General features: G+C 65.3%; 51 protein-coding genes (1 of these 51 only partly in view). 29 read left to right on the plus strand and 22 right to left on the minus strand.

Going from position 1 to position 55297, the window contains the following annotated elements:
• The first annotated feature begins 250 nt into the window (after positions 1-250).
• The 8 genes from kdpF to PSELUDRAFT_RS10055 all read left to right on the plus strand — a co-directional run bounded on the left by kdpF (position 251) and on the right by PSELUDRAFT_RS10055 (position 11491).
• Positions 251-340 (plus strand): K(+)-transporting ATPase subunit F, encoded by a 90-nt coding sequence (gene kdpF, locus PSELUDRAFT_RS10020; protein ID WP_088966711.1) that lies wholly within the window; start codon positions 251-253, stop codon positions 338-340.
• A 1-nt stretch (position 341) separates the two neighbouring features.
• Positions 342-2030 (plus strand): potassium-transporting ATPase subunit KdpA, encoded by a 1689-nt coding sequence (kdpA, locus tag PSELUDRAFT_RS10025; protein ID WP_088966712.1) that lies wholly within the window; start codon positions 342-344, stop codon positions 2028-2030.
• A gap of 10 nt (positions 2031-2040) precedes the next feature.
• The gene (gene kdpB, locus PSELUDRAFT_RS10030; protein ID WP_088966713.1) at positions 2041-4149 is read left to right on the plus strand and encodes a potassium-transporting ATPase subunit KdpB; all 2109 of its coding nucleotides are present in this window, start codon (positions 2041-2043) and stop codon (positions 4147-4149) included.
• A 25-nt stretch (positions 4150-4174) separates the two neighbouring features.
• Positions 4175-4771, plus strand: a complete 597-nt coding sequence (gene kdpC / locus PSELUDRAFT_RS10035) for a potassium-transporting ATPase subunit KdpC (RefSeq protein ID WP_088966714.1) — start codon at positions 4175-4177, stop codon at positions 4769-4771.
• A gap of 138 nt (positions 4772-4909) precedes the next feature.
• Positions 4910-7537, plus strand: a complete 2628-nt coding sequence (locus PSELUDRAFT_RS10040) for a DUF4118 domain-containing protein (protein ID WP_088966715.1) — start codon at positions 4910-4912, stop codon at positions 7535-7537.
• Positions 7538-8230, plus strand: coding sequence for a two-component system response regulator KdpE (gene kdpE / locus PSELUDRAFT_RS10045; RefSeq protein WP_088966716.1), 693 nt, complete (start codon positions 7538-7540; stop codon positions 8228-8230).
• Between the two features lie 248 nt (positions 8231-8478).
• A complete protein-coding gene (locus PSELUDRAFT_RS10050) occupies positions 8479-8949 on the plus strand; it encodes a hypothetical protein (RefSeq protein ID WP_157725080.1) in 471 nt (156 codons plus the stop codon).
• Between the two features lie 667 nt (positions 8950-9616).
• Positions 9617-11491: a potassium transporter Kup gene (locus PSELUDRAFT_RS10055; protein WP_088966718.1), complete on the plus strand. Its 1875-nt coding sequence runs from the start codon at positions 9617-9619 to the stop codon at positions 11489-11491.
• 179 nt (positions 11492-11670) lie between these two features.
• Here PSELUDRAFT_RS10055 and PSELUDRAFT_RS10060 read toward each other — a convergent pair whose 3' ends face one another.
• The 4 genes from PSELUDRAFT_RS10060 to PSELUDRAFT_RS10075 all read right to left on the minus strand — a co-directional run bounded on the left by PSELUDRAFT_RS10060 (position 11671) and on the right by PSELUDRAFT_RS10075 (position 17408).
• Positions 11671-12654: a sensor domain-containing diguanylate cyclase gene (locus PSELUDRAFT_RS10060; RefSeq protein WP_088966719.1), complete on the minus strand. Its 984-nt coding sequence runs from the start codon at positions 12652-12654 to the stop codon at positions 11671-11673.
• A gap of 220 nt (positions 12655-12874) precedes the next feature.
• On the minus strand, positions 12875-14182 hold the full coding sequence (locus PSELUDRAFT_RS10065; RefSeq protein ID WP_088966720.1) for an FAD-binding oxidoreductase: 1308 nt from the start codon (positions 14180-14182) through the stop codon (positions 12875-12877).
• A 325-nt stretch (positions 14183-14507) separates the two neighbouring features.
• On the minus strand, positions 14508-16001 hold the full coding sequence (locus PSELUDRAFT_RS10070; RefSeq protein ID WP_088966721.1) for a CoA-acylating methylmalonate-semialdehyde dehydrogenase: 1494 nt from the start codon (positions 15999-16001) through the stop codon (positions 14508-14510).
• A gap of 66 nt (positions 16002-16067) precedes the next feature.
• Complete coding sequence (locus PSELUDRAFT_RS10075) at positions 16068-17408, minus strand: aspartate aminotransferase family protein (RefSeq protein WP_088966722.1); 1341 nt, start codon at positions 17406-17408, stop codon at positions 16068-16070.
• A 103-nt stretch (positions 17409-17511) separates the two neighbouring features.
• Here PSELUDRAFT_RS10075 and PSELUDRAFT_RS10080 point away from each other — a divergent pair, with 103 nt between their 5' ends.
• Positions 17512-18435 carry a LysR family transcriptional regulator gene (locus PSELUDRAFT_RS10080; RefSeq protein WP_088966723.1) on the plus strand — a complete coding sequence of 308 codons (924 nt, stop codon included), beginning with the start codon at positions 17512-17514 and terminating at the stop codon, positions 18433-18435.
• Positions 18436-18816: 381 nt separating this feature from the next.
• On the opposite strand, the gene pilV is transcribed toward PSELUDRAFT_RS10080, so the two are convergent.
• From pilV to PSELUDRAFT_RS10115, 7 genes are all read right to left on the minus strand, one after another.
• Positions 18817-19164 carry a type IV pilus modification protein PilV gene (pilV, locus tag PSELUDRAFT_RS10085; protein WP_088966724.1) on the minus strand — a complete coding sequence of 116 codons (348 nt, stop codon included), beginning with the start codon at positions 19162-19164 and terminating at the stop codon, positions 18817-18819.
• 9 nt (positions 19165-19173) lie between these two features.
• Positions 19174-20685, minus strand: a complete 1512-nt coding sequence (locus PSELUDRAFT_RS10090) for a hypothetical protein (RefSeq protein WP_157725081.1) — start codon at positions 20683-20685, stop codon at positions 19174-19176.
• Between the two features lie 11 nt (positions 20686-20696).
• A complete protein-coding gene (locus tag PSELUDRAFT_RS10095) occupies positions 20697-21269 on the minus strand; it encodes a PilW family protein (protein WP_088966726.1) in 573 nt (190 codons plus the stop codon).
• The gene (locus tag PSELUDRAFT_RS10100) at positions 21266-21727 is read right to left on the minus strand and encodes a Tfp pilus assembly protein FimT/FimU (protein ID WP_088966727.1); all 462 of its coding nucleotides are present in this window, start codon (positions 21725-21727) and stop codon (positions 21266-21268) included. The genes PSELUDRAFT_RS10095 and PSELUDRAFT_RS10100 overlap by 4 nt, the downstream gene beginning before the upstream one ends.
• Positions 21724-22122, minus strand: coding sequence for a type IV pilin protein (locus tag PSELUDRAFT_RS10105; protein WP_088966728.1), 399 nt, complete (start codon positions 22120-22122; stop codon positions 21724-21726). The genes PSELUDRAFT_RS10100 and PSELUDRAFT_RS10105 overlap by 4 nt, the downstream gene beginning before the upstream one ends.
• Positions 22123-22603: 481 nt before the next feature.
• Complete coding sequence (locus PSELUDRAFT_RS10110; RefSeq protein WP_088966729.1) at positions 22604-23650, minus strand: HD-GYP domain-containing protein; 1047 nt, start codon at positions 23648-23650, stop codon at positions 22604-22606.
• Positions 23651-23784: 134 nt separating this feature from the next.
• Positions 23785-24684: a LysR family transcriptional regulator gene (locus PSELUDRAFT_RS10115; protein WP_088966730.1), complete on the minus strand. Its 900-nt coding sequence runs from the start codon at positions 24682-24684 to the stop codon at positions 23785-23787.
• A gap of 258 nt (positions 24685-24942) precedes the next feature.
• Here PSELUDRAFT_RS10115 and speB point away from each other — a divergent pair, with 258 nt between their 5' ends.
• From speB to betA, 4 genes are all read left to right on the plus strand, one after another.
• Positions 24943-25920, plus strand: a complete 978-nt coding sequence (gene speB / locus PSELUDRAFT_RS10120; protein ID WP_088966731.1) for an agmatinase — start codon at positions 24943-24945, stop codon at positions 25918-25920.
• 71 nt (positions 25921-25991) lie between these two features.
• Complete coding sequence (locus tag PSELUDRAFT_RS10125) at positions 25992-27503, plus strand: aldehyde dehydrogenase (RefSeq protein ID WP_088966732.1); 1512 nt, start codon at positions 25992-25994, stop codon at positions 27501-27503.
• A gap of 268 nt (positions 27504-27771) precedes the next feature.
• Entirely contained in the window at positions 27772-29286 is a 1515-nt protein-coding gene (locus PSELUDRAFT_RS10130) for a cytosine permease (protein WP_088966733.1), read from the plus strand.
• A gap of 140 nt (positions 29287-29426) precedes the next feature.
• Positions 29427-31112: a choline dehydrogenase gene (gene betA / locus PSELUDRAFT_RS10135; protein ID WP_088966734.1), complete on the plus strand. Its 1686-nt coding sequence runs from the start codon at positions 29427-29429 to the stop codon at positions 31110-31112.
• Between the two features lie 62 nt (positions 31113-31174).
• Here betA and PSELUDRAFT_RS10140 read toward each other — a convergent pair whose 3' ends face one another.
• Positions 31175-31615 carry an Lrp/AsnC family transcriptional regulator gene (locus PSELUDRAFT_RS10140; RefSeq protein WP_088966735.1) on the minus strand — a complete coding sequence of 147 codons (441 nt, stop codon included), beginning with the start codon at positions 31613-31615 and terminating at the stop codon, positions 31175-31177.
• A gap of 127 nt (positions 31616-31742) precedes the next feature.
• Here PSELUDRAFT_RS10140 and PSELUDRAFT_RS10145 point away from each other — a divergent pair, with 127 nt between their 5' ends.
• Positions 31743-32636, plus strand: coding sequence for a DMT family transporter (locus PSELUDRAFT_RS10145; protein ID WP_088966736.1), 894 nt, complete (start codon positions 31743-31745; stop codon positions 32634-32636).
• 99 nt (positions 32637-32735) lie between these two features.
• Here the strand turns inward: PSELUDRAFT_RS10145 and PSELUDRAFT_RS10150 are convergent, their stop codons facing one another.
• Positions 32736-34346 carry a methyl-accepting chemotaxis protein gene (locus tag PSELUDRAFT_RS10150; protein ID WP_157725082.1) on the minus strand — a complete coding sequence of 537 codons (1611 nt, stop codon included), beginning with the start codon at positions 34344-34346 and terminating at the stop codon, positions 32736-32738.
• The gene (locus tag PSELUDRAFT_RS19355; protein ID WP_157725083.1) at positions 34343-34762 is read right to left on the minus strand and encodes a hypothetical protein; all 420 of its coding nucleotides are present in this window, start codon (positions 34760-34762) and stop codon (positions 34343-34345) included. The genes PSELUDRAFT_RS10150 and PSELUDRAFT_RS19355 overlap by 4 nt, the downstream gene beginning before the upstream one ends.
• Positions 34763-35083: 321 nt before the next feature.
• Here PSELUDRAFT_RS19355 and PSELUDRAFT_RS10155 point away from each other — a divergent pair, with 321 nt between their 5' ends.
• The 5 genes from PSELUDRAFT_RS10155 (at position 35084) to PSELUDRAFT_RS10175 (ending at position 41012) form a co-directional block, all read left to right on the plus strand.
• Positions 35084-35422 (plus strand): zinc ribbon domain-containing protein YjdM, encoded by a 339-nt coding sequence (locus tag PSELUDRAFT_RS10155; protein ID WP_088966738.1) that lies wholly within the window; start codon positions 35084-35086, stop codon positions 35420-35422.
• Between the two features lie 259 nt (positions 35423-35681).
• Complete coding sequence (locus PSELUDRAFT_RS10160; RefSeq protein ID WP_088966739.1) at positions 35682-37208, plus strand: fumarate hydratase; 1527 nt, start codon at positions 35682-35684, stop codon at positions 37206-37208.
• 141 nt (positions 37209-37349) lie between these two features.
• Positions 37350-38171 carry a metal-dependent hydrolase gene (locus PSELUDRAFT_RS10165; protein ID WP_088966740.1) on the plus strand — a complete coding sequence of 274 codons (822 nt, stop codon included), beginning with the start codon at positions 37350-37352 and terminating at the stop codon, positions 38169-38171.
• 235 nt (positions 38172-38406) lie between these two features.
• Positions 38407-39453: a glycosyltransferase family 2 protein gene (locus PSELUDRAFT_RS10170; protein WP_088966741.1), complete on the plus strand. Its 1047-nt coding sequence runs from the start codon at positions 38407-38409 to the stop codon at positions 39451-39453.
• Complete coding sequence (locus tag PSELUDRAFT_RS10175; RefSeq protein WP_088966742.1) at positions 39450-41012, plus strand: glycosyltransferase family 39 protein; 1563 nt, start codon at positions 39450-39452, stop codon at positions 41010-41012. The genes PSELUDRAFT_RS10170 and PSELUDRAFT_RS10175 overlap by 4 nt, the downstream gene beginning before the upstream one ends.
• Here the strand turns inward: PSELUDRAFT_RS10175 and PSELUDRAFT_RS10180 are convergent.
• The gene (locus PSELUDRAFT_RS10180; protein ID WP_088966743.1) at positions 40975-41367 is read right to left on the minus strand and encodes a GtrA family protein; all 393 of its coding nucleotides are present in this window, start codon (positions 41365-41367) and stop codon (positions 40975-40977) included. The two genes, PSELUDRAFT_RS10175 and PSELUDRAFT_RS10180, sit on opposite strands and share 38 nt — an antisense overlap.
• On the opposite strand from PSELUDRAFT_RS10180, the gene PSELUDRAFT_RS10185 reads away from it, so the two are divergent.
• Positions 41366-42232, plus strand: coding sequence for a ChbG/HpnK family deacetylase (locus PSELUDRAFT_RS10185; protein ID WP_088966744.1), 867 nt, complete (start codon positions 41366-41368; stop codon positions 42230-42232). The genes PSELUDRAFT_RS10180 and PSELUDRAFT_RS10185 overlap by 2 nt on opposite strands.
• On the opposite strand, the gene PSELUDRAFT_RS10190 is transcribed toward PSELUDRAFT_RS10185, so the two are convergent.
• Positions 42229-42681 (minus strand): Lrp/AsnC family transcriptional regulator, encoded by a 453-nt coding sequence (locus tag PSELUDRAFT_RS10190; RefSeq protein ID WP_088966745.1) that lies wholly within the window; start codon positions 42679-42681, stop codon positions 42229-42231. The two genes, PSELUDRAFT_RS10185 and PSELUDRAFT_RS10190, sit on opposite strands and share 4 nt — an antisense overlap.
• 244 nt (positions 42682-42925) lie before the next feature.
• On the opposite strand from PSELUDRAFT_RS10190, the gene ctlX reads away from it, so the two are divergent.
• Positions 42926-43873 carry a citrulline utilization hydrolase CtlX gene (gene ctlX, locus PSELUDRAFT_RS10195; protein WP_088966746.1) on the plus strand — a complete coding sequence of 316 codons (948 nt, stop codon included), beginning with the start codon at positions 42926-42928 and terminating at the stop codon, positions 43871-43873.
• Here the strand turns inward: ctlX and PSELUDRAFT_RS10200 are convergent.
• The 4 genes from PSELUDRAFT_RS10200 to PSELUDRAFT_RS10215 form a co-directional block, all read right to left on the minus strand.
• Positions 43857-44723, minus strand: a complete 867-nt coding sequence (locus PSELUDRAFT_RS10200) for an EF-hand domain-containing protein (protein WP_088966747.1) — start codon at positions 44721-44723, stop codon at positions 43857-43859. The two genes, ctlX and PSELUDRAFT_RS10200, sit on opposite strands and share 17 nt — an antisense overlap.
• 234 nt (positions 44724-44957) lie before the next feature.
• On the minus strand, positions 44958-46046 hold the full coding sequence (locus tag PSELUDRAFT_RS10205; RefSeq protein ID WP_197693849.1) for an ATP-binding protein: 1089 nt from the start codon (positions 46044-46046) through the stop codon (positions 44958-44960).
• Between the two features lies 1 nt (position 46047).
• The gene (locus PSELUDRAFT_RS10210; protein ID WP_088966748.1) at positions 46048-46755 is read right to left on the minus strand and encodes a response regulator; all 708 of its coding nucleotides are present in this window, start codon (positions 46753-46755) and stop codon (positions 46048-46050) included.
• Positions 46756-46900: 145 nt separating this feature from the next.
• Positions 46901-47422 carry a hypothetical protein gene (locus tag PSELUDRAFT_RS10215; RefSeq protein WP_088966749.1) on the minus strand — a complete coding sequence of 174 codons (522 nt, stop codon included), beginning with the start codon at positions 47420-47422 and terminating at the stop codon, positions 46901-46903.
• A 245-nt stretch (positions 47423-47667) separates the two neighbouring features.
• Between PSELUDRAFT_RS10215 and PSELUDRAFT_RS10220 the strand changes: the two genes are divergently transcribed.
• The 6 genes from PSELUDRAFT_RS10220 (at position 47668) to rlmF (ending at position 51732) form a co-directional block, all read left to right on the plus strand.
• Complete coding sequence (locus PSELUDRAFT_RS10220; protein ID WP_088966750.1) at positions 47668-47895, plus strand: DUF1272 domain-containing protein; 228 nt, start codon at positions 47668-47670, stop codon at positions 47893-47895.
• Positions 47896-48016: 121 nt separating this feature from the next.
• Complete coding sequence (locus PSELUDRAFT_RS10225; RefSeq protein WP_088966751.1) at positions 48017-48916, plus strand: EamA family transporter; 900 nt, start codon at positions 48017-48019, stop codon at positions 48914-48916.
• The gene (locus PSELUDRAFT_RS10230; protein WP_088966752.1) at positions 48916-49371 is read left to right on the plus strand and encodes a GNAT family N-acetyltransferase; all 456 of its coding nucleotides are present in this window, start codon (positions 48916-48918) and stop codon (positions 49369-49371) included. The genes PSELUDRAFT_RS10225 and PSELUDRAFT_RS10230 overlap by 1 nt, the downstream gene beginning before the upstream one ends.
• Positions 49372-49395: 24 nt before the next feature.
• Positions 49396-49593, plus strand: coding sequence for a DUF1737 domain-containing protein (locus tag PSELUDRAFT_RS10235; protein WP_088966753.1), 198 nt, complete (start codon positions 49396-49398; stop codon positions 49591-49593).
• Positions 49594-49604: 11 nt separating this feature from the next.
• Positions 49605-50537, plus strand: coding sequence for a GlxA family transcriptional regulator (locus PSELUDRAFT_RS10240; protein WP_088966754.1), 933 nt, complete (start codon positions 49605-49607; stop codon positions 50535-50537).
• 247 nt (positions 50538-50784) lie between these two features.
• On the plus strand, positions 50785-51732 hold the full coding sequence (gene rlmF, locus PSELUDRAFT_RS10245) for a 23S rRNA (adenine(1618)-N(6))-methyltransferase RlmF (RefSeq protein WP_088966755.1): 948 nt from the start codon (positions 50785-50787) through the stop codon (positions 51730-51732).
• A 144-nt stretch (positions 51733-51876) separates the two neighbouring features.
• Here the strand turns inward: rlmF and PSELUDRAFT_RS10250 are convergent, their stop codons facing one another.
• Complete coding sequence (locus tag PSELUDRAFT_RS10250) at positions 51877-53121, minus strand: DEAD/DEAH box helicase (protein ID WP_088966756.1); 1245 nt, start codon at positions 53119-53121, stop codon at positions 51877-51879.
• Positions 53122-53129: 8 nt separating this feature from the next.
• Here PSELUDRAFT_RS10250 and PSELUDRAFT_RS10255 point away from each other — a divergent pair, with 8 nt between their 5' ends.
• Positions 53130-53705 carry a DUF4349 domain-containing protein gene (locus tag PSELUDRAFT_RS10255; protein WP_088966757.1) on the plus strand — a complete coding sequence of 192 codons (576 nt, stop codon included), beginning with the start codon at positions 53130-53132 and terminating at the stop codon, positions 53703-53705.
• A gap of 178 nt (positions 53706-53883) precedes the next feature.
• A complete protein-coding gene (locus PSELUDRAFT_RS10260; protein WP_088966758.1) occupies positions 53884-54810 on the plus strand; it encodes an alpha/beta fold hydrolase in 927 nt (308 codons plus the stop codon).
• A gap of 16 nt (positions 54811-54826) precedes the next feature.
• On the opposite strand, the gene PSELUDRAFT_RS10265 is transcribed toward PSELUDRAFT_RS10260, so the two are convergent.
• On the minus strand, positions 54827-55297 hold the 3' portion of the coding sequence (locus PSELUDRAFT_RS10265; protein ID WP_088966759.1) for a LysR family transcriptional regulator. Its footprint extends 411 nt past the window's final position; the window shows 471 of its 882 coding nt (coding positions 412-882); the start codon falls outside the window, past its right edge; the stop codon is at positions 54827-54829.

The raw sequence follows: 55297 nt of genomic DNA on the forward strand, positions 1-55297 counted from the left end.
GGGTGATGGCGGATCGCCCTGCGGGCATCCGCCCTACAACCCGCTCTCCCCCGATTTTTATATCCCGTTAATACCCGCAGCCAGACATTTAGCATCATTTTTGCACCCCGGTTTTTATAGTGAGGCTGTCTTTTTCCAACCTGGGGTTTGCCATGCAAGACCTGATTTGGCTGGCCGGTCTGGTAGTGCTGTACCTGGCGCTGCACGGCCTGATTGTCGGCTACGACGCTTTGATGCACAGGGAGGCGCGATGAGCCTGATGCTATGGATTGCCGGCGCCATGGCGCTTGGCCTGGGCGTGTGGCTGGTGTACGCGCTACTGAATGCGGAGGAGATCTGACATGACTTCCTTTGGCTTGTTACTGGCGCTGTTCATGTTGCTGCTCACCCTGAGCGTGCGCCCGATGGGGGCCTGGCTGGCGCCGCTGGCCGCAGGCAGCATGCCGTCGCGCTGGCAGGCGCTGGATGCGCGCCTGCTCCGCGTGTTCGGTGTCGACGATCGCGGCATGAACTGGCGCGAGTACGCGCTGGCGGTGATGGTATTCAGCCTGCTGGGCGCGGTGAGCCTGTATGCGCTGCAACGGTTGCAGGGCGTGCTGCCGTTCAACCCGCAGCAGATGGGTGCGGTGGAAGCCGGCTCGGCATTCAATACCGCGGTGAGTTTTCTGACCAATACCAACTGGCAGGGCTACAGCGGCGAAACCACCATGAGCTACCTCACCCAGATGCTCGGCCTGGCGGTGCACAACTTCCTGTCCGCCGCCACCGGCATCGCTGTGGCATTCGCACTGATGCGCGGTTTCTCGCGCCGTGAAAGCGGCGAGCTGGGCAATTTCTGGGCCGATACCATCCGCGTCTCCGTCTACCTGCTGCTGCCGCTGTCCTTCGTGCTGGCGCTGGTATTCGTCAGCCAGGGCGTGTTGCAGAACCTGTCCGGCTACCTGAGCTTCCACGGTTTCGCCGGCCAGGCGCAGACGCTGGCCATGGGCCCGGTGGCATCGCAGGAAGCCATCAAGATGCTGGGCACCAATGGCGGCGGCTTCTTCAATGCCAACTCGGCGCACCCGTTCGAGAACCCGTCCGACCTGTCCAATATGCTGCAGATGTTGGCGATCTTCCTGATTCCGGCCGGCCTCACCCATGCCTTTGGCCGCCTGGTGGGCGACCGTCGCCAGGGCTGGGCGCTGTACCTGGCGATGAGCGTGATGTTCATTGCCGCCGCCTGGGCGCTGGCGTATTTCGAGCTGCAGGGCAACCCGCTGCTGTCGTCGCTGGGGGTGGATAACGCCGCCGGCAGCCTGGAAGGCAAGGAAGTGCGCTTCGGCGTGTCCGGCAGCGCGCTGTTCGCCGCCGTTACCACGGCAGCCAGCTGCGGCGCGGTGAACGCCATGCACGATTCCTTTACCGCACTGGGCGGCATGGTGCCGATGTGGCTGATGCAGCTGGGCGAGGTGGTGTTCGGCGGGGTGGGCTCCGGCCTGTACGGCATGCTGATCTTCGCGGTGCTGGCGGTGTTCATTGCCGGCCTGATGGTTGGCCGCACGCCGGAATACCTGGGCAAGAAGATCGAAGCCTTCGACATGAAGATGGTGGCGCTGGTGATTCTGGTTACGCCGCTGCTGGTGCTGCTGGGCACCGCGGTGGCCGTGGTGGTGGCGCCGGGCGTGGCCGGCATGGCCAACCCCGGTGCGCATGGTTTCTCCGAAGTGCTGTACGCGTTCTCGTCCGCGGCCAACAACAACGGCAGCGCCTTTGCCGGGCTGTCCGCCAACACCCCGTTCTATAACGCCATGCTGGCGGTGGCGATGTGGTTCGGCCGCTTCGCCATCATCGTGCCGGTGCTGGCACTGGCCGGCTCGCTGGCCGCCAAGAAAACCCTGCCGCAAACCGCCGGCAGCATGCCGACGCACGGTGCGCTGTTCGTCACCCTGCTGGTGGGCAGTGTGCTGCTGGTGGGCGCGCTGACCTATCTGCCTTCGCTGGCGCTGGGGCCCATCGTCGAGCATCTGACCATCTGGGCTGGCCGCTAGGAGAACCAATATGAGTCACAAGAAAATGGCCCTGCCGCTGCTGGACCCGCAACTGCTGCGGCCAGCGCTGTGGGACAGCGTGCGCAAACTGGGCGTGCGCGAGCAACTGAAAAACCCGGTGATGTTCGTGGTGTACCTGGGCAGCCTGCTGTGCAGCGTATTGTGGGTAATGGCCCTGCTGGGCAAGGGCGACGCGCCGGCCTGGCTTACCGGCAGCATCGCGGTGTGGCTGTGGTTCACCGTGCTGTTCGCCAACTTTGCCGAGGCGCTGGCCGAAGGCCGCAGCAAGGCGCAGGCGGCCAGCCTGAAAGGGCTGCGCAAGACCACCTGGGCCAAGCAGTTGGCCGCACCGCAGCGCCATGATTCCCCGGTGACGCTGGTGGAATCCAGCGCGTTGCGCAAGGGCGATGTCGTACTGGTGCAGCAGGGCGACGTGGTGCCCTGCGATGGCGAGGTGATCGAAGGCATCGCCTCGGTGGACGAGTCGGCCATTACCGGCGAATCGGCACCGGTGATCCGCGAATCCGGCGGTGACTTCAGCTCGGTCACCGGCGGCACCCGCGTGCTGTCGGACTGGATCGTGGTGCGTGCCACCGTCAACCCGGGCGAAACCTTCATCGACCGCATGATCGCCATGGTGGAAGGCGCCAAGCGCCGCAAGACGCCGAACGAGATCGCGCTGACCATCCTGCTGCTGGCGCTGACGCTGATCTTCCTGCTGGTGACCGTGACCCTGCTGCCGTTCTCCGCCTACAGCGTGCACAGCGCCGGCAGCGGCCAGATCACCTCGCTGCCGGTGCTGCTGGCGCTGCTGGTGTGCCTGATTCCCACCACCATCGGTGGCCTGCTGTCCGCCATCGGCGTGGCCGGCATGAGCCGGCTGATGGCGGCCAACGTCATTGCCACCTCCGGCCGCGCGGTGGAGGCCGCCGGCGACGTGGACGTGCTGCTCTTGGACAAGACCGGCACTATCACCTTCGGTAACCGTCAGGCATCCACCCTGCTGCCGGCAACGGGTATCAGCCAGGCGCAGCTGGCCGAAGCGGCCTGGCTGTCCTCGCTGGCCGATGACACCCCGGAAGGCAAGAGCATCGTGGTGCTGGCGCAGCAGCTGACGCATGGCAAGCATGCGGAAGGCAGCGCCATGCTGGCCGAGCTGCAGCAGGGCCGCAGCCCGGCCAATGCCAGCTTCGTGCCGTTTACCGCGCAGTCGCGCATGTCCGGCATCAACGTGGCTGGGCGGCAGATCCGCAAGGGCGCGGTGGATGCCATCCGCCGCCATGTGGAAACGCTGGGCGGCAAGGTGGAGGACGCGGTGATTGCCGCATCCGACAAGGTGGCCAGCCGCGGCAGCACACCGCTGGTGGTGGCCGAGGGCGCGCGCGTGCTGGGCGTGGTGGAGCTGAAGGACGTGGTGAAGCCGGGCATTCGCGAGCGCTTTGCCCAGCTGCGGCAGATGGGCATCAAGACGGTGATGATCACCGGCGACAACCGCCTGACCGCCGCCGCCATCGCCGCCGAAGCCGGGGTGGATGACTTTCTGGCCGAGGCCACGCCGGAGAACAAGCTGGCGATGATCCGCGACTACCAGTCGCGCGGCCAGCTGGTGGCCATGACCGGTGATGGCACCAACGACGCGCCGGCGCTGGCGCAGGCCGACGTGGCGGTGGCGATGAACAGCGGCACCCAGGCGGCGCGCGAGGCGGCCAATATGGTGGATCTGGACTCCAGCCCCACCAAGCTGATCGAAGTGGTGGAGATCGGCAAGCAGATGCTGATGACGCGCGGCGCGCTGACTACCTTCAGCCTGGCCAACGACGTGGCCAAGTACTTCGCCATCATCCCGGCGGCGTTTGCCGCCACCTATCCGCAGCTGGGGCTGCTCAACGTGATGCACCTGGCCAGCCCCGCCTCGGCGCTGCTGTCGGCGGTGATCTTCAACGCGCTGATCATCGTGGCGCTGATCCCGCTGGCGCTGAAGGGCGTGCGCTACCGCGCGCTGGGCGCCGACGCGCTGCTCAAGCGCAATCTGCTGGTCTACGGCCTGGGCGGCTTGCTGCTGCCGTTTGCCGGCATCAAGCTGATCGACCTGATCCTGGTGTTGCTGGGCCTGGCCTGAGCGCCAATATTCAAGGAGCAAGAACATGCATATCGCAATCGAACAAAGCCGGCAGCGCGAGCGCGCCGGCCTGTGGGGGCCGGCGGCACGGGTGCTGCTGGGGCTGAGCCTGCTGCTGGGCCTGGCCTACCCGCTGGCGGTAACCGGCGTGGCACAAGTGCTGATGCCGCATGCGGCCAACGGTTCGCTGCTGCTCAAGGATGGCAAGGTGGTGGGTTCGGTGCTGATCGGCCAGGATTTCCACCAGCCCGGCGAGTTCTGGAGCCGGCTGTCCGCCACCGCCGACAAGCCGTACAACGGTATCGGCTCCGGCGGCAGCAACCTGGGGCCGTCCAACCCGGCGTTGAAGAAAGCCGTGGCGGAGCGCATCGCCGCGCTGAAAGCCGCCGGCCCGCTGCCGGCAGGCCCGATCCCGCAGGATCTGGTAACGGCTTCCGGCAGCGGCCTCGACCCGCACATCAGCCTGGCAGCGGCGCTGTACCAGCTACCGCGCGTGGCGGCGCAACGCCATGTCGACCCGGCAAAGCTGCGCGCGCTGATAGCTGCGCATACCGAGCGCAGCTGGTTTGGCGATAATGCCCGTGTCAACGTGCTGCAGCTGAACATGGACCTGCCGCGCTGAGTCACCGCAGGGTGGGCCAAGGCCGCAGGCCGTGCCCAGCAGCAAGGCGCCATTGCGGGGCACGCTGCGCTTTGCCCACCCTACAACCGAGTATGGCGCTACCGCACATGCGGCCAACCCTGAGCAGATGATGTAACCATGACTGAAGACGATCACCGCCCCGACCCCGACGCGCTGCTGGCCTCGCTGCCCGCGGCGCGTGGCCGCCTCAAGCTGTTCTTCGGCGCCGCGCCCGGCGTGGGCAAGACCTACGCCATGCTGGCCGAGGCGCAGGAGAAGCGCGCCGCCGGGCTGGACGTGGTGGTGGGCTGGGTGGATACCCACGGCCGCGCCGAGACCATGGCCATGCTGGCCGGGCTGGAGCAACTGCCGCGGCTGAAGCGCGAGCACCGCGAGCGCGAGCTGGACGCCTTCGACCTGGATGCCGCGCTGGCGCGCCACCCGGCGGTGCTGGTGGTGGACGAGCTGCCGCACAGCAATGCCCCCGGCTGCCGCCACCCCAAGCGCTGGCAGGACGTGGAGGAGCTGCTGTCCGCCGGCATCGACGTGTACAGCGCAATGAACGTGCAGCACCTGGACAGCCTAAACGACGTGGTCAGCCGCGTTACCGGCGTGGCGGTGAGCGAAACGGTGCCCGATCACGTGTTCGACCAGGCCGACGAAGTGCGGCTGGTGGACCTGCCGCCGGACGATCTGCTGCAAAGGTTGGCCGCAGGCAAGGTCTACCTGCCGGAGGTGGCGCAGCGCGCTGCGGCCAACTTCTTTCGCAAGGGCAACCTGATCGCGCTGCGCGAGCTGGCGCTGCGGCGCCTGGCCGACCGGGTAGACAGCCAGATGCGCGCGCAGCGGGCGATCCAGGGGCGCATGCCGGTATCCGGCAGCAATTTCGGCCTGCTGCTGCTGTTGCAGCAGGCCGGCAACGAAGACGCCATCCGCCAGTGCGCGCGGCTGGCGCGGGCGCTGGAATCGCCGTGGCACGCGATATGGCTGGATAGCGGCCAGTTGCACGGCGAGGCACGCAGCGAGGTGCAGGCGGCGCTGAAACTGGCCGCCGAGCAGGGCGCCATTACCCTGGTGCAGTCCGGGCGCGACAACGCCCGGCTGCTGGCCGACTACGCGCGGCGCCACAATCTTTCCATGCTGGCGCTGGCCGGCAGGCAGCACCCGGCGCGCCTGCTGCAGGCGCTGGCCAGGCTGGCGCCGGAGCTGCACCTGCTGCAACTGGCAGCCTCGCCGCCGCCGGACAAAACACCGCGCGGCTGGCGCTTCGAGCTGCCTGCTCATGGCTGGTGGCAGACCGTGCTGCTGTGTGTCGGCGTTACCGCGCTGGCGGAGCCGCTGCGCACGGTGCTGGAGCCCACCAACCAGGTGATGTTCTACCTGCTGGCGGTGCTGTGGAGCGCGGTGCGCTACGGCCGCGCGCCGGCAGCGCTGGCCGCGGTGCTGTCGGTGGGGCTGTTCGATTTCTTCCTGGTGCCGCCCTATTTCAATTTTGCCGTGTCCGACGTGCAGTACCTGATCACCTTCGCGGTGATGCTGATCGTCGGCCTGGTGGCCGGCCAGCTGGTGGCGCGCCAGCGCCAGAGCGCCGACATGGCGCAACAGCGCGAGGCGCATACCCGCACCCTGTTCGAGATGGCGCGCGAGCTGGGCCAGGCGCTGATCGAGGAACAGGTGGGCGAGGTCACCGCGCGCTACTTGCACAGCGGCCTGGGGGCGCGCATCGGCCTGTGGCGTCCGCTGGGCGAGGACGACAACCTGCAGCCGCAGCAGCCCGGCCTGCCGGAGGCGGACAGCGCCATCGTGCGCTGGTGCTTCGACCACGGCGAGCCGGCCGGGCAGGGCACCGCCACGCTGCCCACCTCGCCGCTGCTGTACCTGCCGCTGAAGGCGCCGATGCGCACCCGCGGCGTGCTGGTGCTGGCGCTGCCGCAGCCGGGCGAGCTGGCCGACTTCGGCACCCGCCGGCTGTGCGAGGCGGTGGCGGCGCTGGCGGCGCAGACGCTGGAGCGGCTGCATTACATCGACGTGGCGCAGCAGACGCTGCTGAACATGGAGGCCGAGCGCATGCGCCATTCGCTGTTGGCCGCACTGTCGCACGACCTGCGCACGCCGCTTACCGGCCTTACCGGCAATGCCGAAACGCTGGCCCGCAAGCTGCAGCGCGCCGGCTCGCCGTTCACCGCCGACGTGCTGCTGCTGCAGCAGCAGGGCCAGCGCATCGCGCGGCTGGTGACCAATCTGCTGGAAATGGCGCAGCTGCAGGCCGGCGGCATTACCCTGAAGAAAGACTGGCTGCCGGTGGAGGAAATGGTGGGCGGCGCCATCGCCGCGCTGGGCGGCGCACTGGACGAGCATGTGCTGCGCACCGACATCGACCCGGACTGCCCGCTGATCCACGGCGACCCGGTGTTGCTGGAGCGGCTGCTGGTGAACCTGCTGGAAAACGCCGCCAAGTACAGCCGCGCCGGCAGCGAGATCCGCATCAGCGGCACCGCGGAAAACGGCCGCATCGTGCTGCGGGTGGCCGACCAGGGTGTGGGGCTGCCGGCGGGCGATACCGGCTGGCTGTTCCGCGCCTTCAGCCGTGGCGACAGCGAATCCAATGTCAGCGGCGTGGGGCTGGGGCTGGCGATATGCCGTACCATTGCCGACGCGCACGAGGCCAGCCTGAGTGCCGAGAACCTGCCGCAGGGCGGCGCCTGCTTCACCCTGGCGCTGCCGCTGGTGGCGCAACCCGCCCTGGATTTCCCCCCGGAGAACTGAATGAGTACCGCCGCCACCGTGTTGATCGTCGAGGACGATGCCGCCATCCGCCGCTTCGTGCGCGCCGCGCTGGAGGAAGAGGGCCTGCATGTGGCGGAGGCGGAAACCATGGCGCGCGGGCTGATCGAGGCGGGCACCCGCCAGCCGGACCTGATCATCCTCGACCTGGGCCTGCCGGACGGCAGCGGTATCAACCTGCTGAAGGATCTGCGCGGCTGGGCCAGTGTGCCGGTGATCGTGCTGTCGGCCAGGGTGGGCGAGGTGGACAAGATTCTGGCGCTGGATGCCGGCGCCGACGACTACCTGACCAAGCCGTTCGGCATCGGCGAATTGCAGGCAAGGGTGCGCGCGCAACTGCGCCGCCACGCCGGCCGCGAGGGCTCGGTGGAAAGCCGGGTGCGCCTCGGCACGGTGGAGGTGGACCTGGTGAACCGCAGCGTCAGCCGCGGCGGCGAACCTCTGCACCTCACCAAGCTGGAATACCGGCTGCTGGCCACGCTGATCGCGCACCGCGGCAAGGTGCTTACCCACCGCCAGCTGCTTAACGAGGTGTGGGGGCCGGCCTATGTCGAACACACCCACTACCTGCGCATCTACATGACCCACCTGCGGCAGAAGGTGGAAGACAATGCCTCGCAGCCGCGCTGGCTGCTGACCGAAACCGGGGTGGGTTACAGGTTGGCCGCAGAGTAGCGCAGCCACCGCTCGGCAGCGGGAGCGGGTGCTGCCGGCCGGGCTCGCCGGGGCTGCTCGCAGCGGCGCTATAAAGGTTTGTTAATTTGGCGCCATGCTAAACAATCGTTAATAAAGCCCCGTCCGCCGGGCTCTCCTGCGCATGTGCGCGTAACCGATAAGCAGGTATGGTCAATACCCAACAGCGGGTGTCTGTTTTCATGACCAGGGTTGGCCGCATCGCTACGTCTACATTCAAGGAGAACAATATGGCAATGAGCATCGATATCACCGCCAGCATTTCCGGCACCCAGGGTACGTCCGGCAGCAATTCCGTCGGCCAGCAGCGCCGCCAGGCTTTCCAGCAGCTGGCGCAGGCGCTGCAAAGCGGCGATCTGGGCGCGGCGCAATCGGCCTACGGCACGCTGTCGTCGCTGCGCGGCGGCCGTCGCAACGATGGCGATGGCGACGACAAGGGCGCAGGCAGCAGTGGCAGCACCAGCGGCACCACGGCCACCAGCGGCAGCAGCAACGGCAACAACCCGTTCGCCCAGCTGGGCCAGGCGCTGCAAAGCGGCGATCTGCAGGCGGCGCAGCAGGCATTCCAGGCCATGGGCAGCCATCACGGCCACCACCATCATGGCCAGGGCGGCAGCCAGCAGGCGGCCACGACCACCCCCACCACCACCCAGACTTCTTCCTCCGATACCGTAGGCGTCAACGTCAACATCTCGGTCTGAGGCGGCACGGCGCTGCCGGGCAGTAGGGCGGATGCCCCATGGGGGCGATCCACTATCGATGCAGCCACCAGTTTATCGTGCAGTGGCGGAACGCCCGGCCTGCACAGGGGGGCACCCGGCCGGGGGTTTCGCGCACTGAGTTTGAAGTTGCCGGCATGGAGAGCGGGCAGCAGCAGCAAACCGCCAGTCACCGCAAGGTGCTGGCGGTTTTTTGTTGCCTGCCGGCACCCTTGCGCGGTGGCGCGGCCGCTTTTGCCGGTGGGCGCTGGAGCAGGCGCCAGGCCGCTTGGCAAGTACCTGCCAGCGTGAGTGTGGTAAAGAATGCTGCACCTGCAACAAAGCGCTTGCGCGGCCATTGCCTGCCGGCACGGCTGCTGGTACTGTCCGCGCCAGCCCTGCCCACACCCGGCGCGGAATACCTGACGGCCATGCCAGTGTCGATATCGAGGATTCCGGCCTATGGTGTACGGGTGCGAGCGCAGCGCTGTCATCCGCCTTTGGCGTGCAGTGCCATGCGCCGCCCGTGCCGCGCTCGCGGCAGGCAGGTAAGGGATTCGCAGTTGCAGACCTGCCACCGGCGCCATGGCGCGGCGTGTGGCGGTAACGGCGATGCCCGGCGACAAGCGCCGCGGCAGCGCCCGTAGTCATCAATCATCGGGAACGACGCATGAGTTCGACTCAACACTCTGGCCGCATGGCCGCGCTGTCGCTGGCCGCCCTCGGGGTGGTATACGGCGACATCGGCACCAGCCCGCTGTACACCATGAAGGAAATCTTCGCCGGCTCGCACCCGGTGCCGCTGACCCACGGCAACATCCTCGGCATCCTGTCGCTGGTGCTGTGGTCGCTGGTGGTGGTGGTGGCGTTCAAGTACGTCAGCATCATCATGCGTGCCGACAACAAGGGCGAGGGTGGCATCATGGCGCTGATGGCGCTGGTACTGCACCACGCCAAGAGTAAGAAGCAGGTGGCTTTCCTGATGCTGCTGGGCCTGTTCGGCGCCGCGCTGTTCTACGGCGACAGCATCATCACGCCGGCCATTTCGGTGCTGTCGGCGGTGGAAGGCCTGGGCATCGTCACGCCCAAGCTTACCGCCTACATCCTGCCGATATCGCTGGCGGTGCTGTTCGGCCTGTTCGTGATGCAGAAGCACGGCACCGAGAAGGTGGGCGCGCTGTTCGGCCCGGTGATGGTGTTGTGGTTCCTGGTGCTGGCGCTGCTGGGTATTCGCCAGGTGGTGCAGAATCCGCAGGTACTGGCGGCGCTGAACCCGCTGCACGCGGTGTCCTTCTTTGCGGCCAACCCGGTGCTGGGTTTTCTGGCGCTGGGCGGCTCGGTGCTGGCGCTGACCGGTGGCGAGGCGCTGTACGCCGACATGGGCCATTTCGGTCGCCGTCCGATCCAGCTGGCCTGGTTCAGCCTGGTGCTGCCGTCGCTGGTGCTCAACTACTTTGGCCAGGGCGCGCTGCTGCTGAGCAACCCGCAGGCCATCGATAACCCGTTCTACCTGCTGGCGCCGGGCTGGGCGCTGCTGCCGATGGTGATCCTGGCCACGCTGGCCACGGTGATCGCCTCGCAGGCGGTAATCTCCGGCGCCTACTCCATTACCCGCCAGGCCATCCAGCTGGGCTACGTGCCGCGCATGGAGGTGCTGCACACATCCAGCAAGGAAATCGGCCAGATCTATCTGCCGGCGGTGAACTGGGCGCTCTTGGCGGCGGTGGCCGCGCTGGTGATCGGTTTTGGCTCCTCCGGCAAGCTGGCAGCGGCCTACGGTATTGCGGTAACCGGCACCATGGTGATCACCACCATCCTGACTTTCATCGTTGCCCGCCACCAGTGGCACTGGAGCGCAAGCAAGTGCCGGCTGATCCTGGGTGGCCTGCTGGTGGTGGACCTGGCCTACTTCAGCGCCAATGCCTTCAAGCTGTTCGAAGGCGGCTGGTTCCCGCTGGCCATGGGCCTGCTGGTGTTCACCGTGATGACCACCTGGAAGCGTGGCCGCCAGCTGGTGCACGACAAGCTGGCCGAGGAGGGCATGCCGCTGGACCAGTTCGTGGAATTCATGGCGCCTGCCGTGCCGCGCGTGCAGGGCACCGCCATCTTCATGACCTCCGACACCAACAGCACGCCGCATGCGCTGCTGCACAGCATGAAGCACTACAAGAGCCTGCATGAACGCGTGGTGATCCTCACCGTGGACACCGCCGACATTCCGTATATCGCACCGAAAGAACGGGTGGTGGTGGAGGAGATGGGCGAGCAGTTCTTCCGCGTGAAGGTAGTGTTCGGTTTCATGGACGAGCCGGATGTGCCCGCCACGCTGGTCGAGTGCGAAAAGCAGGGCCTGGTGCTGGAGATGATGGACACCTCCTTCTTCCTCGGCCGCGAAACGCTGATCCCGAAAGTGGGCGCCGGCGTGATGAGCAACTGGCGCGAGAAGCTGTTCCTTGCCATGTTCCGCAACGCGGGCTCGGCGTCGTCCTACTTCAAGCTGCCGCCCAACCGGGTGGTGGAGCTGGGCTCGCAGCTGGCGCTGTAAGCTGCCCGCCGGCCGCAAACGAAACGCCCACCGCATGGTGGGCGTTTTGCATGGGGGAGCCGCTTGCTAACGGCAGGGCGCAGGCCCGGTAAAACCGGGCGTTTCTCCATCCATGCCGGACAGGGTTGGCCGCAAGCTGGCGGCCCGCCCTGTGGCGCTTTTGCCCTGCAAGTGGCGGGTTACGGTGCCTGTCTGTGGTAGTGGCGCACGCAGTGGCGGCCATCCGCCTTGGCCTGGTACATCGCGGCATCGGCATGCTGCACCAGGTCTTCGGCGCTGCCGCCATCGTCCGGGTAAAGGCTGGTGCCGATGCTGGCTCCCAGGTCGATGGGCAGGCCATCCACCTGCTGTACCCGGTTCAAGAGGCCAAGCAGGCGCTGGCCGACTTCCGCCACCGGCGGCGCGCCGGTTTCGCCTTGCAGATAGAGGATGAACTCGTCGCCGCCCAGCCGGGCCACCACGTCGCCTTCGCGCACGACTTGCTGCAGTTGCTGTGCCACATGCAGCAGCAGTTTGTCGCCGACGGCATGGCCGTGGCTGTCGTTGACCCGCTTGAACAGGTCCAGATCGACAAACAGTACCGCCAGGCTGTTGCCGGTGTGCCGGCAGCATTCGATGGCGCCGTTCAGCCGCAGGTAGAAGGCGCTGCGGTTCAGCAGCCCGGTCAGCGCGTCGTGCTGCGCCATATGCTGCAGCGCCAGCTCGTTTTCCCGGCGCTGGGTGATGTCGGCATGCGCGCCCATGATGCGCAGCGCCTTGCCGCTGGCGTCGCGCTCGATCACCCTGCCGCGGTCCCACAGCCAGGTGATGCGGCCATCCGGGCCGATGGTGCGGTACTCCGCCTCGTAGCTGTCGGTCTCGTCGCGCAGGTGGGCAAAGTAGTTGGCCACCACGCGTTCGCGGTCGTCCGGATGCACCTTGGCATACCAGGCATCGAAGTGGGAGGCCATATCGCCCGGCTTGAAGTTCTGCAGGTTGAATACCTGTAGCTCGCCGCTGGGCGGGCGGCCCTGCCACAGGCACAGCCCGGTGCCATCCAGGGCGGCATTCAGCTTTTCCTGCTGATCGGCAATCAGTTGCCGTGCGGCGGCCAGCTCCTGGCGCAGGCTGGCCAGTTCGCGTTGCAGCGCTTGCTCATCGCTAAGGGTGGGGGAAGGTGCCATGGTGCTCGGGGTGGCTGGAACAATCTGTCCGTCACTATATCAAGAGCGTGGCATGGCAGGCGGGTAAAGGCCGACAGGGCGAAAGCCCGGCAAAGCCGGGCATTTCGCCTGTCATCTCACGGTTCGGTTAGCGGGTTGGCCGCAAGCCGCTGCAATCGGCGGAACGCCCCTGTGGGGCTTCCGCCCTACGCATGGGGCTACGGTTTGACGTGCGGGCAGCTCAGCGCAGCTTCTCCAGCAGCTGGTAGTACCACATGCCCGCCGCCAGCAGCGGGTTGCCGAGCTTGCTGCCCAGCGGCACGCGCACATGCTTGCAGGCGGCAAAGGTGTCGAAGCGCGCCAGCGTGCCGGTAATGGCCTCGGCCATGATCTGGCCCATGATGTGGCTGCTGGCCACGCCGTGGCCGGAGTAACCCTGGCAGTACCACACGTTGTCCGACAGCTTGCCCAGCTGCGGGATGCGGTTCACCACGATGCCCATCGCGCAGCTCCACTGGTAATCGATCTCCACGCCCTTGAGCTGCGGGAAGGTGCGCTCGATGCACGGGCGCAGTTCGGCGGCGATGTCGCGCGAGTCGCGGCCGGAGTAGTTGGCGCCACCGCCGAACAGCAGGCGGCCGTCGGCGGTCAGGCGGTAGTAGTCGAGCACGAAGCGGCAGTCGTACACCGCCAGATCCTGCGGGTTGAGCAGTTTTGCCAGCTCGCCCAGCGGGCGGGTGGTGACGATGCCGCCCATGGCCGGGAAGATCTTGCCGGAGAGCTGATTCTGTTCCAGCTTGTGATACACGTCGCCGGCCAGCAGCACCTGGCGGGCGTTGATGCGCCCCTGCGGCGTGATGATGGCCGGTCTGTCGCCATGCACGATGTCCAGCACCTCGGTGTGCTCAAATATCTGCGCGCCCAGGCTGGCGGCGGCGCGTGCCTCGCCCAGACACAGGTTCAGCGGGTGCAGGTGCAGGTTGCGGGTGTTCTTCAGCGCGCCGTGGTAGAGGCCGGTGGCCAGGTGTTCGCGCACGGCGGCGGCGTCCAGCAGGGTGACCTGTTCGCCCATGCCGCGGCGCTGCGCCTCTTCGTAGCTGCTGCGCAGCTCGGCCATGTGCGCCGGTTTCATTGCCGCGTGCAGGTGGCCGTGCTTGAGGTCGCAGGCGATGCCGTACTTCGCCACGCGCTGCTCGATGATGTCGTGGCCGCGCCAGCGCAGCCACCAGATGAAATCGTCCACCGCCGTGCCCAGCGTATTGCGCATCTGCTTGCGCATCGCCTCGTCGCCGGACAGGCTGCCGGTGACCTGGCCGCCGTTGCGACCGCTGGCCCCCCAGCCGATCTTGTTCTGCTCGACGATGGCCACTTTCAGGCCGCGCTCGGCCAGCTCCACCGCGCTGGCGACGCCGGTAAAGCCACCGCCGATGATGGCCACATCGACCTCCACCGTGCCTTGCAGCGCAGGGTAGTCGCTTTCCTCATGGATGGTGGCGCTGTAGTAGGACGGGCTGCGCGGCGCGCTGCCGCCTTGGAAACGTGCGTTCATGTCTGACTCCGGGTGTGCCGTTGCCGTCGCGCCGAAGGTTGGCCGCAAGCAACAGGCAGGGTTGGCCGCAGCGGCGGGAGCCGGCTGGCGGGCAGGTGGTGCCAAGAGGGAGTAGCAGGAGTCAGGCGGGGTCGGGATGCGGGTTGCGCGCGTGGCGGCAGTGGTATTGCGCCCAGAAGGCGAGCACGGCATTGACTACGCCCAGGCAGGCGTGATGACGCGGGGGCAGCGTGTGGCTGCTCCCGCGCGTGATGCTGTGCTGGCCGCTGTGGCGTGGCATGGCGGTGTGCCGGCAGCCACCGGGCGGTGGCTGCCGTGGCCCGTGTTACAGGCTGGGGAAGGCGAATTGCGACGCCTCGTGGCTGGCGCGTTGCGGCCAACGTTGGGTGATGGCCTTGCGGCGGGTGTAGAAGCGCACGCCGTCCGGGCCGTAGGCATGCAGGTCGCCGAACAGCGAACGCTTCCAGCCGCCAAAGCTGTGGTAGGCCACCGGTACCGGCAGCGGCACGTTGATGCCCACCATGCCCACTTCGATCTCGTCGGCGAACAGGCGCGCGGACTCACCGTCGCGGGTGAAGATGCAGGTGCCGTTGCCGTATTCGTGGGCGTTGATCAGCGCGATGGCGTCTTCCAGGCTGTTCACGCGTACCACGCACAGCACCGGGCCGAAGATCTCTTCCTTGTAGATGCGCATGTCCGGGGTAACGCGGTCGAACAGGGTGCCGCCCACGAAGTAGCCATTGTCGTGGCCGGCGACGCGGTAGCCGCGGCCATCCACCACCAGGCTGGCACCGGCGGCCACGCCGTCGTCGATGTAGCCCACCACCTTGTCGCGGGCGGCGGCGGTAACCAGCGGGCCCATGTCCAGGCCGCAGCTGGTGCCGGCGCCGATCTTCAGCGCCTTGATTTGCGGTTCCAGCTTGGCGATCAGCGCATCGGCCACCTGGTCACCCACGCACACCGCTACCGAAATGGCCATGCAGCGCTCGCCGCAGGAGCCGTAGGCGGCGCCCATCAGCGCGTTCACCGCGTTGTCCAGGTCGGCATCCGGCATCAGCACGGCGTGGTTCTTGGCGCCGCCCAGTGCCTGCACGCGCTTGCCGCGCTTGGTACCTTCGGCATAGATGTACTCGGCAATCGGGGTGGAGCCGACAAAGCTCAGCGCCTTCACTTCCGGCGCCTCGATCAGCGCATCCACCGCTTCCTTGTCGCCGTGCACCACGTTCAGCACGCCCTTGGGCAGGCCGGCCTCATGCAGCAGCTGGGCGATCAGCAGGGTGGAGCTGGGGTCGCGCTCGGACGGCTTGAGGATGAAGCAGTTGCCGCAGGCGATGGCCAGCGGGTACATCCACAGCGGCACCATGGCCGGGAAGTTGAACGGGGTGATGCCGGCCACCACGCCCAGCGGCTGGAAGTCGCTCCAGGCATCGATATTGGGGCCGACGTTGCGGTTGTATTCGCCCTTGAGGATTTCCGGTGCGCCGCAGGCGTATTCCACGTTCTCGATACCGCGCTGCAGCTCGCCGGCGGCATCCTCGATGGTCTTGCCGTGTTCCTGGCTGATGAGCTGGACGATGCGTTCCTTGTTCTGCTCCAGCAGCTGCTTGAAGCGGAACATCACCTGCGCGCGCTTGGCCGGCGGGGTGTTGCGCCAAGCCGGGAAGGCGGCCTTGGCGGCCGCAACGGCCTGCTGCACGGTGGCTACGTCAGCCAGGGCAACCTGGCCGATGGTGTCGCCGGTGGACGGGTTGAATACCGGGGCGTGGCGGCTGCCGCCAGCGGTGAGTTCGCCGTTGATCAGGTGGTTTACGGTAGTCATGTGTGGTGCTCTCTTTATCTGGTAATCAGGTTGGCCGCATACGCTTGGGTAGGTGGCACGTGTTATTTAGGCAGTCTGGTTCAGCACATCGCCCACGGCGTTAAACAGCGTATCCAGCTGCTGCGCGGTGGTGTTGAAGGTCGGCCCGAACTGCAGCGTGTCGCCGCCGAAGCGTACGTAGAAACCGGCCTGCCACAGCTTGATGCCGGCCTCGTACGGGCGGATGGCGGCGTCGCCATCGCGTGCGGCCAACTGTATGGCGCCGGCCAGCCCGCAGTTGCGGATGTCCAGCACGTGGCGGGCACCCTTGAGACCGTGCAGCTTTTCTTCGAATACCGGCGCCAGCGCGGCGGACTGCTCGATCAGCTGGTCGCGCTGCAGCAGCTCCAGGGTGGCCAGGCCGGCGGCGCAGGCTACCGGGTGGCCGGAGTAGGTGTAGCCGTGGGTGAATTCGATCATGTGCTCGGGCGTGCCCTGCTGCATGAAGGTGTTGTAGATCTCGCTGGAGGCCACCACCGCGCCCAGCGGAATCGCGCCGTTGGTTACCTGCTTGGCGGTGTTGATGATGTCCGGAGTGACGCCGAAGTACTCGGCGCCGGTCCACTTGCCCATGCGGCCGAAGGCGGTGATCACCTCATCGAAAATCAGCAGGATGCCGTGCTGGCTGCAGATCTCGCGCAGGCGCTGCAGGTAGCCCTGCGGCGGCACGATCACGCCGGCGGAACCGGACATCGGCTCCACGATCACCGCGGCGATGTTGGAGGCGTCGTGCAGCTCGATCAGCTTCAGCAGCTCGTTGGCCAGCTCCACGCCGCCGGTCTCGGCCATGCCCTTGGTGAAGGCCATGCCCGGCTGCAGGGTGTGCGGCAGGTGGTCGGCATCCATCAGCTGGCCGTACATCTTGCGGTTGCCGCCGATGCCGCCCAGTGCGGTGCCGGCGATGTTCACGCCGTGGTAGCCGCGGGCGCGGCCGATGAAGCGGGTCTTGCTCGGCTGGCCCTTCAGGCGCCAGTAGGCCTTGGCCATCTTCACCGCGGTATCGGCACATTCGGAGCCGGAGCCGGTGAACAGCACATGGTTCAGGCCGTCCGGCATCACGCCGGCAATCTTGTCGGCCAGGCGGAAGGCCAGCGGGTGGCCGTACTGGAAGCCAGGGGCGTAGTCCAGGGTGCCGAGCTGGCGTGCCACCGCTTCCTGGATTTCCGGGCGGTTGTGGCCGGCGCCGCAGGTCCACAGGCCGGACAGGCTGTCGAAGATGCGACGACCCTTGTCATCAATGAAGTAGTTGCCGTCGGCACCCACGATGATGCGCGGATCACGCTTGAACGCGCGGTTGGCCGAGAACGGCATCCACTGTGCATCGAGATTCAGATCGCTGACGGCAAATTGGTCGTTGCTGTTGTTCATGACGTGGCCCCTGTGAGCGCTGTGTTGATGGTGCTAGCTTGCAATAGAACTGTAGGTGAGTTAAATCACATCTTTCTCACGTTAAGTTGAGTATTTGTTAAACATGAGCAAGAAGGCATCCCTGAGCCAGGTCAGCGACTTCGATATCCGCCTGCTGCGCCTGTTCAAGACCGTGGCGGAGTGCGGTGGTTTCTCGGCGGCGGAAAGTGTGCTGGGCATCAGCCGATCGGCGATCAGCCTGCACATGGGCGATCTGGAAAAGCGCCTCGGCATCCGCTTGTGCCAGCGCGGCCGCGCCGGTTTTGCGCTCACCGACGAGGGGCGCGAGGTGCTGCACGCCAGCCAGACCATGCTGGCGGCCATCGAGGCGTTCCGCAGCCAGGTGAACCAGCTGCACCAGCAGCTGCGCGGCGAACTGAACATCGGCATCGTCAACAGCCTGGTGACCCAGTCGCGCATGCGCATCACCCAGGCGCTGAGTGCGCTGAGCGAGCAGGGGCCGGGGGTACGCATCAATATCGGCATGATGACGCCCAGCGATATCGAGCTGGGGGTGCTGGACGGCCAGCTGCACGTGGGCGTGGTGCCGCTGGTCAGCCCGCTGGCCGGGCTGGACTACATCCCGCTGTACGACGAGCATTCGCTGCTGTACTGCAGCCAGGGCCACCCCTTGTTCTGGCGTGCCGATGCCGATATCAGCGATGCCGACATCGCCGCCGCTCCGGCCGTGTTGCCGGGCTTTCGCCTGCCGCCGGAGGCGCAGCAGAGCCACCAGATGCTTAACGGCAGCGCCACTGCCAGCGACCGCGAAGGCATCGCCTTCCTGATCCTTACCGGGCGCTACATCGGCTACCTGCCGGACCACTTCGCCGCCAGCTGGGTGGCGCAGGGCAAGCTACGCGCCATCCGCCCGGCCGAGCTGCACTACCAGGTGCCGCTGACGGTAGCCACGCGCAAGGGGCGGCGACCCAACTTGGTGCTGGAGAAGTTTCTGCAGACGCTGGCGGATACGCAGGACAGTGTGTAAGGGTTGGCCGCAAGGGGAGGCGGTGAAAGAGGGCGGGCCAGTATGAAGGCGGTAACGCAATGCACGGCTAAATGATGTGCAGAATATCTCTCCGGAATTTGCACAGCAGGGTACTGGACATCGACAAGACCCAGGAGCTCCGTGATGCCGCTACCGGGTTTTCGCTTACAGCAGGAAGTAATGGAAATAACACGTGCCGGCTAGGTCATCGGCAATATGCATCAGCTGTCTGGCAAGCTGAACAGGGTGGTAGAACGCTTCAAAACCAGATTTGCGCAACCAGGTTTGGTATTTGCGCCATGAACTGTGGCCCGGTTATCAGCCGGGCCACGGTTTTGTGCGGGTATTATTCATCTCGGGCCGGCCGGCCTGGCTGGCGGGCTATAGATTGGTCTGTATGACTGCATTGTTACTGCTGCCGGTGGAATCCACCCAGGTGACGGTGACTACCGGCAGGGTAGCTGTCGTACAGGCAATATTCAGCGTATAGGATGTTGAGCCCTGGTAAGGAGTGGTCGGACCAACGGAGCCGGCGCTACAGCTGCCGGTGTCGCGCATCTGCTCGATCTGGTTGCGGGCCAGGGCCATGGCTTCCACCCGCTCCCTGGATACCTGCGTGGCCTTGTTCAGGCTCAACTGCAGCTTGGTCACTCCCAATAGCCCCACGCTCAGAATGACCAATGAAATCAGGGATTCGATCAGGCTCAAACCGGTTTGTTGTCTGCGCATGGCGGCTCCCTAGTTCATGTCGGACCAGCCGCTGGTGCTGGTGGTCAGGGTATTGGTACCGGGGGTGCCCAACTGGAATTTGTTTACCGCGCCGGTATCCTTGACGATGTTGATACCGCCGGTAGTCGAATAGTTGCCCGAGGTAATGGCTGCACCCTCGATTAGCGCATTGCCACCGCCACTATTGTCCCAGGTGCCCAGCACTTCAATAACTACCTGGGTTTGCGGGTTGGTAATCTGATCGCCGACATCGACACTGATGTTGTAATTACAAGTAGAGGTGTCATTTACCTTGGACTGGTTGGTCGTGGTATAGGATGGGGTGCATTTGCTGCTGGCGTTCAGGCAGGCCTGTACCGTACACCATTGGGTTGTTGTGGTCGGGGCAAAGGACACACTACTCCAAGTAAACGTTTTATTGTTGCCGTTGCCTGATGTGGCCGTAATATAACTGGTGCCGGTACAGTTGCAGGTAGTGGTACCACTAACATTGGTTACCGTGTATGAAACGTCAGGAACATCGACATACACCACGCCATATATCTTGGAGGTGCCGTTGATTTGCACTGAGCCGCCATTCATCACAAAAATCAGCACCGGGTCGCTGACACTGCCAAGCGTTACATTGGAGTTGATCTTCATCCCCCCCTGGGTCAGCCACATGATACGTTTGCCGGCAGTATACTGGGCGCTAAGATCCGCATTATTGCATCCGCTGCCGCAAACATAGCCATCACTGCGACTTTGAATGGTCGTCAGCACTTCCGGCTTGCACAGGGCCGCTTGCTGGGCAAGGGCAACCGAGGTAACAGTAGTCAGAGCCTGAAGCGCTTTGTAGCCAGTAACAGTGGTGGGGCACAAGCCACCAAAATAATTCATGAAAAACTCATCGGACGTCCATTTGATTTTTGACCCATTAGCAGCCTGCAGATAAGTCGATACACCATTTACAATATTCTTCTGGTAAAAGTCGGAACTATCCTGGGTGCCTACAGAACCACTGCCTGAAGTGGAAATACTGCCACCGGATTTCGCCGAATCAATATTGGCATTGCCACCGATGGAAATATTACCGAGTGCAGTCAATGCATCGGTTATTGGTGTGCTGATGAGTGGGGGAGTGGCGGGCGTATAGTTGTAAGTAAGCCGCTGGCTGACAGTGCGGGTGGCGCCGCTTGGGTCCACTCCTACGCTTTTTACGTAAGGGAACTTCAGGGTGTCGGTCTCAGCACAATTACTGTCTACGGCGTTGCAGAAGTAAGATGTGTATTTGCTGTTGCTGGTCAGCGTGGTATTGGTCAACTTGGTGCTGGGATTGGCTGCCAATGAGGCGGAAAGTGTTGACAGCATGGTTCGCACACCCTGTTCCGCATTTTCAAAGGCAGCTTCGGTGCGATAGATATTGTTCGCCGACTTTATTTCCAGGTTGGCGCTCTTGGAGCCGATGATCACGTTCAGGGTAACCAGGAGCACCATGATCAGCGACACAATAAGGGTCGTAAAACCTTGCTGTTGTTTCATGCTTATTCCCATCAGTTCCGTACCCGCACATAGCTGCTCATATTGCGGCTCACTGTGCCCCCGCTTGGGGTCGTCATGTTTACGGCATCGGCCTGGATATTGATGTTTACCAGCGAGGTACCGCTTGCAGTAAACGTCAGTGCAGTAACTTTTATCTGAGTCGGGTCGGTAATGGCTTTCCAGCTGGTAGTGGTGCTGCAATTGCCATTGCTGTTGTTGTTCCAGTAGTAAATGGTGTTGCTGGCTAATTGATAACCGTAAAATACTTCGTTGACTGCGGAAACTCCGCCGGCAGCAGGAGTAGAGTGGGAAAAGGTAATGCAGCTGGTTTGAGGGTAGTAGTATTTGCCATTACTTTGTGCCGTGAGTGTCACGCTGGGGTTGGCGTAGCCGGCGCGGCGTATTTCGGTAACCATTTCATTGGACAGGATTTGCAGCGTTTGCTCGAAACGCTGCATTTTGGCTCCTGAGACGTTGGCCGAAAGCGTGGTGAAATATATTTTCTCGGCACCGAGAATCACGATCATGCCGATGGTCAGAGCGACCATGAGCTCGATAAGATTAAAGCCAGCATGTCGCTTCATGATATTTGGCCAATCGTAACAATGCCGATCAGATTCATATTGATACTCTGGCTGACGCTACCGTTGTTCAAGGTGAAGGTCACATCTTTGGGAGATGGAGAGCCATAAACACCATTGATATTGAATGAGGTGATGCTGCTGGGAGTGGCTCCGGAGGTGTCTTTCATGCTGGCACTGACATCGGTGGTCAGCGGGTCGCTGCGCAGCTCGCAACCCGTCGCCGATACCTTGCTCATGCACAGGTTCTGGCCCTGTACCGATACATAAATGGTGGTATTGCTGTTCAGCGCGCTTTCCTTGGCATAGCGCATGGTCTGTGCCACCAGGTCGGCATTCTTGCGTACCTTGCTGCGCTTGATCGAGGTGGCGAAGTTGGGCAGGGTGAAGGCCGCGAAAATGGCGATGATCAACATCACCACCATGGCTTCAAACAAGGTGAAGCCCTTTACCCGCGTCATTGCAGGCCCCAGCAACTGTCATTGCTGGATGGAAAACCATCCTGGTTGATGGTCAGGTTGTTGCAGCTGTCCTTGGCCTGGGCGGATGAGGCGTTGATCACTGCCAGGGCAGCGTAGGTGCTGCTGGTGGCAGTGGTGATGCTGATGGTGTAGTAGCCCTGTGGCGACGAAGAAGTCAGGCCCAAGGAAGCTTGCGAGCTGCTGTAGGCGGTGTTGTTGCCGCGGTATTTTTCCTGCGCCAGTTGCACCGCAGTCAACGCATTCTTGGCGTCGATGCGGCGGCTTTTCTGGATGTACTGGCTATAAGCAGGGATGGCAATCGTGGCCAGGATGGCTGCCACGACCATGACTACCACCAGTTCAATCAGGGTAAAGCCTTGCTGTGTCTTGTGCATTATGGGTAACCGCCCGCTGGATTCAGGATGTCTGTGCACAGAGCAGTAACCGGGTGGTGTGAAAGCTGCGCTATTCGCAATATTCCAAACAAAATTCAACCTGGCTATGCAATTGCAATTATTGGTAAGCAGTTGACAATTGTAAAGAAATTGAGCGTTTGCTGCATGGGGGAAGTTGCAAGATTTTTCAGCTATGTATCAAAACAGCATCATTACTTCATCATGCAATGACACACGTGCTTGAAGAGCAGCCTTGCCAGGCTTGATTGTTGGCTGTGGGGCGATGGGATGGTTTGATGGATGCTTTCATCATGCAACCGAGCTGGCATGAAGATGTTATATTTTATCTATAAGTAAATATTGTAAATACGACGATTGCTGAATACTGGGCAATGCCAAATGTTTCTCTTTTGGCATTGCTTCCAGGAAGTTGCCACCAGCGCATTGCGGTCTGGTGGTACGCCAGGGGGCTGGGTTTGCATCAAACCAGCGGCCACAGCCCCCGCAGTTTCTGCAAATGGCGCTCCTCCACCTGCACGGTCAGCTGGGCGCCTATTTCGTTGCTGTCGATTTCCTGGCGCTGGTCGAGGTCGCGCAGCGGGGCCAGCTGCGGGCGGTTCAGCTGCTCGCCCTGCGCCACCACGATGGCGGTTTCGCCGCTGGCCAGTCGCACGAAGCTGCCCGTGGGGTAGACGCCGAGTATCTTGACCAGCTGCGCGGTGTGCACCGGGTCGAATTGTTCGTCCGCCTGGGTGTACAGCTGCGCCAGCGCCCGCTGGGCAGGCACTGCCTGGCGGTAGCTGCGCGGCATCAGTTTGGCGCTGGAGATGTCGATCAGGCGCAGCAGCTGGGCCAGTGGTGAAATCTGCTCCTTGCCCAGGTGGAAGGGGTAGCCGCTGCCGTCCGGGCATTCGTGCTGGCCCAGCACCGCCTGGTGCAGCAGCGGGCTGTCGAAACCCAGTTCACGCAGCAGGGCAGAGCTGACCAGCGGGTGGATATCCAGCTGCTTGCGCTGGGTGGTGGATAGCGAGCCTTCCTGCTGTGCCAGTTCGTTGTGCAGCCCGGCGGAGCCCAGGTTCATGCATAGTGCGGCCAGGGTCAGGCAGCTCTGCTGCTCGGTCGGCAATTGCAAGGCGCGACCCAGCAGGCAGGCCAGCAGCGTGGTGTTGATGCCATGCTGCGCGGTGTAGTCCTGCCAGGGGCACAGCATCATGGCGGCCACGGCGCCATCGGTGGTTCGCGCCGCCAGTTTGTCCAGCCTGGTCAGCAGGGCGGACAGGTCTTCCGCCTGCAGCATGGGTGGGGCCAGATATTGCAGCTGGCGGAAGTGCTGCGCCAAGGCCTGTATTTCCTGCAGCGCATCGGGCTGCGGCGCTGGCAGCACCGGCAGTTGCAGCCCCTGGTGGGGGCGGTACAGGCGTTGGCGGAATTTGTCGGTCAGCGCGTAATGCCAGTCACCAAGCTGCTGCAGCCGGTTCTGCACGAACAGGCTGTCGGGCAACTGGTAGTGGGAGGGCGAAATCATCATGCGGCGGGCTGGTGGGCAAGGATCGGGTAGTGGCGGTTCGGCCGTGGCACGAGCCGCCTATTTCTAATTAATTGTTACTGGTTTCACTGTAGCGCCAATGCCCGATGAATGGAACTGCCCGGCAGCAGGTGATTTCAGTTTACCGCCGGCAGCAGGTCGGCAAGAAAGGCGCGCAGTACGGTGGGTTGCGGCACGCCGCGGCGGGTGATGGCGTTGAACGGCCAGTCGGAATGAAAGCGCGCCGGGGCGATCTGGCGCAGGTCGCCGCTTTCCACCCAGCGCGCGGCATAGTGCAGCGGCAGAAAGCCGATATAGGCGCCGGACAGGATCAGCATGGCCTGCGCTTCCACATTGTCCACCGTGGCCGCCGCCTTGTGTGCCTGCAGCTGCTGCAGGTCGCGTTGCTGCAGGTAGCCGCGCGCCACGATATGGCTGGCGGAGATGCGCTCGAACAGCTCCGGGGCGTTATCGTTGGCCGCAAACAGCGGGTGGTAGCGGCTGCAGAACAGGCCGTCGGGTTCTTCGTACAGCTGGCTGTATTCCAGCCCGGCCACCCGCAGCGGAAAGTGGCCGATAGCGATGTGCAGGCGGCCATCCAGCACCCGTTCTTCCAGCTCGGCCGGCATGCCGATGTAGACATCCAGATGCACGTCGTGGCCGCGGGCCACGAACTGGCGCAGCGTGCGCGCCAGCGGCGAGTCGGCATCGCTGATGGTGTTGTCGATGATGCCCAGGTACAGCTTGCCGGAGATGTGCTGCTTGAGCGCGCTGGTGTCGGTGCAGAAGTTGTCCACCGCCATCAACAGGCGCTGGGTGGCTTCAAAGGTGGCGCTGCCGTGTTCGGTGAGGCGAAAGCCGCCGCGGCCACGCTCGCACAGGGTGACGCCAAGGCGGGTTTCCAGGTTGGTCATCTGTTCGCTGATGCTGGACTGGCTCATGTTCAGCGTGGCCTGCGCGGCGGAAAAACCGCCGCATTTCACGATGGTCATGAACACCCGCAACAGTTTCAAATCAACGTCTTGCAGTTGTTTCATTTCTATCTCCCTTATACGTTGGCCGCACGTTCTAGTGGTGCGTTATGGCAGGCAGTGCCTGCTGCTGTCACGGCTGGTGCGGCCTGCCGGCTGCCGCTTTCCGGGCGGTGTTTTCCGCGGCGGCTTTACTTCGGCAATACCGATGTGAGTATCTGATCTTTATTATTTTTTCGACGCAAAACTCTGCGCATAGTCATGGAAACACAGGCCGCCGGCAAGCCCCGGCCTGGTTGGCAAAACACTTGCGGAGAGAGACAAATGTCGAAAAACAGTTACGAAGAAGGTCGCCTGAATCTGCCGTTCGTCGGCCACTGCACCTTTGCCAAATCCCCGGTCTGCCTGGACTGGGAAAACATCGACGCCGACGTGGCGATCCTGGGTGCGCCCAATGACATGGGCACCCAGTGGCGCTCCGGCGCCCGCTTCGGCCCGCGCGGCATCCGCGAGGCATCCACCCTGTTCTCCTTCGGTCACTCCGGCGCCTACGACTTCGAAGACGACGTGATGTACCTCACCCGGGAAGACGTGCGCATGGTGGATGTGGGCGACGCCGACATCGTGCACACCGACATGGCCAGCAGTAACGCCAACATCGAGCTGGCAGTGCGCAAGATCCTGGCTTCCGGCGCCATGCCGGTGGTACTGGGTGGCGATCACTCGATTCACGCACCGGTGATCAAGGCCTTCGAAGGCAAGGGCCCGATCCACATCCTGCACATCGATGCCCACCTCGATTTCGTCGACGAGCGTCACGGTGTGCGCTACGGCCACGGCAACCCGCTGCGCCGCGCTTCCGAGATGGACCACATCGTCGGCATGACCCAGCTGGGCATCCGCAACGTGTCCTCCTCCAACCGCGACGACTACGCCGCCGCCCGTGAAGCCGGCTCCACCGTGCTGTCGGTGCGCCATGTGCGCGAGCTGGGCGCCGAGGGTGTGCTGGCGCAGATTCCGGAAGCGGCCAACTACTACATCACCATCGATATCGACGGCTTCGACCCGTCCATCGCGCCGGGCACCGGCACCCCCAGCCATGGCGGCTTTCAGTACTACGAAGTGCTGGAAATCATCCAGGGCCTGGCCAAGCGCTGCCAGGGCCGCGTTGTCGGCATGGACCTGGTGGAAGTGGCCCCGGCCTACGACCCGACCGGCGTGACCTCCATCCTGGCGGCGCAGCTGCTGATGAACAGCATCGGCTTCATCTTCCACGCTCGCGCCGAGGCTCGCCGCGGCTGAACAACAACTGTCGTGCCAGCCCCGCGTAGCGCCAGCTTATAGACGGGGCGGCATCCAAAGAGGAGACCATCATGGATCAAGCAGTACAGCAGTATCTGGATAAATACGGCATTTCCGACGCCACCCGCCATTTCCTGGCCAAGCAGCAGAAAATGTTCATCGGCGGCCAGTGGCTGGATGCCAGCGATGGCGCCCGCTTCAACGTAACCGAGCCGTCCACCGAAGGCCTGCTTACCAGCGTACCGTCCGGCACCGTGGCCGACCTGGACCGCGCCGTGGCTGCCGCCCGCGCGCAGTTCGACGGCGGTGAATGGCGCCAGCTCAAGCCGCTGGCACGCGAGCGCCTGCTGCAGCGCCTGGCCGACCTGATGGAACAGCACGGCACCGAGCTGGCCGAGCTGGAGGCCATCGACATGGGCAAATCAGTCGCCTTTGCCCGCGACATCGACGTGCAGGGTTCGGTGGACACCATCCGCTACTTTGCCGGCTGGGCCAGCAAGCTGCATGGCCGTACCGTGGAGCCGTCGTCGCTGCCGGGCAATTACCTGGCCTACACCCGCAAGGAGCCGCTGGGCGTGGTGGCTGCCATCGTGCCGTGGAACTTCCCGCTGCAGACCATGGTGTGGAAGCTGGCGGCCGCACTGGCCGTGGGCTGTACCATGGTGATCAAGCCGGCCGAGCTTACCTCGCTGTCCACGCTACGTTTTGCCGAGCTGGTGCAGGAGGCGGGCATTCCCGACGGCGTGGTCAACATCGTTACCGGCCGTGGCAGCGTGATCGGCGCCGCCATGACCAGCCACCCGGGCATCGACAAGCTCACCTTCACCGGCTCCACCCCGGTTGGCCGCAAGGTCGGCGCTGCTGCGGTAGATCAGCTCAAGCATGTCACCCTGGAACTGGGCGGCAAGTCGCCGGTGATCGTGCTGGCCGATGCCGACCTGCAAGCCGCCGCCGCCGCGGTGGCCAACGGCGTGTTCTTCAACGCCGGCCAGGTGTGCGACGCCGGTACCCGCGTCTACGTGGCGCGCAGTGTGTACCGCGAATTCCTGGACGAACTGGTAGCGGTCACCCGCGAGTTCCGGATCGCCCCGGGCCTGGACCCGGACTGCTATATCAGCCCGCTGGTATCCGCCCAGCAGAAGGACAGCGTGATGTCCTACATCGCCAGCGGCATCGCGGAAGGCGCCGAGCTGGTATGCGGCGGCAAGGCCGTGCCGGGCAAGGGCTTTTTCGTCGAGCCGACCATCTTCGCCAACTGCCATCAGGACATGCGCGTGGTGCGTGAGGAAATCTTCGGCCCGGTGCTGGTGACCCTGCCGTTCGACGAGCTGGACGATGCCATCGCCATGGCCAACGACAGCGAGTACGGCCTGGCTGCCGCCATCTACTCCAATGACCTGAGCCTGGTGCACAGCATCATCCCGCGCATCGAAGCCGGTATGGTGTATGTGAATGCCCACGGCACCATCGACCCGGCCCTGCCGTTCGGCGGCTTCAAGGGTTCCGGTTTCGGCAAGGATCTCGGTGCCGAACAGCTGGAGCACCTGATGGCTACCAAGGCGGTGTGGATCACCCTGCCGTAAGCGCTTGGGGCTGTTGCTGCCGGCGAGCCCAGCCGGCCGGCGCCAGGGGAGGGAAGTGCCTGCCACGTCAAGCAGGTGTTGCCCCCTCTTTGCCTGCAGGTGGCAGTGACTGCCCGGCAAGGTTGGCCGCAAGGCCAGCGCCGGGGCCGGTCAGCAGCAGCCAACAGCCTGTGACGTGCCATCCGGGCGGATGCCGTCACAGCGCACCGGTGCCTGCCACAGAGCGGGCCATAGTCGGCACACGCCGAGAGAAATGCGAGGAGATATCATGAAATCGAACGCGCAACATCAGCAGCAGGCGCCTACCAAGGGCGCGCTGGAAATCGAAGGCCACTCCATCGACTTCGTGCCGGATCACGAACGCACCGACAAACTGTCCACCCAGGGCCCGTTCTGGTTCGTCGGCAACTTCACCTTCTTCACCATGACCATCGGCTTCGTCGGCCCCAGCGTCGGCCTGAGTTCGCTGTGGACCACCATCGCCGGCACGCTGGGCATCATGTTCGGCACGCTGTTCATGGCCTTCCACGGCTCGCAGGGCCCGCACCTGGGCCTGCCGCAGATGATCCAGTCGCGGGCGCAGTTCGGCTACCGCGGCGTGGTGCTGGTGCTGCTGGCCACGCTGTTCGTGTTCGCCGGCTTCAATATCGTCAACCTGGTGCTGATGATGCAGGGGCTGCACACGCTGTTCCAGTGGGGGCCGATGCAGGTGGCGCTGGCGGTGACCCTGCCGGCGGCCATCCTGGCGATTCTCGGCCATGACTGGATGCACAAGACCTTCAAATGGTCGCTGTTCCTGTCGCTGCCGCTGTACGGCATCGTGACGCTGGCGGTGATGATGGGCTGGGTGCATGACGCCCCGGCAGCCGCTGCCGCGGCCAATGCGCCAGCCGCTGCGCCGCTGGGCTTCAACTGGGTAGGCTTCGTAGCGCAGTTCGCCGCCGGCGCCAGCTACAACATTGCCTACGCACCCTATGTTTCCGACTACTCGCGCTACCTGCCGAAGAACACCCCCAGCGGCAAGCTGATCGCCGCCGTATTCCTGGGCGCCTCGCTGTCCGGCGCCTGGATGATCGCGGTAGGCGGCTGGCTGGGCGAGCACCTGCATGCCACCGACGTGCTGGTGGCGCTGAATGCAGTGGGCGCCAGCTTCGCGCCGCAGCTGGGTACCGTGGTGGTGGCGGTGACCATCCTGGCCTTCCTGCCGGTGATCGCCATGAACATCTACAGCGCCAAGCTCACCGCCATTACCGGTGTCGATTCCTTCAAGAAGGTAACGCCGACCGCCAGTGTCCGTGTCTGGGCCATCCTGTTCGTGGTGTTCCTGCAGCTGGGCGTGGCCATGGGCATCTACACCTCCAGCGCCGGCCTGTCGGTACTGAACATCTACTTGGTGGTGATGCTGTACTTCCTGGTGCCGTGGACCGCGGTGAACCTCACCGACTACTTCTTCGTGCGCAAGGGCCGCTACGCCATCCCGCATTTCTTCCTGCCGCACGACAACATCTACGGCCACTGGGGCGGCCGCGGCCTGCTGGCCTACCTGATCGGCTTCCTGGCGATGATCCCGTTCTTCGCCATCTTCAACGGCCCGGACGAAGTGTTCGTCGGCCCGCTGGCCAAGATGATCGGCAGTGTGGACATGGCCTGGCTGGTGGGGCTGATCGTATCCGGCGTTGCCTACTACGTGCTGTGCCTGTCGCTGGACCTGGAAAAGGAAGAGAAGCTGATCAAGCACATCGAGAAGACTTCCCCGCAATACACCACTGGCGAGGGCTGGTAAGCCCAGAACGTGCTGCCGGGGCAATGCCCTGGCAGCTGCGACCCGGCGCTGCCGGGTCCGGTAGACCTTAAACGAAGTACTGTGCCGGCAGCCTGGGGCTGACACGCCCTGGCCGCTGGCAAGACGAATCGAGACGCATCATGGAACAAACTTTCGACTACATCATCGTGGGGGCGGGTTCCGCCGGCTGTGTGCTGGCCAACCGCCTGACCGAAGACCCGAACGTCAGCGTGCTGGTGCTGGAGTACGGCGGCAGCGACAAGAGCGTGATCATCCAGATGCCGAGCGCGTTCTCCATCCCGATGAACACCAAGCGCTTCAACTGGCACTTCGAAACCGAGCAGGAACCGCACCTGAACAACCGTCGCCTGCACTGCCCGCGTGGCAAGGTGCTGGGCGGCTCCTCATCGATCAACGGCCTGGTGTACATCCGCGGCCACGCCTACGACTTCGACGAGTGGGAATCGCTGGGCGCCAAGAACTGGGGCTACCGCAACTGCCTGCCGTACTTCAAGCGTGCCGAGACCTTCAAGTTCGGTGGTGACGACTACCGTGGCAGCAGTGGCCCGCTGGCCACCAACAACGGCAACAATATGGCCAACCCGCTGTACGGTGCCTGGATCGAGGCCGGTGCCGAGGCTGGCTACATCAAGACCGACGACTGCAACGGCTATATGCAGGAAGGTTTTGGCGCCATGCACATGACGGTGAAGGACGGCGTGCGCTGGTCTACCGCCAACGCCTACTTGCGCCCGGCCATGCAGCGGCCGAACCTGACCGTGGTCACCCACGCCATGACCCGTCGCATCCTGCTGGAAGGCAAGCGTGCGGTGGGCGTGGAATACGAACAGGGCGGGGTGAAGCGTAGCGTGCGCTGCCGCCGCGAGGTGCTGGTGTCGTCCGGCCCGATCGGCTCGCCGCACCTGCTGCAGCGCTCGGGCATCGGCCCGGCCGCCGTGCTGCGCAAGGCCGGCATCGAGGTCAAGCATGACCTGCCGGGCGTGGGTGAAAACCTGCAGGACCACAGCGAGATCTACATCCAGTACGCCTGCAAGGAGCCGATTACCCTCAACGGCAAGATGAGCCTGTGGGGCAAGGCGATGATCGGCCTGCGCTGGTTGCTGTTCAAGGATGGCCTGGGCGCCAGCAACCACTTCGAGGCCGGCGGTTTCATCCGTTCCGACAAGGGCCTGCGCTGGCCGGACATCCAGTTCCACTTCCTGCCGGCGGCGATGCGCTACGACGGCGACAAGCCGTTCAAGGGCCATGGCTTCATGGTGCTGACCGGCCCCAACAAGCCCAAGAGCCGCGGCTATGTGCGTGCCCGCTCCGCCGACCCGTTCGAGCATCCGGAAATCCGCTTCAACTACCTGGAGAGCGAGGAGGACCGCGAAGGCTTCCGCCGCTGCGTGCGCCTGACGCGCGAGATCCTGGCGCAGCCGGCGATGGACCGCTACCGCGGCGTGGAGCTGGCGCCGGGGCCGGAGGTGCAGACCGACGACGAAATCGACACCTTCGTGCGCGCCAATATGGAAAGCACCATGCACCCGTGCGGTTCCTGCCGCATGGGCGAGGACGACATGGCGGTGGTGGATTCCGAGCTGCGGGTACGCGGCATTGCCGGCCTGCGGGTGATCGATTCCTCGGTGTTCCCGTCCGAGCCGAACGGCAACCTCAACGCGCCTACCATCATGTTGGCCGAGCGTGCCGCCGACCTGGTGCGTGGTGTTGCGCCGCTGGAAGCGGCGAATGTGCCGGTGGGCGAGGTGGGGGGCTGGGAAAACGCCCAGCGTAGCGGCAAGCCCAAGCGCCAGTACACCGCCTGACAGTTTCTCTCCCTTGCTTCTGCACTTGTGGCCAGACGTCTCCCCGTCTGGCCGTTTTTTTTTCAGGGCTGCAGCGGCGGCAGCCGGCGCAGTACCGGGCTGGCTTTCACGATGCTGGTGGTGCTGGTGGCCAGCTCGGCGAAATCGTCCAGAATCGCGTCCAGCTGGCCGATATCGCGCAGCAGCAGGCGCGCGATGTAGCAGTCCTCGCCGGTTACCTTGTCGCACTCGGTGATCTGCGGTGTGGCGACGATGCGCGCTTCCAGTGCCTTGAGCTGGCCCGGCAGCGGTCGCAACCGCACCATGGCCTGCAGGCTGTAACCCCATTGCTGCCAGTCCAGTTCCGGGGTGTAGCCGCGAATCGCCCCTTGCTCCTCCAGCCGCTTCAGCCGTTCCGACACGCTGGGGCCGGACATCTTCAGCTGCCGCGCCAGCTCGGCCAGGCTCTGGCGGGCGTTCTGGCCCAGCAGGCCGGCCAGCTGCACATCGATCCAGTCTTTCATTGAAGGCAACTCCATGCTTTGGGCGACAAATGCAAGGTAGCAGTGCTGTTTTACCTTGCAAAGTCCATTCGGCCAGTGCCATTTCGCCTTTATGCTGTTGCACACTAGCCGACAGGGAGGAGAAATCATGTCGCAACAACAACTACGCAGCGGTGTGCTGCAAATGCTGGCCGCCATGGCGCTGTCCGGCACCATAGGGTGGTTCGTGCTGCAGTCCGGCCAGCCGGTGTGGAACGTGGTATTCGTGCGCTGCCTGCTGGGCTCGCTGGGCCTGGGGCTGTATGCCTGGTGGCGCGGGCAGTGGCGCAGCTGGCCGTTCACCGCACGCAGCCTGGCCTGGTGCGTGGCCGGCGGGTTGGCGCTGGTGGCCAACTGGCTGCTGCTGTTCAACGCCTACCACTACAGCTCCATCGGCATTGCCACCGTGGTGTATCACACCCAGCCGTTCTGGCTGCTGCTGCTGGGCCGCCTGCTGCTGGGCGAGTCGCTTAGCCCGCGCAAGCTGGGCGCGGTGGGGGTGGCATTTGCCGGCATGCTGCTGATCGTGCAGCCGGGGCAGGGCGGGCATGCCACCCTGTTCGGGATAGTGCTGGCGCTGGGGGCCGCCATTCTGTATGCGGTGGTGACGCTGATCAGCAAGCAGCTGCCGAAGACACTGATGCCGACGCATATCGCCTGTGTGCAGACCCTGACCGGCGTGCTGCTGCTGTGGCCGATGCTGAATACTGCCAGCCTGGCGCAGGCCGGCGGGCAGTGGGGCTATCTGCTGGCGCTGGGGCTGGTGCACACCACGCTGATGTACATCATCATGTATGCCGCGTTTCGCCAGCTGCCCACCCACTGGATCGGCCTGCTGGGATTTGCTTACCCGGTAGTGGCCCTGCTGGTGGATTACCTGGCCTATGGCAATCTGCTGGATGGCTGGCAATTGCTGGGCGTGCTGCTGATTGTTGCGGCCAACGTATGGGGGCTGCAACGCGTGCCTGCCGCCAAGGTACTGGCGGCCACTGCCCGGCAGTGAGGAGGAGGCGTTAGCACGCCTCGTCATGGCGCCGGCTTACTGCCGGCCCGCACGCAAAAAAGGCAGCCGGAAGGCTGCCTTTTTTCTGCCGGGGGCCGTTCACACCCGGTACACGGAAACCTCTTTCTCCATCGATTGCGACAGGCCCTGCAGCCGGCTGGCCAGGTCGGTGACGTGCGCTGCCGAAGCGGAATTTTCCTCCGCCATCTGTGCCACGTTTTCCACCTGCATGGCGATGCTGTTGGCCGCCGTGCCCTGCTCGCGGATGGCATGGCTGATCTCGCCCACCAGGTGCCGGCTCTGTTCGGCCACCTCGGCAATGGAGCGGATGGCGCCGCGAGCCTTGTCGGCCTCCTGCACGCCGCTTTCCACATTGCTCACCACGCCCTGCATGCGTTCGGAGGCGCTTTCCGACACCGTCTGGATGGCGCCGATGATGGCGGCGATCTCCTGGGTGGATTGCGCGGTGCGTTCCGCCAGCTTGCGTACCTCGTCCGCCACCACCGCGAAGCCACGGCCCATCTCGCCGGCGCGCGCCGCCTCGATGGCCGCATTCAGCGCCAGCAGATTGGTCTGGTCGGCCACGTCCTTGATCACGTTCACCACCACGGCGATCTCGCGGGTGCGCTCGCTCAGCTGGCCCATTTCCACCGCGGCGTGCTCCACCGAACCGGCGATGCTTTCTATGGAGTGGCTGGTGCCGGTGATCACCACTTCGCCATTCTGCGCGCGGCTGCCGGTGTCCTGCGCCAGGCCGTTGGCCTCCTGGGTACGGTCGGCCACGTGGTTGATGCTGACGGTGATCTGCTCCAGCGCGGCGGCCATGGCGGAGGCGGATTCGCTCTGCGCATTGGAGCCGGCAGCCACCTGGCGGGCGGAGCTGGCCAGCTCGGTGGCGGATTGCGCCACGTCGCGCGAGGCGGTGACCATGCTGCGCAGGCTGGACTGCAGTTTTTCGATCAGCTGGTTGAAGGCAGTGAGCATCTGGGCGATTTCATCGCGGCCCTGCACGTCGCAGCGGGTGGTGAAATCCAGCGAATCGGACAGCTGCTGGATGCTGATTTGCCCACGCTTGACGCTGCCCACGATCTGCCGGTAGCTGAGCATGCCCAGCAGCAGCAGCAGAATCACCGACAGCGCCGCGATGATGCTGGAGATCAGGCGGGCGTTGCTGCTGACATTGCGGGCTTCTGCCTTGGCGGTTTCCGCCAGTTGCTCGTTGAAGGCAATGTGCTGCACCACCACCTGCTGCACTTCCTTGAACTTGTCGCGCAGCCCGTTGGCGAGCCGGGTGGCTTCTTCTGTCTGCCCGGCATGGGAGGCCGCCAGAATACTGTCGTATTGCTTGTCGAGTTCTTCGGCTCCGTTCTTGAGCTTGTTCAGGTAGGCGCCGTCCTGATCGTTGACGATCAGCGGTGTATACAGGGTGATGTCCTTGCTGAGCGAGTCGCGGTTGTCCTTGTACTCCGCCTCGATTTCGGTTTTCTTGCCCGCATCGTTGGCCATGATGTGCGTCAGCACCGAGTTGCGGGTTTCCACCAGTTCCTTGGCGGCATCACCCAGTATCTTGATGCTGGGTAATACGTTATCACTGATGTTTTCCAGTTGCTGATTCATGCGGCTCAATTGCATGAAGGTGTTTACCGTCAGTAACAGCATGCCGGCAATGGCCACAGTAATCAGCAGAATCATGCGCTGGGAGATTTTCACGGCAGCTCCTGGGGGGGAATAGCAGTTCGATGATTATTTTTACTGTACTGCTTATTGGCTTGGCAAGTATTTATCTGTGGCTGGTAATGAATTTCCTGAATGATTAACCCGTATGGCATTTTGCTTTGCGCAATAATTTGTTGTGAATATGCCAGTGGGTTGCATGAATGGATAAGGCTGTGACGAAAATTATTTTGCCTGCCGTTTATTGCCGTGGCGTGAAGATTATCTGTCCTGCATCTGATTCGATTGTTTTTCATGCCGGCAAATGCTGCACGCAGAATATGATTAATAGAATTTAATTTAAATACTGGTAAATAAAAAATATTAAAAATATAGTTGTGCTGGAAATGTCGCTTTGCCGCTTGCCGGCAGCCGCCGGCCGTGGCCTGCCGCTTGTGCGCAGCCAGTTGCATACAAGAAGTGCGGACAGAGGCAGCAAGCCGTTGCCACCGTGCACGCAAAAAGCCGCATTTGTCATGCTGGCGGTGAGGGGGCTGGCGCCGATGTGCACCCGGCATCAGCCAGGTGCGATGGGGGGCTAAAGCATGGGCTGCGTGCTGTCGGCATGGGCAGCTTTTGCTGTTTGCACGCTCCAGTGCGCAGCAACGGCGCTGGGTTATTCCCTGCCAGCAGTATGGGGACTGGCGGCGCCCCGTGCCGCGGGCGCATAATACGCACTTTGCCGGTGTGGTCGTGGCCGTGCCGGCCGGTCTTTATTTCAGCAAGGTTATCCCATGAGTCAATTGCCTAATTGCCCGCAGTGCCATTCCGAATTCACCTACGAGGACGGCAGCAACTACGTATGCCCGGAGTGCGCGCACGAATGGCCGCAGCAGGCCGCCGAGGAGGTGGAAACCGCGCGCGTGGTGCGCGACGCCAATGGCAACATCCTGCAGGATGGCGACAGCGTTACCGTGATCAAGGATCTGAAGGTGAAAGGCTCGTCGCTGGTGGTGAAGGTGGGCACCAAGGTGAAGAACATCCGCCTGGTGGATGGCGACCACGATATCGATTGCAAGATCGACGGCATCGGCGCCATGGGCCTGAAGTCGGAGTTCGTGAAGAAAGCCTGACCCTGCCCGTTGCCACCGCAAGCGCCCGCCACCTGGCGGGCTTTTTCATGGGCGGGTAGCGGGAGCAGGCTTGCGGCCAACCTTTTGCCGCTGTGGCCATCCCGGCGGCATGAGCGGTTTGCGCGGTGGGGATGGCAATAAATGCAGCCTTGCCGGGCGGGGCTGTAGTGCGGCAGGTACCGAACGATGGCGCAGTGCAGCGTAACTCCCTAAAATGGGCGGGCTAACCCGAAACAGCCCCACGCTGGAGATCGCAACAATGACCATCATCCGTCAGGAAGACTTCGTCCAGAGCATCGCCGATGCCTTCCAGTACATCAGCTACTACCACCCCAAAGACTATATCGATGCGCTGTACCAGGCGTATCTGCACGAAGAAAGCCCGGCGGCCAAGGACGCCATGGCGCAGATCCTGATCAACAGCCGCATGTGTGCCGAAGGCCACCGCCCGATCTGCCAGGATACCGGCATTGCCGTGGTGTTCCTGAAAGTGGGCATGAAGGTGCAGTGGGACAGTACCCTGAGCGTACAGGAGATGGTCAACGAAGGCGTGCGCCGTGCCTACCTGAACCCGGACAACAAGCTGCGCGCCTCCGTGCTGCTGGATCCGGCCGGCAAGCGCCAGAACTCCAAGGACAACACCCCGGCGGTGGTGCACTTCGAGATCGTGGAAGGCGACCAGGTGGAAGTGATCTGTGCCGCCAAGGGCGGCGGCTCGGAGAACAAGTCCAAGTTCTACGCGCTGAACCCGTCCGACAGCATCGTCGACTGGGTCATCAAGACCGTGCCGACCATGGGCGCTGGCTGGTGTCCGCCGGGCATCCTGGGCATCGGCATTGGCGGTACTCCGGAGAAGGCCATGCTGCTGGCCAAGGAATCGCTGATGGACCACGTGGACATCCACGAGCTGAAGGCCAAGGCCGCCAGCGGCGCCGAACTGTCGCGCGTGGAAGCGCTGCGCCTGGAAATCTTCGAGAAAGTGAACGCGCTGGGCATCGGCGCCCAGGGCCTGGGCGGCCTCACCACCGTGCTGGACGTGAAGATCCTGGATTACCCGACCCACGCCGCCAGCCTGCCGGTAGCGATGATCCCCAACTGTGCCGCTACCCGCCACGTGCACTTCCACCTGGACGGCAACGGCCCGGCCAAGCTGGAAGCGCCGAAGCTGGAAGACTGGCCGGAAATCACCTACGACAGCTCCAACGGCAAGCGCGTCAACCTGGACGCCATCACTCCGGAAGAAGTGGCCAGCTGGCAGCCGGGCGATGTACTGCTGCTCAACGGCAAGATCCTCACCGGCCGCGATGCTGCGCACAAGCGCATGGTGGACATGCTGAACAAGGGCGAGAAGCTGCCGGTGGACTTCACCAACCGCTTCATCTACTACGTGGGCCCGGTTGACCCGGTGCGTGACGAAGTGGTTGGCCCGGCCGGCCCTACCACCGCCACCCGCATGGACAAGTTCACCCGCCAGATGCTGGAGCAGACCGGCCTGCTGGGCATGATCGGCAAGGCCGAGCGCGGCCCGACCGCCATCGAGGCGATCCGCGACAACAAGGCCGTGTACCTGATGGCAGTGGGCGGCTCCGCCTATCTGGTGTCCAAGGCGATCAAGGCCTCCAAGGTGGTGGGCTTTGCCGACCTGGGCATGGAAGCCATCTACGAGTTCGAGGTGAAGGACATGCCGGTTACCGTGGCCGTGGATTCCAACGGTACCTCCGTGCACAACACCGGCCCGGCCGAGTGGCGCGTGAAGATCGGCAAGATTCCGCTCAGCGCCGTCTGATCCGTGCTTGCGGCCAACGTTGGCCGCACGGTCTGACAACGCCCGTCCGCGCCTTGCGCGGCGGGCGTTTTGCATTGAACGGGGGCTTGAGCCGGGGTGGCAGAACACGTAAGCTGAAATATATGACTTAGGAATTTTCTGATGCTCGCCATTCAAGCCCGTGTGCCGAACAGCAATCTGGCCGCCGGCTTCGCCGCGCGCTGGAACGGAAACGATGCTGCCGCCAGCCATGTCTTCAACGCCCTGTCCTGGCTGTTTCCGGAAGGAGAGCGCTTCTTCGTCGCTGTGGCGCGCGAAGTGGCCGCCGCCGTGCCGGCGCTGCCACCGGCGCAGCACGCCGAGCTGCGGGCTTTCGTGGCGCAGGAGTCGGTACATGCCCGCCAGCACCAGCTGTACAACGACAACCTGCTGCAGCTGGGCTTCAGCGACGTAGTGGCCGCGCGCGTGGCCTGGCTGATTGCCACCTCCAACCGCATGGCGCCGCTGTCGCGGCTGGCCATCGTCTGCGCCTACGAGCACTACACCGCGGCGCTGGGGGATTTCCTGCTGCGCCACCCGCAGGTGCTAAGCGAGGCCGAGCCGCGGCTGGCGCTGCTGTGGGGCTGGCATGCGGTGGAAGAGACCGAGCACAAGGCCGTGTGCTTCGACCTGTACCGCCATGCCGGCGGCGGCTACTGGCGCCGGGTGCTGCTGTTCCTGCTGGTGACTTTCAACTTCAGCCTGATGTTCAGCCGCCAGTACTGGCAGATGCTGCGCGAGGACGGTGCGCTGGCGCGCGGCCAGCGCTGGGCCACCGCGCGGCGCACGCTGCAGCTGGTATGGGGCCGCGACGGCTTTGGCTGGAGCCTGCTGCGCCACGGCCTGGCCTACTGGCGCCCCGGCTTCCACCCCTGGCAGTGCGACAACCGCGTACTGGCCGAGCAATGGCTGCGGCAGCACGATGATGCCCTGCATCGGGTGTAATGCCAGCGCAGAGTAGCTTGCCGGGCCTTGCATGGTGCACAATACCGCCCCAGCCGAAAGCCGTGCCGGCGCCTGTCGCGCCTGCTGCCATCCCGAGCCGCCCGCCTGAGCCGTGTGGGCGGTTTTTTGCTGCCTGCGCCGCCCGCTTTTAAGACGGCGTTAAGATGCCGCCGCTAAGGTGCGCCGTTTTGGCTGCCCGCGCACCGGCCACCCGATTGCAACCTGGAGCCTTGCCATGCTTGATGCCGTTACTCCGACCACCACGCCGCCTATCATCCGCCGCAGCACGGTAGGCATGGTGGCGCGCCCCGATTCGCTGGCGGGCGTGACGGTCAGCTGCATCGTGCCCGGCCTCAACGAGCACGACAACCTGGCGCTGCTGCTGCCGCAGCTGTCGGCGTTGCTGGCGCAGCTGGGCACCAGCTGGGAAATCATCATGGTGGACGACGGCAGCACCGACGCCACCCCGCAGCTGATGGCCGAGTGGGCACAGCGCCCCGGCTTCGGCTACGTGCAGCTGTCGCGCAACTTCGGCAAGGAGGCAGCGCTCAGCGCCGGCCTGGAGGCAGCGAAAGGGGAGGTGGCGATCCTGCTGGATTCCGACATGCAGCACCCGATCTCGCTTATCCCGGTGCTGCTGGAGCGCTGGCTGGACGGCTACGACAATGTATACGCGGTGCGCGAGCATCGCGACGACGAAGGCCCGGTCAAGCGCCTGGGCTCCAACCTGTTCTACGGCCTGCTCAGCAGCACCCGCGGCGTGCGCGTGCCGCCGCATGCCGGCGATTTCCGCCTGCTGGACCGCAAGGTGGTGGATGCGCTGCTGCGCCTGCCGGAGCGCACCCGCTTCATGAAGGGCCTGTACGCCTGGGTGGGCTTCCCGTCCATCGCCGTGGACTACACCCCGGACGAGCGCCTGCACGGCACCAGCCACTACAGCATGCTGCGCCTGCTGCGGCTGGCGTTCGACGGCCTTACCGCCTTTACCACCTGGCCGCTGCGCATGGTCAGCCTGGCCGGCTTCCTGCTGGCACTGCTGTCGGTGGCTTACGGCCTGTACCTGGTAGTGAACTACTTCGTGCATGCGCACCCGTTGTCCGGCTGGACCACCATCGTGACGCTGCAGCTGTTCTCCGCCGGCATCATCCTGATCTCCATCGGCATCGTCGGCGAATACCTGGCGCGCGTGTTCGACGAGGTCAAGGGCCGCCCGCTGTACCTGGTGCGCCAACATCTTCCCAGCCGGCTGTCGTCGCCGGCCAACAACAAGGAAAACGCATGATCTCCCAGCCACGTGACTGGCTTTCCCGCCTGCAGGCGCTATCGCTGCCCGCCATGCTGCTGTTGGTGTTTGCCTGGCTGGCGCTGACAGCCGGCATCCGCCCGCTGATGCTGCCGGACGAAGGGCGCTATGTCGGCGTGGCCTGGGAAATGCTGTCCAGCGGCCGCCTGGAAGTACCGCTGCTCGACGGTTTGCCGTTCTTCCACAAGCCGCCGCTGTTCTACTGGCTCACTGCGCTGGGGCTCAAGCTGTTCGGGCTCAACGTGTGGGGCGCGCGCCTGGCCTCCATGATAGGTGGCACGGTAGGCGCCATCAGCCTGTGGTGGTTCCTGCGGCAGCATGTCGGCCCGCGCCGGGCGCTGCTGGCGCTGCTGGTGCTGGTGACCCAGCCGTTCTTCTTTGCCGGTTCGCAGTTCGCCAACCTGGACATGCTGGTGGCCGGCATGATTTCCGCCACCATCGTGTTCGCCGCGCATGCGGTGCTGATGGCCGAGAAAGCACAGCCTTATCGCCGCGCTCTGGCGCTGGCCTACCTGTTTGCCGCGCTGGGCATGCTGGCCAAGGGCCTGATCGGCTTCGTGCTGCCGGGCGGCGTGCTGGTGCTGTGGGTGCTGCTCACCCGCCGCTACCGCGCCATCCTCACCCTGCTGTGGCTGCCGGGCATCGCGCTGTTCCTGGCCGCCGGCCTGCCGTGGTTCGTGGCCATGCAGCAGCAGTATCACGGCTTTTTCGATTACTTCGTGATCTACCACCACTTCAAGCGCTTCTCGCAGACCGGCTTCAACAACAGCCAGCCGTTCTGGTTCTACGTGCCGGTGCTGCTGCTGCTGGCGCTGCCGTGGTCCGGCTGGCTGTGGCAGGCCATCCGCCGCAGTGCGGGGCAGCATGGCGCGGCGCGTGATGTGCAGAGCCTGCTGCTGTGCTGGCTGGGGCTGATCCTGCTGTTCTTCTCGCTGCCTGCTTCCAAGCTGATCGGCTACATCCTGCCCACCGTGCCACCGTTGGCCGCATTGCTGTCCACCGCCTTTGCCGGCGAGGACAAGGCGCTGGTGCGCCGTGTCAGCCAGCTGACCGTGGTCGGGGCGCTGATCTGCGTGGCGGCGGTAGTGGCGGTGTCGCGGCATGATGGCGGCTCGGCGCGCCCGCTGGCGTTGCAGATGCGCAGCCAGATGGCCGCCGGCGACCGGCTGGTGATGCTGGACCAGTACCAGTACGACCTGCCGTTCTACCTGAAGCTGCAGCAGCCGGCGTGGGTGATCAGCCGCTGGCACGATGCGGATATCCCGCTGAAGGACAACTGGCGCAAGGAGCTGTACGACGCCGGCCTGTTCGACCCCGCCGCCGGCAAGGAAACGCTGCTGACCAATACCGATTTCGCCAGCCGCCTGTGCGACCAGCGCCAGGGTGGCGACTGGTGGCTGTGGGGCGACGATCAGGATGGCGGCCGCTACCCGTGGCTGGGCAAGCTGCCGCCGGCGCTGGCGCACGGCAAGCAGCGCGTGTGGCGGCTGACTCCGGCCATCAGGCAGGCTTACTGCGGAACACCCAGTAACGGCTGAGCAGGAAGGTGATGAAGGCCATGCCCAGCAACAGCAGGAACAGCAGCACGTCGTAGCGCAGTACCTGCAGATGCAGCAATAAGGCGTAGGCGGCTTCGTTCACCGCGAAGCCGCCGGCGGACACCAGGAAGAAACGGCTGCAGGCTGGCCACAACCCCACGCGCTGGTGGCGGAAGGTGAGCCGGTAATGGCCGCTGAACGACACCAGGAAGGCGACCAGCCAGCCCACCACATTGGCCAGCAGCGGCGGCAAATGCGCCAGCTCGACGCAGAGTACGGCGATCAGCCAGTGCGTGGCGGCGGCCGCGCAGCCCACCACGATAAACCAGCTTGCTTGTTTGAAGAGTCGTGACATGAACAGTAGCTACCAGCATCCGGCGGCAGCGCCGGCTGGGAAAGAAAAAACAGCGCGCATCGTAATCTGTGCCGACGATTTCGGCCAGTCGCCTGCCATCAACGATGGCATCGTGCAGCTGGCGCAGCAGGGCCGGCTGAGCGCGGCCAGCTGCATGACGCTGGCGCCGGCAATGACGCATCGCCTGGACGAACTCAAGGCCAGCGGCATCGCGCTTGGCCTGCACCTGAACTTCACCCAGCTGCTGGGCAGCGAGGGCTATGTGCTGCCGCTGTCGCAGCTGATCGTGAAAAGCTATCTGCGGCTGCTGGACCGTGCCGCCATCGCCCGTGAAATCCGTCGTCAGCTGGATGCTTTCGAGCAGCACGTTGGCCGCACGCCGGATTATGTTGATGGTCACCAGCACGTGCACCAGCTGCCGATGATCCGCGAGGCACTGCTGGCCGAGCTGCAGCAGCGCTACGCCGGGCGGCAGCCCTGGCTGCGCAGCACTCGCAGCAGCCCGGCGGCCAGCATGCCGGCCGCCTACGCGCGCAAGGCAGGCATCATCGCCACGCTGGGCAGCAGCGCGCTGCAGCGCCTGGCCCGCCGCCGCGGCATGGCCATGAATGCTCATCTATTGGGGGTGTATGACTTTGCCGCCAGCGCCGACTACCCGGCACTGCTGGCGGCCTGGCTGGCCAGTGCCGGCAATGGCGACCTGCTGATGTGCCACCCGGCCAGCGCGGCTACGCCCGGCGACGAACTGGGCGAGCAGCGGGTGCGCGAATTTTCCGCGCTGTCGGCGCCGGATCTGCTGCCGGCGCTGCTGGCACGCCACCGGCTGGAAGTGGGCCACCTGCCACTGGCGGAGCAAGCCGCCTAGCGCCTGCCCAGCTTGATCTGCTGCAACTGCGGGTTGCTGACGATGCGGTTGATGCGAAAGCGCGTGTCGTCCAGCCAGCTGCCGGACAGCTCGCGAAAGTGCGCCAGGTCGCGGCAGCGCACCCGCAGCTGGTAGTCGAACTCGCCGCTGATCAGCCAGCAATCCTCCACCTCCGGCGTGTCGCGCATGGTCTGCTCGAAGGCCAGCTGCGTGCCGCGCCCCAGCTTGTCGCCCAGCGCCAGCTGCGCCATCACCACCACGCTTTCCGCCTGCGGCAACACCACTTCGGCGTGGTAGCCGCGAATCACCCCGGCACGCTCCAGCTTGCGCACCCGTTCCTGGCACGGGCGGGCGGTCAGATGCACCATTTCCGACAGCGCCTGGTAGGTGATGCGGGCATCGTGGCGCAGGATGCTGATGATCTGCAGATCGATACGGTCCAGTTGCATGGGCTTTGTCTTGTAAAAAGGAAGGCTGTGGAATCAATCGCTTGGCTGGAGCGGCCCGGCTATGCCGGATCCGGTAAAACCGGAACGAACCACTTTGCCTGACAACCTGACAGCGGAATCCGCTGTGGTCGTGAACGATAACGACTGCAAGTGTGCGTCAGCCGGGGGCGTTTCGTCGTTTATCAATGCGACACTTTTTGCACAATCCTGACATGTTCACTTCCTGGCCTCGCCCCTTACCGCCATGCAAACCACCCACCGTGTACTGATGGTCCGCCCCTGCCGTTTCGGCTTCAACCCGGATACCGCCGCCAGCAATGCCTACCAGCAGGCCACGCTGGAAGGCGAGGCGGCGCAGGCCGCCGCCGTGGCCGAATTCGATGCCTACGTGGCGCTGCTGCGCGCCAACGGCGTCACCGTGGACGTGATCCAGGACACCCCGCTGCCGCATACGCCGGATTCCATCTTCCCCAACAACTGGTTCAGCACCCATGCCGACGGCCGGCTGTTCCTGTACCCGATGGAAGGCGCCAACCGCCGCCTGGAGCGCCGCGCCGACATCGTGGCCTGGCTGCGCGGCAGTTTCGCCGCCGGCGAGCTGATCGACCTGTCCGCCGCCGAGCACCAGGGCCGCTACCTGGAGGGCACCGGCAGCATGGTGCTGGACCGGGTGCAGCGCCGCATCTATGCCGCACTGTCCAGCCGTACCCATGGTGACGAGCTGCAGGCGTTTGCCAGCCGCATCGGCTACCAGGTAACGGCATTTACCGCCACCGATGCCGCCGGGCGGCCGATCTACCATACCAATGTGCTGATGTGCGTCGGCCCGGACTGGGCGGTGGTGTGTCTGGAGGCGGTGGAGGATGCGGAAGAACGCCGCTGCCTGCAGCAGCAGCTGCAGGCAGACGGCAAGGACATCATTGCGATCAGCCGCGAGCAGGTGGTGGCACTGGCAGGCAATATGCTGGCGCTGCACAACGCCGCCGGCGAGCCGCTGGTGGTGCTGTCGCAGCGCGCCAGCGACGCGCTGGACGACGCGCAGCGCAGCCGCCTGGCCGGCCACGGCCGCCTGCTGACGCCGGCGATTCCGGTGATCGAAACCCTGGGCGGCGGCGGCGTGCGCTGCATGCTGGCGGAGCTGTTCCTGCCGGAACACCCCACCGCGCCGGCGGCGTTTACGCAGCGATACTGAGCTGACTGCTGCTGGTGCCGGAACTGCTGCTGGTGCTGCTGTTCTGGCTGTTGCTGCTGCTGAAGTCGTCGTAGGCGCGCAGCATGCCCATCAGCCGGTGCAGCGCACGGGCCTCGGCGGCCTTGGTGCTGCTGGTGCTGTCGCTGCTGCTGGTACTGCTCGTGCTACTGCTCGTGCTACTGCTCGTGCTACTGGTGGTGCTGCTGTCCGAGCTGCTGCTGGAACTGGAGCTGGAGCTGCTGCTGTTCTGCGCCTGCTGGTAGGCCATGCTTTCCTGGAAGCTCACCTTGCCGTCGCCGTTGGTGTCGGCCTTGCTGAAGTTGGTTGACAGGCTGGAGAACAGGTTGGCCGCATTGGTGTCGCCGCTGGCGCTGGCACTGCTGGCCATGCTCGACAGCTGCGACTGGCTCATGCCGCCATCGTCGCCATCGCCGTCGCCATCCCCGCCGGAAGGTGGCGGCATGCCGCCACCTCCCATGGCCTGCATGCCTTGCATGCCGCCCATGGCCTGCATGCCCTGGGTGCGCATGGAGTTGAAGGCGCTGTCCATCTGCGACTGGATGTCCTTCAGCTTGTTGGTCAGCTCGGTCTTGGTCAGCTTGCCGTCGCCGTCGGTATCCAGCGAGGAAAACAGCTGCTGGCTGTCCGTGCTGCTGTTGCTGTCGCCCAGATTGCTCAGCGCGGTGCTGAAGTCGCTGGCCTGCAGATAGCCCTGATTCTGCGTATCCAGCGCGCTGAACACGTCGGACGCCGTCTGGCTGGCGTCCGGCCGGCGCGGGCGCTGGCCTTGCTGCATGGCAGGCATCATGGACTGATAACTGCTGCCATAGCTGCTGATTGCACTTGTCATGATTACATCTCCCTATACCCGTGGGTGCGGGCGCACGAAGGCCCACCGGGATGGCGGGCTTTTGGCAGTGTGCAAGGGCCATGTCTATAGCATGTAGGCAGTTGGTATCAGGGCCGATACAAAGGGGAGGGGACGCGCAAAACCCCCGCCTTGCCCGTCAGCCAGATACGCGGAGGCCGTTTCCTTCACGCCTTGTCTCGCCGCGACTTGGCTTGATGGGACGTCAGGATTTTTCTAGGACCCCAGAGGGTTGCTCTTGTCCTGCGGCAGCAGCAGGCGGGCGTTCAGGCCGCCGCCTGGCGCATTGCTCAACGACAGGCTGCCGCCCAGGCGCCGTGCCGCATCGCGGGCAATGGACAGGCCGAGGCCGGTGCCGCCGCTGTGGCGGTTACGCGACTCCTCCAGCCGTACGAAAGGTTCGAACACGCTTTCCAGCTGATCTTCCGGAATGCCGGGGCCGTAATCGCGGATATCGATGCACAGCTCGCCGGCCTGCTGCCGCAGGGTGATTTCCACCTGGCCGCCGCCGTAGCGCATGGCGTTTTCCAGCAAATTGCCCAGGCAGCGGCGCAGGCTGTCCGGCAGGGTGTACAGCCGGCCGGCCCGGCCGTTCAGCTGCAGCTGCTGCCCCAGCTCCTGCGCGTCCTCCACCAGCGCCTGCAGCAGCGCCCCCACGTCCAGCCACTGCCACTGCTCGGTGCGCGCATCGTCGCGCAGATAGGCCAGGGTGGCGTCCAGCATTGCCGCCATGTCGTCGATATCCTTGGCCAGCTTGCCCTGCAGCGCCGGGTCGTCCAGCTGTGCGCAGCGCAGGCGGATGCGGGTGAGCGGCGTGCGCAGATCGTGCGACACCGCCGCCAGGAAGCGGCTGCGCTCGGCCATCTGCTGGCGCAGCCGGTCCTGCATGTGGTTGAACAGCCGTGCGGCCTGCCGCGTTTCCGCCGGCCCGGCTTCCTCCACCGGCGGCGCTTGCAGGTTGTCGCCCAGCCGCGCGGCGGCGTGGGTGAGCTGCTGGATGGGGCGGGCCAGGCGGCGCGCACCATACCAGGCCAGCAGGCTGATGATGGCCAGCGTCAGTACCTGCCCCAGCCAGAATTCGGGCGGGAAGTGCTGGTGCCGTGGCGGGGGCGGCGGCGGGCCGGCATGCTGGCCGGCGGCCGACATGGCCGGCGGCGGCGGTGGCTCGTGGTGCGGGGCGAATACCAGGAACAGGCTGGTCATCACCAGGTGGGTGATCAGCAGCCCGGCCGCCGCCAGGCCGAACAGGCGGGTGAACATGGTGTCGGGTACCCGCCGCAGCAGGCCTTGCATGGCTCGCAGCATGTCATTCCACCTTGCAGTCCAGCAGGTAGCCTTCGCCGCGCACGGTTTTCAGCAGCCGCGGCGCCTTGGGGTCGTCACCCAGCTTCTGCCGCAGCCGCGAGACCAGCAGGTCGATGCTGCGGTCGAAGGCTTCGATGGCGCGGCCACGCGCCGCGTCCAGCAGCTGTTCGCGGCTGAGCACGCGCTGCGGCCGCTCCAGGAACACGCACAGCAGGCGGTATTCCGCATGCGACAGCGGCACCAGCAGCTGTTCCGGCGTGGTGACCTCGCGCTTGATGTGGTGCAGCGTCCAGCCGGCAAAGTGCACCTCCTGCACCTCCAGCGGCGCGCCGTTGCGGCGGCTGCGGCGCAGGATGGTGTGGATGCGCGCCACCAGTTCGCGCGGGTCGAACGGCTTTACCACGTAGTCGTCGGCGCCCAGTTCCAGCCCCACCACGCGGTCGGCGGTTTCGCCGCGCGCGGTGAGCATGACGATGGGGGTGTCGCCTTCGGCGCGCAGCTGGCGGCACAGCGCCAGCCCGTCTTCGCCGGGCAGCATCAGGTCGAGGATGATCAGATCGACGCGCTCCTGCGCCAGGCAGGCGCGCATGGCCTGGCCGTCGGCCACGGTGAGGCATTGCATGCCGTAGCCCTGCAGGTAGTCGGCGAGCAGGCTGCGGATATCGGGATCGTCATCGACGATCAGCAGGCGGGTGGCTTGGGCTGACATGGTGGTTCCGTTACAGGCAGCGCAGGCGGCGGCCGGGTTACGGCCGCCGCCATCAGGCTGCTGACAATATCTACTGCTGACAATATCTGGCGTTGCGCTGCTACTGGCGGGCGGCTTGCTCGGCAGTGCCGCCGCTTGCAGTGGCTCAGGGGCGGGCCTGGCCGCCTTCCGGCATGCCCGGCATCATGCCATCACCGGCGCGCTTCAGCAGGAATTGTCTTACTTGTGCCGCCTGCTGCGGCTTGAGGCTGTCGAAAAATGCCGCCCACTCCACGCCGCTGAACGGCGCGCCCTGCGGGGCCGGCAGTGCATCGCGCAGGGCGGTGCTCAGCGGCATTTTCGGGTTGGCGAGATTGGCCTGCAGCGTGGCGTGCGCCTGCTGCAGCGCGCGGCGGCGGGCAACTTCGCGGGCGATGCTGGCGGTTTCCGCCTGCTGCCACAGCGCGTCCTGCTGCGCGTTCAGCTGCAGCCGGGGCAGCAGCGGCTCCAGCGACAGGGCATGCCCGGATGCGTGCTCGCCGCCGTCATGGTGCTGGGCATGCGGCATGCCGGGTGGCGGGCAATCGGCCATGCCGGAGGCGGCTTGCGGCGCGGCCGCCAGGGTAGTGCCCAGCAGCAGGGCGGCGGCCAGGCCGGCGAGGCCGCGGGTGAGAGTGGAGCGTTTCATGGCAGTGCTTCCTTGCATGGGGGCATCCCCGACAGCCTGCAGTGTGGCGGGCGGCCATGTCCGGCCGATAGCGGTTTTGTATCCGGCTGCTTACAGCGGCAACGCTGTGGCGCAATCTGTCCGCAGGGCGTCGGGATGCGGTATCGTCAAGGCTGCCGGCGCGGGCAAGAATGGCGGCTAAGTCTCTGCCGCCGAACGGGTGCCGCGATTGCGCCCGCCATGCGGCCAACCCTGGAGCCAACACCATGCTGACACTACGACCTGGCTGTGAACTGTGCGATACCGACTTGCCCGGCGACAGCGGCGCCGCCTTCATCTGCAGTTTTGAATGCACTTTCTGCCACGACTGCGCCAGCCGGCTGGGCCATGCCTGCCCGAACTGCGGTGGCGAACTCGTGCCGCGGCCACGGCGTACAGGCGCGCGCCTAGCGGCCAATCCGGCCAGCACGCAGCGTGTCTACAAGCCGCGGTAGCTGTAACTGCCTATTTGTGAACATACTGTTGCTGTTGCCATCGACATGACTGGCGTATGGTGAACCACAGCCTGGCGGCCATGGTTGGCCGCATTATTTGCATGCAATCCGGAGCGTAGCCATGAACTGGCAAGACCGACTTATCGCCCTGGCCATCGTGGTGGCCTGGGGTTTCAACTTCGTGGTCATCAAGTGGGGCGTGGTGGGCGTGCCGCCCTTCCTGCTGGGGGCGCTGCGCTTTAGCGCTGCCGCCGGCATCGGCCTGCTGTTCGTGCGTCGCCCGGCGCTGCCGTGGCGCTGGCTGCTGATATACGGCCTCACCATGGGCCTGGGGCAGTTCGCCTGCCTGTTCTCGGCGGTGAAGCTGGGCATGCCGGCCGGGCTTGCCTCCATCGTGTTGCAGAGTTCCGCCTTCTTCACCCTGCTGATCGGCCGGCTGTGGCTGCATGAGCACTTCACCCGCTGGCAGCTGGGCGGGCTGATCGTCGGCGGCAGCGGCCTGTACCTGATCGGCGGCCTGGGCGCCGCCGGCATACCGCCGGCCGGCTTCCTGCTTACCCTGTGCGCCGCCGGCAGCTGGGCGGTATCCAATGTGGTGGTGCGCCGCATCGTCCGCGCCGGCTACAAGCCGGAGATGCTGGGGCTGGTGGTGTGGAGCAGCCTGGCGCCGATCCTGCCGTTCTTCGCGCTGTCGGCGCTGTTCGAATCCAGCGCCATCCACTGGCAGCAGGTGGTCAGCGGCAAGAGCCTGTTCGCCATTGCCTACCTGGCGCTGATCGCCACCCTGTTCGGCTATGGCCAGTGGAGCAAGCTGCTGTCGCGGCATGCGGCCAACGTGGTGGCGCCGTATTCGCTGCTGGCGCCGCTGGTGGGCGTGCTGTCCGCGGCGCTGGTGCTGGGCGAGCGGCTGAGCTTCTGGCAGCTGGTCGGCGGCGTGGTGCTGATCGGCGGCCTGGTGGTGAATATGCTCGGCCCGCGCCTGCTGGCCCTGTTGCGCCGCCCGGCGCTGGGGAGGGCGTGATGACGCTGCGCATCCGTGCGGCCACGGCCGCCGACTACCCGGGCTGGTGCGAGCTGTGGGCCGGCTATAACGCCTTCTACGGCCGCCATGGTGACACCGCGCTGCCCGAGGCGCAGCTGCTGCTCACCTGGCAGCGCCTGCTGGACGATGCCGAGCCGATGCAGCTGCTGCTGGCGGAGCGGGATGGCCAGCTGCTGGGGCTGGCGCACTGCATCTACCACCGCAATACGCTGATGCCGCACTACGCCTGCTACCTGCAGGACCTGTTCACCGCGCCGCAGGCGCGCGGGCAGGGCGTGGCCAGGGCACTGATCGCGGCGGTGGAAGACGCCGCCCGCGCGCAGGGCTGCCCCAGCGTGTACTGGCATACCCACCAGGACAACGCCACCGCGCGCCGGCTGTATGACCAGCTGGCGAGTGCTACCGGATTCATTGTTTACCGCGCGATGCTCTAACTACCTCATCAGGAGTCTTTCTCCATGAAGCTTTACCGCCTGCTTACCGGCCCGGACGATGCCGCCTTCTGCCTGCGTGTCAGCGAGGCACTGAACCGCGGCTGGCAGCTACACGGCCAGCCCACGCTTACCTTCAACGGCGAGCGGGTGATCGCCGGCCAGGCCATCGTCAAGGAAGTGGACGGCGAGTTCCACCCCGACATCAAGCTGGGCGAACTGTAAGCGCACACGGTATGGATATCTGGTTCCTGCTCACCCCGCGCTACATGGCGCTGGACTTCGTCGGCCCGGCCGAGGCGCTGCGCATGGCCATCGAGGAGGGCGCGCCGTTCCGCTTGCACGTAGCCGGCCCGGCGCGCGAATGCGTCAGCTCGCTGGGGCTGGTGTCGTGCATAGACCCGCTGCCGGAGGCGCTGGCCGAGGGCAGCCTGGTGCTGCTGTGCGGCACGGTGGACGAGGACGAGGACTACGCCACGCCCGAGGCGCAGCAGCTGGTGGCCTGGCTGCGGCAGCACATCACGCCGCAGGTACAGCTGGCCACCGTCTGTTCCGGCGCGCTGCTGGCCGGCATGGCCGGGCTGCTGGACGGGCGCAGCTGCACCACCCACCACAGCATCGTCGACAAGCTGGCGGCACTGGCGCCGGCGGCGCGGGTGCTGGACAACCGCATCTTCGTCGAGGACGGCAACATCGCCACTTCGGCCGGCATCACCACCGGCATGGACCTGGCGCTGGCGCTGATCGAGCGCCATGCCGGCGCCGACATCGCCGCCCGCGTGGCGCGCCGCCTGGTGCTGTACATGCGCCGCAGCGGTGACGATCCGCAACTGTCGCCGTGGCTGGCCTACCGCAACCACCTGCACCCGGCGGTGCACCGCGCGCAGGACCTGATCGCCCGCGAGCCGGCACAGCGCTGGCCGGTGGAGGACCTGGCCGGGCGCGTGCACCTGAGCCCGCGCCACCTCACCCGGCTGTTCCGCGAGCAGGCCGGGGTGGGCATCGTGGAATACCAGCAGCGGCTGCGCATCTCGCTGGTGCGCCAGCTGCTGCAGCAGGGCGTCAGCGTGGAGCGTGCGGCGGAGGGCGCCGGCTTCGGCTCGGCGCGCGACATGCGCCGGGTGTGGAGCAAGTATCTGCCGGGCAGCCCGGGGCGGCCGGGGTTGTAAGCGCCTGCCCACGATCTGCTGCGCGTCGGCGATACTGCGTTAATAACAGCTCCGGAATGCTCGTTGACTTAAAGTCAACTCCGCTTCTTCAACTGTTTTCGCCCTGGCTCGCGAGATCGTGAACAGGCGCAGTACCTTATGCAGGCCAAGCCCTTGCGGCCAACCCTGGCGGCATAAGGTTGGCCGCAAGCCTGCAGGCTGCGCGATAAATCCGTACAATCCGCCGATTGCTCTTGCGGTATCTGCCATGACAACTTCTGCTTCCAAGCCCGGCCTGCATTTTCGCAGCGTCCATCGCGACCCCTACGACTTCGCCAAGCTGATCGCGGTCAACCCCGAACTGGCCGACTACGTGCGCCACAACGAGCACGGCATCGAGACCGTGGACTTCCACAACCCGGCGGCGGTGAAGGCGCTGAACCGCGCGCTGCTGATGCACCATTACGGCGTGCTGTACTGGGACATTCCGCCGGGCTACCTGTGCCCGCCGGTGCCGGGGCGCGCCGACTACCTGCACCATGCCGCCGACCTGCTGGCCAAGAGCAACAAGGGCACCATCCCCAAGCGCGTCACCGTGCTGGACGTGGGTGTGGGCGCCAACTGCATCTACCCCATCGTTGGCCGCAGCGTGTACGGCTGGCGTTTTGTCGGCAGCGACATCGATGCCGACGCACTGCGCATGGCGCGCCTGTTGGTGGATGCCAACCCGCAGCTGAAAAGCGGCCTCAAGCTGCGCCAGCAGACCAACCCGAACGATGTGTTCGACGGCATCATCAAGCGCGACGACCGTTTCGACCTGACCATCTGCAACCCGCCGTTCCACGGCTCGGCGCAGGAGGCGGAAGCGGCGGCGCGGCGCAAGGTGGCCAACCTCACCGGCCAGCGCATGGCCAATGTCGAACTGAACTTTGGCGGTCGGCACCATGAACTGTGGTGCGAGGGCGGCGAGGAAGTGTTCCTGGCTACCATGGCGCGCCAGAGCGCGCGCTACGGCCACCAGGTGGCGTGGTTCAGCTCGCTGGTGTCCAAGGTGGACAATGTGCGCGGCCTGCAGCGCGAACTGGAAATGTGCGATGCGCGCCGCGTGGTGGTGATCGACATGGCGCAAGGCAACAAGATCAGCCGCGTGGTGGCCTGGACCTTCCTCGACAAGGAAGAAATGGCTGAATGGCGCGAGACGCGCTGGGAGAGCTGAGCGCGGCAAGGTGTCCCTGACGCGGTAAACGTTGGGCCTCGCTGCGCTCGACGCCAAGCTGCGTGCCGTATGGCCCGTAGGGCGGAAGCCCCTCAGGGGCGTTCCGCCACGATGCGGCCAACCTTGCCGGGTTGGCCGCATTTTTCATGTTGGCTGCCCGTTCTGTGCTGCCGCCGCCGCCCGCAGCTTGTCCTTCTTGCTCATGCGCTTGCCCTTGATGCCGCCGTTGTCGTCGCTGGCGGCCAGGCGCGGCGCCGGCTGGTCGGTGGGTTCGAAGCCGGGCAGCACCTCGCGCGGCAGGCGCAGGCCCAGGCGCTTTTCGATCAGGCGGAAGTGGGCGCGGCTGTCGGCATCGATCAGGCTCACCGCCACGCCGCTTTGCCCGGCACGCCCGGTGCGGCCGATGCGGTGGGTGTAGTCCTGCGGCGAGCGCGGCAGCGCCACGTTGATCACCGCCGGCAGCGCCGGCACGTCGATGCCGCGTGCCGCCAGGTCGGTGGCCACCAGCACCTGCAGCGTGCCGTTCTTCAGGTTCTCCAGCACCCGCTCGCGCCGGCCCTGCGCCAGCTCGCCATGCAGCGCGGCGGCGCGGATGCCTTCGCGTTGCAGCCACTGCGCCAGCTCCGCGGCATCGTGCTTGCTGTTGACGAACAGCATGGCCTGCGGCCAGGCCTCCTGTTGCAGCAGCTGCAGCAGCAGGGCGTTGCGCCGGCGGGCATCCACCTCGATGGCGCGCTGGGCGATGTCCGGCACCTCGGCGTTGTCGATCTGCACCCGCTTTGGCTGCTGCAGCAGGCCGGCCGCCAGCTGCTGAACGTTGGCCGCAAAGGTGGCGGAGAACAGCAGCGTCTGCCGCTTGGCCGGCAGCAGCGCCAGCAGGCGGTTCAGCTCGTCGGCAAAGCCCAGCGCCAGCAGGCGGTCGGCCTCGTCCAGCACCAGCGTATCGATATCGGCCGGCTGCAGGGCGTTGTGCTCAATCAGATCCAGCAGCCGCCCCGGGGTGGCAATCAGGAAATCCGTGCCGCCACGCAGCGCCAGCAGCTGCGGGTTGATCGACACGCCGCCATAGGCGGTGACGATCCTGACGCGCGACAGATGCGCGGCCAGCTGTTGCAGCGTGGCGCCCACCTGCTGCGCCAGCTCACGGGTGGGCAGCAAGATCAGCGTGCAGCGCTTGCCGTGGCCGCCTCTGGTCTGCAGCCATTTCTGCAGCAGCGGCAGGCTGTAGGCGGCGGTCTTGCCGGCGCCGGTGTGGGCGGTGGCCAGCAGGTCGTGGCCGGCCAGGATCAGCGGAATGGCCGCTTGCTGGATGGCGGTGGCGGCCGGGTAGCCGGCTTCATCCAGCGCGTGCAGCAGCGCCGGGTCCAGGGCAAAGGAGGAAAAGGGCATCGGCGAGCATGGCTTGCGCCAGGCGGCAAAAACGGAAAGGCGGCAAGTCTACGGCTTTTCATCGGTGGCAACTAGCACGGCCGCCGGGCATCCGCAGCATCGTCGCCGCGCTGGGCAAACAGGCCACGGTGACCAACCAGTCCACCAGCGCCGAGGATCTGGCGCAGCCGATTGCCGATGCCGGCAAGAAGCTGGCCATGCTCAGGGATTACCGCGCCAGGCTGGAGGCGCTGCGCGAACGCGCCGGCAGTGACGTGGATGCCCTCATCAAGGTGAACCGGGAGCTGGCGCAGGTGCAGAGCGAGCTGGAAAGCAGCGCGGGCGAGCAGGCCTATCTGCTGCAGCGGGTGCAGACCGAGCTGCTCACCGTTTCCATCGGCTCGCAGGAACACCAGGCGTTCTGGAAGCCGGTGAGCCAGGCGCTTGCCGAGTTCGGCGACAACCTGTCGCGGGGCATCGCCACCGCGATCACGGCAACAGCCTTCCTGCTGCCCTGGGGCGTGCTGCTGCTGGCGCTGCTGTGGCTGGGCCGCAAGCTGCGCCTGCGCCCGCGCTGGCCGTGGCGCCGGAACGGCAACTCCTAGCCCGGCCAGGGCCGGACTTGCGAGGCAGGTTGGCCGCATGCCTGGCTGAGCATGCGGCCAAGCTGTCTGTGCTCGCCGTGGCGGATGCATTGACGCTGCCCGCCTGCCCATGGATGATTCAATCGCTTGTTTGAATGGCTGCAACAGACGGCCAGCAACCACTACGAAGCGAGGAAACATGGGCATCCGCCAGCACGACATCCACCTGCCGGTCACCGACCGCGACACGCTGTACCTGAAACGCTTCCAGCCCACCCGCCTGGCCAACGCGCCGGCGGTGCTGCTGCTGCATGGGGTGATGGCCAATGGCCGCATCTTCTACTCCGCCAGCGGCAAGGGGCTGGCGCCCTACCTGGCGGCGCACGGCTACGATGTGTTCGTGGCCGATCTGCGCGGCCGCGGCAACAGCACGCCGCATATCGACCGCCACGCCCGCTACGGCCAGACCGAGACCATTACCGAAGACCTGCCGGCGCTGCACGCCGCGGTGCGTCACATCAAGGGCGATGTGCCGCTGCACTGGATGGCGCATTCCTGGGGCGGGGTGCATATGAGCAGCTGCCTGCTGCGCCACCCGCAGCTGATCGCCGAGGTGCAGAGCCTGGTGTATTTCGGCAGCAAGCGCAGTGTGCACGTGCGCAACTGGCGCAAGCGGCTGGAGGTGGATCTGGTGTGGAACATCGTTGGCCGCATGCTGTGCCGTAGCGTGGGCTACCTGCCGGCGCGGCGCATCGGCCTGGGCGCGGACGACGAAACCGACAAGAGCCACTGGCAGAGCAAGCAATGGGCGCGGGTGGCGCCGTGGCGGGACAGCGACGACGGCTTCGACTACGCCGCCGCCGCGCAGCGCTACAGCCTGCCGCCGGCGCTGTATTTCGCCGCGCAGAACGACCCCTGCCGCGGCCACCCGGCCGACGTGAAGCGCTTTCGCGACGAAAGCGGCCGCCACCTGTCGCGGCTGCGGCTGCTGGCGCGGCACAAGGGCCATCGCCACGACTACGACCATGTCAGCCTGCTGACCCACCCGGATGCGGCGCGCGACCACTTTCCGCTGGTGCTGCACTGGCTGGCCGGCGACTACCAGCGGGTGACGGAGAACTACTGAGCCGGGCCGGCTGCGTTCACATTCCTGGTGCGGCATCCAGCTGCAACAGGGCCTGCATGCTGCGGCCGGCGGGCCGGTCGCGGTGGCGCACGCACCACAGCGTGCGCGCCAGCGGCGGCAGGTCGCTGGCCAGCTCCACCAGGCTGCCATCGGCCAGCAGCTCTGCCACCACCCGCCGCGACAGGCAGCTGATGCCGAGCCCGGCCGCCACCGCGCGCTTGATGGCTTCCGAATCGCCCAGTTCCATTTCCAGCCGCAGGCTGCCCAGCTGCGGCAGCAGTACGCGTTCCACTTCCTCGCGGGTGCCGGAGCCGGCTTCGCGCAGCAGCCACGGCGCGGCGGCCAGCGCCTCGCGCGTCAGTACGCCCTGCGCCAGCGGGTGGCCGGCGGCGGCGATCAGCACCAGCTCGTCCTGCAGCCACGGCGTGGCGTGCAGCTCCGGGTGGTGGCAGGGGCCTTCGATCAGGCCGAAATCCACGCGCAGCGC

The sequence above is a fragment of the Vogesella sp. LIG4 genome (genome assembly GCF_900090205.1).
Classification (GTDB): Bacteria; Pseudomonadota; Gammaproteobacteria; order Burkholderiales; family Chromobacteriaceae; genus Vogesella.

What these genes read in the sequence shown, in the direction of transcription:
- PSELUDRAFT_RS10110 (WP_088966729.1), bottom strand. Translation starts at nt 23,650, where the DNA reads ATGATGATTTCGCCCTCCCACTACCAGTTGCCCGACAGCCTGTTCGTG.
- PSELUDRAFT_RS10170 (WP_088966741.1), top strand. Translation starts at nt 38,407, where the DNA reads ATGCTTGATGCCGTTACTCCGACCACCACGCCGCCTATCATCCGCCGC.
- PSELUDRAFT_RS10240 (WP_088966754.1), top strand. Translation starts at nt 49,605, where the DNA reads ATGGATATCTGGTTCCTGCTCACCCCGCGCTACATGGCGCTGGACTTC.
- PSELUDRAFT_RS10145 (WP_088966736.1), top strand. Translation starts at nt 31,743, where the DNA reads ATGTCGCAACAACAACTACGCAGCGGTGTGCTGCAAATGCTGGCCGCC.
- pilV (WP_088966724.1), bottom strand. Translation starts at nt 19,164, where the DNA reads ATGCGCAGACAACAAACCGGTTTGAGCCTGATCGAATCCCTGATTTCA.
- PSELUDRAFT_RS10255 (WP_088966757.1), top strand. Translation starts at nt 53,130, where the DNA reads ATGGCTTGCGCCAGGCGGCAAAAACGGAAAGGCGGCAAGTCTACGGCT.
- kdpF (WP_088966711.1), top strand. Translation starts at nt 251, where the DNA reads ATGAGCCTGATGCTATGGATTGCCGGCGCCATGGCGCTTGGCCTGGGC.
- PSELUDRAFT_RS10155 (WP_088966738.1), top strand. Translation starts at nt 35,084, where the DNA reads ATGAGTCAATTGCCTAATTGCCCGCAGTGCCATTCCGAATTCACCTAC.
- PSELUDRAFT_RS10175 (WP_088966742.1), top strand. Translation starts at nt 39,450, where the DNA reads ATGATCTCCCAGCCACGTGACTGGCTTTCCCGCCTGCAGGCGCTATCG.
- PSELUDRAFT_RS10235 (WP_088966753.1), top strand. Translation starts at nt 49,396, where the DNA reads ATGAAGCTTTACCGCCTGCTTACCGGCCCGGACGATGCCGCCTTCTGC.
- PSELUDRAFT_RS10115 (WP_088966730.1), bottom strand. Translation starts at nt 24,684, where the DNA reads ATGAAACAACTGCAAGACGTTGATTTGAAACTGTTGCGGGTGTTCATG.
- PSELUDRAFT_RS10055 (WP_088966718.1), top strand. Translation starts at nt 9,617, where the DNA reads ATGAGTTCGACTCAACACTCTGGCCGCATGGCCGCGCTGTCGCTGGCC.
- PSELUDRAFT_RS19355 (WP_157725083.1), bottom strand. Translation starts at nt 34,762, where the DNA reads ATGCAACTGGCTGCGCACAAGCGGCAGGCCACGGCCGGCGGCTGCCGG.
- PSELUDRAFT_RS10100 (WP_088966727.1), bottom strand. Translation starts at nt 21,727, where the DNA reads ATGACGCGGGTAAAGGGCTTCACCTTGTTTGAAGCCATGGTGGTGATG.
- rlmF (WP_088966755.1), top strand. Translation starts at nt 50,785, where the DNA reads ATGACAACTTCTGCTTCCAAGCCCGGCCTGCATTTTCGCAGCGTCCAT.
- PSELUDRAFT_RS10210 (WP_088966748.1), bottom strand. Translation starts at nt 46,755, where the DNA reads ATGTCAGCCCAAGCCACCCGCCTGCTGATCGTCGATGACGATCCCGAT.
- PSELUDRAFT_RS10205 (WP_197693849.1), bottom strand. Translation starts at nt 46,046, where the DNA reads ATGCTGCGAGCCATGCAAGGCCTGCTGCGGCGGGTACCCGACACCATG.
- PSELUDRAFT_RS10095 (WP_088966726.1), bottom strand. Translation starts at nt 21,269, where the DNA reads ATGAAGCGACATGCTGGCTTTAATCTTATCGAGCTCATGGTCGCTCTG.
- speB (WP_088966731.1), top strand. Translation starts at nt 24,943, where the DNA reads ATGTCGAAAAACAGTTACGAAGAAGGTCGCCTGAATCTGCCGTTCGTC.
- PSELUDRAFT_RS10200 (WP_088966747.1), bottom strand. Translation starts at nt 44,723, where the DNA reads ATGACAAGTGCAATCAGCAGCTATGGCAGCAGTTATCAGTCCATGATG.
- PSELUDRAFT_RS10260 (WP_088966758.1), top strand. Translation starts at nt 53,884, where the DNA reads ATGGGCATCCGCCAGCACGACATCCACCTGCCGGTCACCGACCGCGAC.
- kdpC (WP_088966714.1), top strand. Translation starts at nt 4,175, where the DNA reads ATGCATATCGCAATCGAACAAAGCCGGCAGCGCGAGCGCGCCGGCCTG.
- PSELUDRAFT_RS10080 (WP_088966723.1), top strand. Translation starts at nt 17,512, where the DNA reads ATGAGCAAGAAGGCATCCCTGAGCCAGGTCAGCGACTTCGATATCCGC.
- kdpE (WP_088966716.1), top strand. Translation starts at nt 7,538, where the DNA reads ATGAGTACCGCCGCCACCGTGTTGATCGTCGAGGACGATGCCGCCATC.
- PSELUDRAFT_RS10040 (WP_088966715.1), top strand. Translation starts at nt 4,910, where the DNA reads ATGACTGAAGACGATCACCGCCCCGACCCCGACGCGCTGCTGGCCTCG.
- kdpA (WP_088966712.1), top strand. Translation starts at nt 342, where the DNA reads ATGACTTCCTTTGGCTTGTTACTGGCGCTGTTCATGTTGCTGCTCACC.
- PSELUDRAFT_RS10225 (WP_088966751.1), top strand. Translation starts at nt 48,017, where the DNA reads ATGAACTGGCAAGACCGACTTATCGCCCTGGCCATCGTGGTGGCCTGG.
- PSELUDRAFT_RS10125 (WP_088966732.1), top strand. Translation starts at nt 25,992, where the DNA reads ATGGATCAAGCAGTACAGCAGTATCTGGATAAATACGGCATTTCCGAC.
- PSELUDRAFT_RS10070 (WP_088966721.1), bottom strand. Translation starts at nt 16,001, where the DNA reads ATGACTACCGTAAACCACCTGATCAACGGCGAACTCACCGCTGGCGGC.
- PSELUDRAFT_RS10090 (WP_157725081.1), bottom strand. Translation starts at nt 20,685, where the DNA reads ATGAAACAACAGCAAGGTTTTACGACCCTTATTGTGTCGCTGATCATG.
- PSELUDRAFT_RS10060 (WP_088966719.1), bottom strand. Translation starts at nt 12,654, where the DNA reads ATGGCACCTTCCCCCACCCTTAGCGATGAGCAAGCGCTGCAACGCGAA.
- PSELUDRAFT_RS10075 (WP_088966722.1), bottom strand. Translation starts at nt 17,408, where the DNA reads ATGAACAACAGCAACGACCAATTTGCCGTCAGCGATCTGAATCTCGAT.
- PSELUDRAFT_RS10160 (WP_088966739.1), top strand. Translation starts at nt 35,682, where the DNA reads ATGACCATCATCCGTCAGGAAGACTTCGTCCAGAGCATCGCCGATGCC.
- PSELUDRAFT_RS10250 (WP_088966756.1), bottom strand. Translation starts at nt 53,121, where the DNA reads ATGCCCTTTTCCTCCTTTGCCCTGGACCCGGCGCTGCTGCACGCGCTG.
- PSELUDRAFT_RS10165 (WP_088966740.1), top strand. Translation starts at nt 37,350, where the DNA reads ATGCTCGCCATTCAAGCCCGTGTGCCGAACAGCAATCTGGCCGCCGGC.
- PSELUDRAFT_RS10230 (WP_088966752.1), top strand. Translation starts at nt 48,916, where the DNA reads ATGACGCTGCGCATCCGTGCGGCCACGGCCGCCGACTACCCGGGCTGG.
- ctlX (WP_088966746.1), top strand. Translation starts at nt 42,926, where the DNA reads ATGCAAACCACCCACCGTGTACTGATGGTCCGCCCCTGCCGTTTCGGC.
- PSELUDRAFT_RS10215 (WP_088966749.1), bottom strand. Translation starts at nt 47,422, where the DNA reads ATGAAACGCTCCACTCTCACCCGCGGCCTCGCCGGCCTGGCCGCCGCC.
- kdpB (WP_088966713.1), top strand. Translation starts at nt 2,041, where the DNA reads ATGAGTCACAAGAAAATGGCCCTGCCGCTGCTGGACCCGCAACTGCTG.
- PSELUDRAFT_RS10105 (WP_088966728.1), bottom strand. Translation starts at nt 22,122, where the DNA reads ATGCACAAGACACAGCAAGGCTTTACCCTGATTGAACTGGTGGTAGTC.
- PSELUDRAFT_RS10130 (WP_088966733.1), top strand. Translation starts at nt 27,772, where the DNA reads ATGAAATCGAACGCGCAACATCAGCAGCAGGCGCCTACCAAGGGCGCG.
- PSELUDRAFT_RS10220 (WP_088966750.1), top strand. Translation starts at nt 47,668, where the DNA reads ATGCTGACACTACGACCTGGCTGTGAACTGTGCGATACCGACTTGCCC.
- PSELUDRAFT_RS10190 (WP_088966745.1), bottom strand. Translation starts at nt 42,681, where the DNA reads ATGCAACTGGACCGTATCGATCTGCAGATCATCAGCATCCTGCGCCAC.
- PSELUDRAFT_RS10050 (WP_157725080.1), top strand. Translation starts at nt 8,479, where the DNA reads ATGGCAATGAGCATCGATATCACCGCCAGCATTTCCGGCACCCAGGGT.
- PSELUDRAFT_RS10185 (WP_088966744.1), top strand. Translation starts at nt 41,366, where the DNA reads ATGAACAGTAGCTACCAGCATCCGGCGGCAGCGCCGGCTGGGAAAGAA.
- PSELUDRAFT_RS10180 (WP_088966743.1), bottom strand. Translation starts at nt 41,367, where the DNA reads ATGTCACGACTCTTCAAACAAGCAAGCTGGTTTATCGTGGTGGGCTGC.
- PSELUDRAFT_RS10065 (WP_088966720.1), bottom strand. Translation starts at nt 14,182, where the DNA reads ATGAACGCACGTTTCCAAGGCGGCAGCGCGCCGCGCAGCCCGTCCTAC.
- PSELUDRAFT_RS10140 (WP_088966735.1), bottom strand. Translation starts at nt 31,615, where the DNA reads ATGAAAGACTGGATCGATGTGCAGCTGGCCGGCCTGCTGGGCCAGAAC.
- betA (WP_088966734.1), top strand. Translation starts at nt 29,427, where the DNA reads ATGGAACAAACTTTCGACTACATCATCGTGGGGGCGGGTTCCGCCGGC.